A 50,495-nucleotide genomic window follows, 5' to 3' on the forward strand; every position below is an offset into this window, starting at 1 on the left:
TCGCGGCAATCTCTTGAAGGTGATCTGGCATGACGGCCAGGGCGCCTGCCTGTTCACAAAACGCCTGGAGCGGGGTCGCTTCATCTGGCCGAGCCCGGCCAGGTGAACCTGGTCCACGCATCGTTTAACACGCCCGGAATAGGCTTGCTCCGTCCATGGCTGATCCAGGATTTCGATCTCCTGCACGTTTTCGACTCGCAGTTCGGATTTCTTGCGCTGCCGAGCGCCATCCACTGCCAACGCGAATGCTCGCTCCTCCGCGACGGCGTGGCCCAGGATGTAGGGGCAGACGGTCTGCTGCGTTCCGCCGTAGCTCAGTCGAACCGGTCTGAGTATGGGTTTGGCGAGTTCGTGTTGCGGTCGCGTTTCGCCGCTGCCGCGAACCAGACGGTGCTGTCGACGAACGTGCTCACGTCTCATTCCTCGATCGGATAGTCCGCGATCCTACCCTTTGGGGCGTTTTGCTCAAGCCATTTCTCGGCCGCCTGCTTGGAGGCGAGCAGCCTGGCCCAGGCGGGGTCTCCGATCGCCCTCGAGCCCTCGTCGGCAACATGGATCCAGACGGTCTGTTGCCGCGGACCGCCTTCGATTTCGTACTCCCAGGCAACCCTTCGGGATCGTGCTGCTTGAACCATCTGTCGGCGGCATCGGCGGACGTGAAAACTTTCATCCACTCGGCATCGCCGACGTGCCGTCGCTCTCCATTGTCGTAGTCGTTGAGATAGATCCAGGCGGTCCGTCCCGTCCTTCGCAACTCGGCCCAATGCCAAACCGCAGCGTTGACTCTTTGGCGGTCGGTGCGGTCCTCCTCCGGCAGGAGCATCACGGTCGCGTGCACGTCGGACGAAAGCCCGGTGCGGTCGCCCGGCGGCTTGTGGATCCATTCGGTCCACCGGTCGAATGCGTCGGCCATGATCGTCTAGCTCCTCTTCACGCGGAAGGGGCTCTCGATGGTGAACGCGTCCGGACGGATGCCGCGTTCGAAGCGTTTCCAGGTCACGGGTGCAGCGATCGGAAATCCTTCTCGCGCGCGCGGCGAATAGGTGCCGATCGCGGTGGTGCCGCGGCCGTTGCGCAGATAGTCGAGGAAGATGCGGCCGTTTCGCGCCGCCTGCGCAGACAGGATATAGCGGCCGCGATCGCGGGCGGCGAACTCCGAAACGAGCCCGCGAGCGATGCGATGGGCCTGGTCGTGCAGCATCGGCTGGTCGAGCGGCGCCATCAGATGGACACCCTTGCCGCCGGTCAGCTTCGGCCAGGCGTCGAAGCCTTCCCGTTTCATCAGGATGCGCAGCTCGAGCGCGGTCTCGGCCACGGCCTCCCATTCGACGCCATCTCCTGGGTCGAGGTCGACGACAATGCGATCGGCGTGCTCGACATCCTCGACGGTCGAATTCCACGGATGCAGCTCGACGGCGCCGATCTGGACCAGGCCGAGGAAGCCATCCAGGCTATCGACCCACAGCCGCGTGCCTTCGCCGCCTTCGCGCTTTTTGATGCGCAGCTGGTGCACGGCTGGCGGGATGTCCTTCGGCAGCGGCCCCTTGTGATAGAAAGTGGCGCCGTGGACGTGCCGCACCAGCTTGAGAGGCCGATGTCCCAGATGCGGTAGCGCCTTCCTCCAGACCCGCGCCCAGTGGTTTGCGAGCTCCTCTTTCGACGGCACCACCGCGTCGGGAAGCAGCTGCAGGATGTTTTCCTGAGGGACCCCCAGCTTCGGCCGGTGCGGCCGAGGACGGCACCAGCCGGGGTGCCTTCACCTTGCGGACCGTAAGGTCGTCGCGAAGTCCCTTGAACACGGCTTCGCGGAGCAGGCCGTCATCGGTCAGTGCCCCGTATTGCACCTCGACGTCGACGGTCGGTTCAACCCAGGTCGCCTTGGGCTTTTTCACGGGCACGTCGAGCGGGGATGTTCGCCGGATCAGCGGATCGAGCCGCTCGCGCAATTCACGCGCGGTCGTCTCGGTGTAGCCGGTGCGGACCTTACCGGCGTAGACCAGCCTGCCGTTCTCACGCCGGCCGACATAGAACGGGGCGATCTTGCGGGGATGTGCCCCGAGCTTCTCGACGAACGCGACAATGGGAAAGGTCTCGCTCTTCTTGCACTTGAGCTTGATCCAGCTCTCCTGTCGCCCAGAGCGGTAGGCCTCGCCAAGTCGTTTGGCGACGAGGCCTTCCAGTCCTAACTTGCAGCCCTTGTCGAAGATCTCCTTGCCGTCCGCAGCGAGAGCCTCGACATAGATGAAGGTCTCCGGCGCGTTCTTCAGCAGGCGCTGCAGCAAACGCTTGCGATCCTCATACGCGGCGCCGCGCAGGTCGTAGCCATCGAGGTACAGGAGATCGAACGCATGATAGCGCACACGCTCGCTGCGCCTGGGGCCGAGCTCGCGCCTCAGCTGCTGAAAGTCCGGCACGCCGCCGGTGCCGTACACCACGGCCTCGCCATCGATGATCGCGCTGTCGGCCTTGATCTGGTCGGCGCTTGCGGCGATGGACGAGAACTGTTCGGTCCAATCGTAGCCCGCGCGGGAATAGACTATGGCGTCGCTTTGGTGCAGGTGCAGCTGCGCGCGGTAGCCGTCCGCCTTGATCTCGTACACCCAATCCGCGCCCCGCGGCGGACTCTCGCGCAAGGTGGGGTCACAGGGTCGATGTAACCTGGAATTGCAGTTTTGCGGGCGCCGGCGACGCGCAATAGTCTAAAATGGGGCTGACGCAACGCCACGGCACACATGCGGATTCAACGCGAAATGCTGAATGGTTCCCCAGCGGGCGCGGGAACGGGCTGCTCCTCACCTGGATTGAACGAGGCGCCGGGCTCGCACCGCGTTTCGCAAAGCACTTCAAGTTGTCAGCGGACCGCCCAACCTACACTTTCCACCTAGCTAGTTAGCCTCTTCAGGCCCCTTTTGGCGGGGCGGCTGTCGGCCGGGTGGCCGTCTGCGCGGAAGCGAAGCTCTTCCGCGGCACGCTATCCGCGGCACCGCAAATTGAACGTTGTCGTTCCGGTGGCGTTAACGGCGTCTCCGGAGCGGAGAGTGCCTTAACCTGCTGTGAAGGTCAGGGGTGGATGCTGGTCGCTTTATGACGGCAGAGCGATGGCCAACGACATTATTACGCACCGGGACGCGCTGCGCCACACGATGGGCCGCTCCGCCGTGAGCGTCGGCCTGACCGTGGTCTTGACGGTGTCCCTGTGCCTCGTGCAGTTCGGACCCGATCCGGATGCGTTGGTGCGCGTCGGCTTCGTGACCAAATCGTCCATCCTAATCAGCATGATGGTTTCGGGGCTGCTCACGGCGGCCCTGAGCTACCGATCCGCGCTGACGATGCGGGAGCTGGCGCTGACGCGCGCCGAACTGCAGCGAATCTCCGGCACCGACCAGCTGACCGGACTGCTCAACCGACGGGGCTTCGACCAGGCCGCCGAATCCGCCTTGAGCAAGGCGCGCGATGCGAACCTGTCAACCACCGTGCTGATGTGCGACATCGACCGCTTCAAGGCGATCAACGACCAGTTCGGGCATGACTTCGGAGACAAGGTGCTCATCGCGGTCGCGCAGGTGTTGTGCTCCTTCGCCGAGCGAATGCAGATGCTGGTGGCAAGGCATGGCGGCGAGGAATTTGCCCTTGTGATGACCGGGGTATCCAAGGAGTGCGCTGCCCAATACGCCGAAGATCTGCGGCAGGCCTGCGCCGCCGAAGCAGTCGTCGGCGAAGGTGCCTCGACCAACGTGACGATCAGCATCGGACTCGCCCAATCTCATGGTGAAATGGATCTGGGCAAGGTCATGCGCATGGCCGATCAGGCGCTCTATGCGGCCAAACACCGAGGTCGCAATCGCGTGGTCCGGGCGGACGTCCTGGCGGACTCGATCGCGGCGTAGCCCGAGGGGCGTGCCGGACCGAAGGCGGCCTGGTTCAGCAGCATCAGCCGTTGAATTCGTTGACGTCCCCGTGCGGCCGTGTGGCGGGAGCGCGCGTCATCGACCTGCCGTCGACAGGCGGCGGTCGGTGCGCATCAGGAAGCCTCCCTGATGGCGCGCTCGAACTTGATCGAGAGATCCGTCGTTGCCTGTTCGAGGGCAACATGCTCTGCGTCGCTGTAGAGCAATCCGAGCTTGAACGCCTCACGTTTTGTCCAGGCGAGCGCGTGAGAGAACGTCTTGGCGTCGGCCAAGGTGAGCGGGATCGAGAATGAGATCTTTTTGTCGCCGGGCCGCGGTCTTGCGTAAGCCATCACGCGGTCTCCTCGACTCGATCGATGCCGCTCCACTCGCGGCGTGCGTAGAACGTCCAATCGAGCTTGCCATCGAAGAAGGCCTGCCGGTCGAACGGCGCGGTCGGCCACTCCGCCGGCGCCGCCTCCACGGCCTCGATCACGGCCGCCGACGGCATGGCGGCGCAGGCCGCAGCGGCGCCGGCGAGGAGCTGGCGCGGGTGAGTTGGTGCCGCATCACAAATTCCTTTCCAAGGTGCGTAAGCGGCGCGTACGGCCGTCTCGGCGGACGACTGGCCGGCTCCCCGGGCTGCCTACAACGTCCTGTCGTGTCGGCTGAGCGAGCATCGGCGATGCGCCTCGCATCAGAGCGCGCTCAGGTCGTCCGGGACTTCGCCGAACTTGCGAATGACGATGGCGTCGCCGAAATCGCCCGTCGCAGGATCCCCACTGCGGCTGAACGCGACCGAGCCTAGGATGCCGGGTTTGCGAGAGAGCGCCTCGGCGCGCATCACGGCGGCATTGGCCGAGAAGCACTCCGTCGCCTCGCCGGCGGCTATGCCGTCGTCAGCGGCCACAAAGGGCAGGGCGACGTAGTAGGTCACCTCCGTCATCTCAGTCGTACCAATCCTTTCGGTCGCGCGGGACGTCGAACCGGCCGCGCGCATAACCTGCGGAAACCGAAGCCCGAAGCTCCTCGACCTGCGCCTCAAGGAAGCCGTTCGCAACGATGAGTGCCTTGACCGCTTCCCGGGCGTCACCGCCGCAGGCCGCAATCGCCTGGTCGGCGGCGGCTTTCAGGTCGTCAGGGGCGGGCGTGGGGGTCTTGGCTTCGGCGGACATGCCAGATGTTCCCTCTTTGTTCGATGCGAGTCAAGGCAGACGGCTGTTTCCGCTGGCGCTGCGGGGCCGTTAACGATGGATCACGGCGGCGGCCGGCGGACTGTCGGAACCGGCTGGGCCCGTTCGTCTTGAGTCCGAGTCCCGTACCCTGGAGCGTTGCGTTCACCATGGCCCCCCGCGCGAACTGGAAAGGCTTCCTTCGTCTGTCTCTGGTCACCTGTCCGGTGGCGCTGTACCCGGCGACCTCGGAGAGCGAGAAGATCTCGTTCAACCAGCTCAACCGGGCGACGGGTCACCGCATCAAGTACCTCAAGGTCGACGCGGACACCGGAGACGAGGTGCCGAACGAGGACATCGTGAAGGGCTACCCGCTCGAAAAGGACCGGTTCATCGAGGTGACCAAGGAGGAGCTCGAAGAGATCGCGCTGGAGTCGACGCGCACCATCGAGACCGACGAATTCGTCGACCGCAGCGATATCGACCCGCGCTAGCTGATCCGGCCCTACTACGTCCGGCCCGACGGCAAGGTCGGACACGACGCCTTCGCCGTGATCCGCGAGACCATCCGCGAGATGAACAAGGTCGCCATTGGGCGCGTGGTGCTGACCAACCGCGAGCACATCATCGCGCTCGAGCCGATGGACAAGGGCCTCGTCGGAACGCTGCTGCGCTACCCCTACGAGGTCCGCTCCGAACAGGAGTATTTCGATGAGATCCAGGACGTGAAGGTCACAAAGGACATGCTCGATCTCGCCATCGTGAACTAGAAGGCCGGCAACTTCGAGCCGGAAAAGTTTCGAGGACCATTATGAGACCGCGCTAATCGAGCTCATCAACCAGAAGCGGGCCGGAAAGCCGATCACGCCGAAAGAAAAGCCGGCAGCGACAAACTGGTCAACCTGATGGAGGCGCTTCGCCGATCAGTCGGCAAGGAGGCCGCGCCGGCAAAGGCAGACGAGCCTGCCAAGAAGCCACGCAAGGCGGCGGCCGGACAGAAAGAGATGCTGATGTCGATTGCCGGCAAGAAGCCGGCGAAGGGAACATCGGCAAAGAAGCCGTCGGCAAAGCCGCAACGGAAGTCGGCCTGAAGCCAGAGTAGGAGAACCGCATGGACATGAACGAAGCCTCGGCAATGACTGAAGCCTCCGGGCTCGTGAACGACGGTGAGGGTGCCGAGACGTCTGGAGTGCGCAAGCAGCCGCTTCGGTCGTCTTCGGAGGAGTCTACGATGCGCTGGGCAGATAATGTGCGCGAGATCACGATGAAGGCACCCTTGCAGTCGCTTTTCGTTGCGTTCCTGCTCGGTCTCTGGATCGCGCGCCGGCGATAGGAAGCTTCGAAGCTCGCGCGCTCCTCGGGATTATTGAGGTCATGAGCCGACTACGGCGTCCTGACACCAAATTGCCGCCAACTCAGCGGCCGTCTTAGGGCAGGCATTCGGGGCAAGTGTCGCCGATCCCGTCCAGGACCTCGGCTACTGCGATGGCAGCCGCATCTGGCGAAACCGTGCTGCCGAGCAATCTTGAAAGCGCGATCGCGGGCGTGAGGATCGGCACGATCTTGCATCCAACCGTGCTCTTCGCATTCCTGGATTGCACCAGCTTCCCACAACACCGACCGAGCCCAACCTTCGACCGTGCGATAAGCTTGGCGTCGCTCCCGGAACATCAACATCGCGAACTCCACTAACGCGGAAGGAATCGCCGTCCAACCCCGTCGTTCCGGCGCACAACACAGAGCTGGGGTTCGCAAATCGCAGGCTTGACCTTGTCCACCTGTTCCAGTGAGGGATGTGGACAGCTATCGTTCAAGTTCATGAGTTGCCGCGAGAGAACGAGCACTACGTTGATCTGGCGATCGAGGATCTTCGAGGCGATGATCGAGATATGTAGCGCGAACTCGTCCTCCATCTCTGCCGCGGCATCCTCGTCTCGTGCATAGACGTACAGTATATCGCTATCCACTTCGTAGAACCGGACAGCTCGGAAGAGCCGATCGAACCGATCGGCACCGACAATGAGGGCCATTCGCGCGGCTATCGCTTGGTCTTGGACTTCAGTTACAATCATCGAAGTGGGCCTAATTACCTCGGCCGTAATCGACTGTGAGGACCCGGTAGTCCCCAGCGCCGTCTGCGTGCACACGATCTCCGCTCGAGCGAGCTTGCGAGCAGTATCCTCACGCTGCTCATCTTCGGCAATACGCCTGATATTCAGAAACTGCGCTTTCGAAGTCATTTTGAGCAGAGCGCAAGCGGCGAAACTCGGAGGAGCAATCGTCTGATCCATTGCTGGAGCCCAGGCATCGAGTGTACCGCTTTAAATAGCTATCGATGTCGATCACTGCCGAGTTATAGGATGAAATCGCGCTGCTGCAGTCAGCTTTGGCGGGCATGGATGCGCAAATTGAAAGACTTGCTGCAACGATGATCGAGAGAGCCTTGGGCCGCCGCAGCTCGCGACGCTGCTCTCGGTGGATGATATTCATCTGACTAAACTCCCGGCGGGCCTTGTGCTACATCGATCACATGGCGATCAGTGCCGACAGTGATGATGATCGTGTAGCTCTTTTGAGCTCCGCCCTGATCGGTGGGGGGAGCGACATGCAATTGCCCGCCGTACCACTCGCCAGGCATGAGCGTGTTGTCTTTGATGACTGACTGCTCGAGCGCGGCCATGTTGCGCTGACCCGCCTCGATGGTTGTGGCAATCATCGCATCATTTTGAGCGGCAGCGTTGCCCTGCGCGATCGCAGCGGCGGTCGGACTGTAGAAGGTGCCGGTCCGACCGCCAGGCGTCGTGTAGCTGCCGTAGCCAGCCCGGGATGCGCCATAGGCGTTCGCGCCAGCGGCTAATCCAGTTAGGAGCGCGGCGGCGACCTGCCGATTCTTTTCCTCTTGAACCAGCATCTCGTACGTGACGATCTTCATCTCGAAGTCGGAGCCACCGGCGTGTTGGATCGCTTCAACCTGAGCAACACGGAAGTCGACGGGTTGTCTACTGAGGTTATTGATGCCGACGACGAAAACCGGGCGGCCGTTCGCCTGGAGCTGGCGAGAGGCCGGCCGGACGAGCACAAGCGAGCTCTTCTGACGAGAGACGAGGGCAGGTTGCCCGTCCCGCATTAATGCCTGCTGTTGTGGATTCGATGCTTTGAAGGAAACAGTATCGCCGGCGGTCATGCAGCCGGGCAACGTGGCGCAAACCGCCACTACCAATAGAATACGCATAACGGAAATCTCCCCAGACCCGGCGCCGATCCAAGCGCAACTAGGACGGGAGAGCAAGGAGAGTGTGCGCGCCCCAAGCCCACTGCCATCGTCCAAAGGTCGAAGGCGCGGTATCCTTTTGCCGCCGAGCAGTCCGGCTCGAGCGGGACATTGCGGCCATTGAGGCCGGGATGGAGATGCTGTCGGGGCCCCTCGCCGGTTAGCTGGCTGCGCTCCCACTGATTAGGGCGTGCTCGCCCGCGCACTGCCTGACGTCGAATGACATTTCGCTAGCTTATGCGCCCGCGCGCTACTCGACATCCAGGAACTACCGGCCGGCAAGATCAAGACCCACAAGGCCGTCAAGGAAGGCACCGGGCCCTCGCTAATCGTCGACAGAGCGGGTCACATTGCAGAGGTTGCGAGGTTAGACGGGCAGCCGAAGCCAAAGGTCGTTGCTGGACAGAGTACCGGCCGGCGTGGCTATCTCCATATCGACAACGCGAAATGAGCCGGGCTGGTCATCATACAGGTAGCGAAGGTGCCAGACCGGGCCAAGTTCTGGTGTAACGGCGAAGTCATCTAAGGCAGTCGCGACGTATCGAATGGCATCGCAATGTCGCATCGGCGCGGAGAACATCGCGTCAATCAGCGCAGCAAGGCTCATACCCTCGAGGAGCATGGTTCGCGCGACTTCGTCTCCGTAGACGAGCCGGAGGGCCGATACGAGGGCCGCGATAGCGCCAGGGTTTTTTAGAGGCACGGCAGATTCGTTTCAGGCCAAAAGCTGGACCGTTGACGCAAAGGCGCGCGGCGGCGGTTGTGTGTGTTTTCGCAAGGCGATGGACGTACGCTACAACACCTCAGCACGAACCTGAGCCACGCCACGATCCGTAATCCCCAAGCTGCGCGCGGCGGCGAGCGAGAGGTCGAGGACGCGGCCACGGACCCATGGTCCGCGGTCGGTGATACGAACCACCACCGAATTATTCGTCTCAAGATCAATGACCCGGAGTCTCGTGCCGAACGGCAGACGGCGGTGCGCCGCGGTCAGTAGATTCCGATCAAACGATGAGCCGCTGGCTGTCTTGCCTTTGGAATACGAATAGTAGGAGGCTTTTCCGGAAAAGATTCGATTGAATGATTGAGCGCCTGAACGATCTTTCAAGGGCTCTTGTCCGTTCGGAGATTGCGCTTGCGGCTCATCCTTCTTTGTCTGATCGAGCCCTTCAGGAGCGGGCTCCGCTTGAGCCTTTGGAATGATGGACCATCGGTCATTGAATGTTTGCCCGACAGCAGGGGGCGCGTGAAGGCCCGTCCAAGCGGAGACTGTTGCAATCACGATCATTCCAGAAAGCAGACGCATGATCGACCTCACTACAAATCACAAAAACAAAAGAACAATGCAAACTCATAAGGCGCGTTCCGGCACGTCCGCGATTGATATGCTGAGAGGTGATTTCATACCGATGTTTCTGGAATGTGTTGCATGGCGGAACGTAGACGCAGTGCAGCAAGCAGAGAGCCAGCTGCAACGCATCCAATTAATCGGCCAGCAGTCCTAGAGTCTCTGGCGAAGCGAGCGCCAACAGCGCGTGGCGTGCAGGCGATGCTATCAGCGGCGTGAATGCCTTCGCCTGATTGTAAAGACGAAGAGGACATCGAACGGACCGCCGCAATTTAGTGGGGCGAGGCCGCGAGCTCGCGTAAGACGATCCGTACGTTATCCGGCCTCGCTCGCAGTGGATCGCAAACGGACGTAACGACCGGCTCGTCACGTTGGTTGGTCGTCGCTGCTCGTCGGGATGTTGAAATCCCGCGCGGCAAGCTCCAGCTCGAGTTCAGTGATCCGCTCAAAGATGCGAGCAGCAATCGTCTCCGACTCTTCCGCTGTTAAGGATCGAATGCCCCGCAAGGCAAGCTCGTCTCTGAGAACCTTCGCCACAATCAATTGGATGGCCATGGATCAATAGTCCCTAGAACCATGATCCAACCGCAACCGAAGGGCGAGCGCAAGTGGTTGGGTGGTCTCCCGCGGTGCTCCGGCTAGCCGTCTCGGCACGGGACGCCGAAGCTGTCGCAGGTACTCGCGAAGGCCTCTTTTGCCTTCACGTCTTCAAAGCAAAAGCGCGTGCCGACGTCTGCACGATCGATCCACCAGTCGACCTTGCTCCCTTTTGCAATGCGAGAAGCTTCGCCGCGCAGCAGATCCAACTGTTTCCCAGCGGCGTGAACAATCAAGCAATTTTCCCTTGCCATGAATACTTTCCTCTCAAACTATGAAATAGGCCGCTCAATTGATCCCCACGAAAAATGAGAATCATGTGGCAATGTCACTTGGGACAGGTGCCGTGCCCAGGCTAGGCTTCACTCATCACGCTGGACAGCCCGCCGGTTCACGCTGACGGGCATATGTCTCATACCCTTGCCACCCGTCAGGCGACTTGGCTTAGTGGCTATTCGGGAAGTGATTGGTCTCTGTGCACCTCCTTTGAGCACGAGCTGACCAGCATCTCCAGCTTCGATCGCTCTTCGTCCAAGCGCCTTTCGACAAACTGGCGCTCGAACTCTGTCAAGCTGGTTTGCAATAGGTGGCGATAACGCTGAATATGTTGCGATGTGCACGCGCCAACTGGTCGTCGATCATCCTCGTCTTCCTGTGACGGATATTAATTAATTCCCATTTTTTGCTTCACGGGGTGAAGCGGCCCCCGAGGCAACATTCCAAGACGTCGCTGGAGCGGAATATCATCGCTACGCGACGTCGGCATCCCCCTGGCCAGGCGCTAAATCCCGCGTCCTTCTAATTCTGACGGGACTCAAATGACGAAAACAAGAAATCCCCGAAGGGACGACGCCAGCGCTCTCGGACACGGTAGTGGGCTTTTCTGTTCCGATCTGTGAACTACTTCACAACCCATCGGACATCCGCCCGTTATCGTTCGCTCATTGCTTAGACCAACTAATTGCTTCGAAAATACCCTCAGCGTTCGGGCGCGGGGGGTTTTGCTTGTCAGCTCCCAAGGAGGCGACCTTGGCTGTTGTCATTGTTAACGGGGAGGCGGACGTGGCGACAGGCATTGTGAAGTGGTTCAACGCGACCAAGGGTTTCGGCTTCATCCAGCCCGATGACGGCGGCCAGGATGTTTTCGTGCATATCGGCGCAGTGGAGCGCTCCGGCTTATCGGGGCCAACGGTTTCGGAGCCGAGCAGCTCAACTCTGTCCGACCACTGCAGTAGTAAACTATCGGGAATGTCTTCCGCAGATCCGAATAGCTTCAGAAGGCAATGTTCGCCCTCGGGTTTATGATTGTGATGAGCCTTCGCAGCATGGAAAGCGAACAACCCGCGAAAGGCATCACGGGAAACGGCAGGTTTGCCATTGCAATGTCCCCCGAAAGAATTGAGTTTCTTAATGGGGGCAAGTCTGAAGCCGTCGTGTGGGAAAAGCCAGCAAAAAATCCATTTCGCACTGCACCTCATGCAGAGAGGCCGCCCGGAAGGCCTCAGTACTATGTTCGGCGCCCGCGCTGATGCCCGCACGACTGAAACGAGATAAGCAGCGCCGCTGCGAACATCGCTCCGGAAGCGCTCCGCCCATTGCGACAAGGCTGCGAAATGCTGCGCAGCCCGGATGATCAGTATGAACTGAGGGACATCAAGATATGGCTTGCCGCAGCGCTCGGCCGCTCGAACTTCCGCGCATTTCCCCTACATCGCGAGCCAAGGTCACTGATTGGTTGTGGCCGCCAGCCGGTCGAGGTCGCGCTGGGATTCGCGCGGAGCTGATGAAGAGAACTCGAACTGAGGGATTCAAATGATCGAACCCAACAACATCCCGCACCGCCACTCAGAACCGCCGCCGAGTCACGCTGGCGGCTGGGCGCCTGTTCGTTATTACCGCACTGTCCGCATGTAAGGGCTGCGCTCTGAGACCAATCGAATGTCGGGGTCGGCGGTCAATGTCAGGGAAGCCTCGATCCGGAGCGGGTTCTCTGGAGGGCGCTCAGCCACCACAGCCCAAGCAATGGCGCCGAACGCGAAAAGAGTTGCCGCTAAAGTCCAAGGATACCGCATTATTGCGTCCTCGTTAGTCTGGTATCAAAGTCCCGATTAGGTTGAGCAGCGCTTGGTGCTCCGGACCCTTTGCGCTGTCCCGCAGGAATTTGCCGATTTCAATGTACGAGGTGCGTCCTCCTGACCGTGCATTCGGCTGGTGCTTCACGACTGGCGTGCTCGAAGCCGGTTGTCGCGCCAAAGACCAGACGTCGCCGTTGCTGCTTTCATACAGGACCCGATCGGTCATAGGGAGCTAATAGTGGCCGCACTATTCGGTTCCTGTTGCGGATCGTGCCGACTTCGACCTGTGACCTGGCAGCGCCCGAAGCCGGAGACGATCCTGCGGTAGTACCTGCGCCCGCGCCGCTAGAGGGAACGTGCCCGATGTGCTCAATTGGAACCTCCTCCACGATTGGCGTGTTCATCGACAAACACCCCACAGGAGTTTGCCGTGAACAGAATGCTTTTGTCGCTCGGGACAGCAACCTTGATGACGCTCTCAATTGCCAACGCATGTGCGAAAGATAAGCAAAGCGAAACGTTCCTCAAGAAGGCAATCGAGGGCAATTTCGCTGAAGTGAGCATGGGAGAGCTGGCGCAGCAGAACGGTCAAAGCGATGCCGTCAAGTCATATGGCAGAATGCTTTCCACAGATCACGCTGCCGCCAATCAGAAGGCTTTAGATGCTGCCCAAGGACTGGGAATGAACTCACCAAGCGGACCGAATGCGAAGCAAAGAGCCGACCATGACAAGATGTCAAAAATGTCCGGCGCAGGCTTCGATAAAATGTTCGCGACTCACATGATCGCAGACCACCAAAAGGATATCGCCGAGTACAAGAAGGCATCAAAAAGTAAGGATGCTGCCGGAGAATATGCTTCCGGCCAGATAGATACGTTGCAAAAGCATCTGGACACCGCAAAATCATTGAAAGCCGGTAATTAATCTGACGCCGGAATTGGGTCGGCAGGATCGCGACAAGACAAGACAAGACAAGACAAGACAAGACAAGACAAGACAAGACAAGACAAGACAAGACAAGCATTTGCCAGAGCGCCGGGCGCAAGATCCCGCCGGTTTAATGTTCGTCATGCGATGGATCGCTCCCGTTAGCTAAGCCGGCGGGCGGGCTTAAACTTTTTAGGAACGACCGACACCCCTCTCTGGTTCTACGGCCGGTTGATCGCTTTTAAGTACTGCGGGTTCTCGCACTTCTTCGGCCGCTTGCAGGTTTCTTTGGAACGCCCATCCGATCAATCCCGCCAGCACGAGGACATTCCTGCGAGCATCAACCAGTGGGGATATTCGATCCTGGAAAGCATCGCTGTTCCCGTTAGTGCCCAGCGCTCACCTTCGTGCCGCACCGGCTGGGTACGCAACCGTTCTTGAGTGCGATGGTTTCGGCGACTGCTTGTTGTTGGGTCGGAAAGTGCGTCGCCACCAACGAAAGGACTCCAGCGATGCAGAGGGCCGTCAAAGCGGCGCCCGCAACGCTTACCGCACCTCGCAATAGCAACTGCCCCACCGTCCCCAACATGGCATCGGCATAACCGGAAATGCTTAACGAATGCCGCGCGCGATCAACAGCGCCCAGAAACGTGCGTCGCATCGCGCGGCATCCTATCAGATTGAGGTTGCGTGAAGCGAGCGCTGTCGGATGACCGAGGTGCCCGCCTATTGCGTGCTGAGCGAGACGCCCAGTAACGACGCCTTGACCGTTGTTGCGCCTGGCGTTCGCTTCAGCGTCTTTGAAATTTTCTTAACACCGGCCTTCTGTTTCGCGAGTGACTTAAGCGTCTTCACATCGTCACGCGTCCACTCGCGGCGGACAGTCTTTTTCTTTTTGGCCAGCTCGGCGCTCCTTCATTGATAGGAGCGCGGTCTAACACACGGTGCGCGGTACGCAAATCCCTGGTGAATGGCTCTGTTTGACGAGCCTGTCCTTTTCGACAGGTGCGGCCGCCCCGAGACGTGGGCATGATCGCGGCAAAAAGGACGAGGGCCGCGGCTAATGAGACGTTACTACTTCCGGATTTTCCACAAGGGAGAGACGCATGCCGACGATGTGGGGGAGCTATTTGGCTCTGCTCAATTAGCGGTCCAATACGGCGCGCGCGTCGCTCGGGATAAACAACACGACCTTAGGGCAGTTGTGGCTGGACGTCGACAACCTGATACTCAAATGCCACGCCCTGACGATGGATGTTCGAGCCCCCTCACAGATCCAGGGGAGTCACAGCTCCCGCTCCATTGCGGGATGGCTGCGGTTCTTGCCCTTACCCCAGTGCTTTTGCTGGCCGCCACGGTACGGCCGATCGCGGTGCTTGGAGACAAGGCCTCTACGCCGATCTAATTAACTCGACTGCGCTCGACCCCGGAGCTAACCTCCCACAATCTCTGAGGCGTGGTTAGCATGCGCTATCCGATTGAGACCGCACCGAGGAATGGGAGCATCGTCGTACTTGATGCGAGCGGAACCCTTGAGGTCGCTTACTGGTCGCCTACAGGTGAATGGATCGGAGAATACGGCGAACCGAGCGAGATAACGCCCTCGCATTGGCACCCCTGCTATAGCTTCTTTCAATCCTCATCGAGGAGAGAAGCACCGCAATCTCCGACCGTCAGCGAGTTCATGGCGCTTCGTTCGGCGCACGCGCGGCAGCGGTTTGTAGTTTCCTGGATTGCCCCATTGGTCCTCACAATGGTGCTCGTCGGCATCTTTATCCAGCCGGCGCTGCTGCATCCCCAGGCGCCGGGAGAGGAACGCGCCCGCAGTGCCGCGATAGAGAGCGCATACGCGACGGTGCGACGCGGCACCGAGACAACGGGGATAGCATTGTCGCACAACAAGAGCGACGACGAGGTGGCGGAGCGCGCGCAGGCGCTGCGGGCAATGGAACAGAAATCCGCTGCCGTGGACGAGAAGCCCGCCGCAAAGCAATCGGAAGGCGTCGCGCCAGAGAACGGCCAACCAGAGGTCAAAGCGGCTGAAGCAGTTCCACCAAAGTCACGCGCCGTGAGCCAAAACGTCGGCTACGGCTGCCAGCACTACCTGACCTACGATCCCGCATCCGGAACCTACAAGGGCTATGACGGAAGGCGCCGATCCTGCCGCCCACAAGCACCTTCACAACGGGCAAATCCGGGCATCAATGAGAGTAGGAACGTTGCTATTGGCATTCGTGCTGACTTTATTCGTAATCTTCGATGAACTCAGCGTCCCAGGTGAGCAGCCGGCAGGCTGCCCAAAACCCGGAAGATCACGCTTACGAATGATGTGAGAGACCCATTCGTCCACAGTCGGCCACCGACGTTCCGTCGCCTGGAACGCCGGGACCAGTAAGCGGTGGCTGCCCTGTCACTGTTCCCGAGACCTGCGTGGCGTCTGCGATGGCGAGCCCTACTCGCTCGAGGGTTCGGGCCGATCGAGGAAAACTGGTGTGGTCGAGCTGACGCTGGATCTCATTCCGCTGTCTGCGTTCTTGGTCGTCTCGATCTGCTCGAGAAGAGTTGCTTCCGGACGTGCAAATTCTTTAGCAGCCGTCATCAAGGCCCCTTTTTATGCTACGGCCTTTGGACCGAGAGTATCCGCTGAGCCAGTGTCAGCAAGTAATTGGCAAGCCGGAGCCATGCTTCCTGGTCGGTGGGATCGATAGCCTTTTCTGCCGATGAGCGGCATTCTTCCGCCTCGGCTTGGTAGCGTTCTGCATCTTTCTCATTCACGCTGCGCGCCCCAACGCGACGAAGTTTGCCGCGATTCGCAATTGCCAGATGGACACTTTGTTCCTATGGGACCAATAGGGCCCCCCAATTTCCACCGCCGAAGCGCGCGCTCCGGTGCCGGATGGCTTCTGTTCTTGACCTTACCCAGAATTTTTGCCGCCCGCCTCGGCAGGGCCGATCGCGATGCTTTGAGACCAGAAGGGTGGGTTTTGGTCCAGGAATGTCAAAAATGCTTTATCTTTCAATGGGAGTTGACTGACACTCTTTCCGCCACGTCGTATTGATATTACTGCTTTTTTTGTATTGCGCCGAGCTGACATCCGAGCAAACCCCCGGCTCGGCTGACGCTGCAGCTTGATTCGCCTTGTTAGGGCCCGGCATCCAGGCACCTCGGTATACCGTCAAACAGGCGGTCTCCGGCTAGGGCATGTACTATTAACCGGCTGCCGTCCGATGTCCGGTTTACCGCCAAGATCGGCCGAAGAGCAGATGGCCTCTGAGGTCGCAGATGGGCCTGCGGAGCCGACGTTTATGCGTACAGACCTTAGCCGAGGCTATCCCCCGAGCTGTCGTAGTCGCGTCGCCTCCAAGTGCACCTGATCGACACATCGTTGCAACAGTCCCGGGTAGTCTTGCTCAATCCAGGGCGCATCGGCGAAGCGACGTCCTCGATCTTCGACAGCCGAAGGCAGATCCACCTGGTTTCGGACCGGACGCTTCGTGCTCGAACTTGCCTCAACGAGGAGGGCGAATGCGCGCTCCTCCCCGGCGGCGTGGCCTAGGATGTAGGGGCAGACCGTCTGGCGCTCGCCGTCATGGCTCACGTGAACGGGCCGGCGTTCAAGAAGGGCTTCTTGGAGCGCTGTGAAGACTTCGCTGTGGACTTCGCTCAGGATCTGGAAGGGGCGCTTGCGACCTCGGCGGGGTCGGTACGCTGCGAATTCCGGGTTGAACGTCGCTGCTCGGGTGATCCCCATGCGCTCCACCATCGCAAAGCTCGTCCGGTCGATGAAGGAAATGCTCTCGCTCGGCAAGCTCGCCTCTCTCCGAAGCCGCATCCAGATCGGAGCGGAGGATGGGTTCATCCGAACTCCGCCGTCGCGCAGCCGCTCCCAGAAAGTGTCCGCAACGTCGTTGCCGAATTGGGCCTTGAGGAGTTGCCACGTCTCCGCCAGCACCAGATCCGTCGTAAGGCGCTGATCGATGCTCTGAAGGATCGACTTGGCGCGCTCATTCTGAGCATCCCGCTTGGCGGCCGCAGCGAACCAGACGGAGCTGTCAACGAACGCACGCATGCGCGTCACTCCTGAACCGGGCACTGCCAAATGTCGCGCTTTGGCTCGTTACCCTCAAGCCATCTTTTCGCACGCTCTTTCGAGGCAAAGAGCTTGATCCAGTCGGGCTCACCGATGGCTCTGGACGCCGGATCGGGCAAGCAGAGCCACACCGATCCTTGAACTGGACCGCCTTCCACTTCGTATTCCCAAGCAACGCCCTTCGGGGTCGTTGTCCTGGAGCCAGGCGTCGGCAGCATCCCCAGATGCAAATACTTTGACCCACTCCGGATCCCCCATCGTGTTCGGTTCGCCGTCGTAGTGGTCGAGATAGAGCCATACGGTTCTGCCCTCGCGGCGAACTTCATCATGGCTGCGGACCGCCTCGTTCACCCTCTGCCGGTCGGATCGATCGGTTTCAGGCAGTGACATCACCGCGGCGTAAGTTCGGCAGGAATGCTGCGCCTGTCGCCGGGAGGCTTGTAGCGCCATTCCACCCATTGCTCGAATGCATCCGACATATGGCTCACCTCCTTGGTTTGGCGCGGAACGGACTGTCGATGGTGAAGGCGTCCGGCGCGATCCCTCTCTCGATGCGCTTCCAGGTCACGGGCGCTGCGATCGGAAATCCCTCTCGGGCTCGCGGGGAATAGGTGCCGATCGCGGTGGTGCCGCGGCCATTGCGCAGATAATCGAGGAAGATGCGATCGCGACGCTTTGCCTGAGCAGACAGGAGGTAGCGGTCTGGATGGCGCGCTGCGAGGGCGGAGACCAACTGATGCGCGATCCGATGCGCCTTGTCGTGCAGCACCGGCTGATCCAGTGGCGCCATCAGGTGAATACCTTTGCCGCCGGTGAGCTTGGGCCAGGTCTCGAAGCCCTCGCGCTTCATCAGCGTGCGCAGTTCGAGCGCGGTCTCCACGACCGCGTCCCAATCGACACCCTCTCCGGGATCGAGATCGATCACGATGCGGTCGGCATGTTCGAAGTCCTCGACGGTCGCATTCCACGGGTGCAGCTCGACGGCGCCGATCTCGACGAGCCCAAGGAAACCATCCAGGCTGCCGACCCACAGGCGCGTTCCCTGGCCGCCCTCGCGCTTCTGAATACGGAGCTGGTGCACGGCGGCCGGAATGTCCTTCGGCAGCGGCCCCTTGTGGTAGAACGTCGTGCCGTGCACGTGACGCACGAGCTTCAGCGGACGATGCCCGAGGTGCGGCAGCGCCTTCTTCCAGAGCCGGGTCCAATAGTCTGCGAGTTCTTCTGTCGACGGAGCAACGGCTTCGGGCAGAAGCTGCAGGATGTTCTCTCGGAGGACGCCCAGCTTCGGCCGGCCGGCGACGGACGGCACCAGCCGCGGCGCCTTGACCTTGCGCACCGCAAGATCATCGCGAAAGCCCTTGAACACAGCTTCGCGGAGCAGGCCATCATCGGTCAGCGCCGTATTGCACCTCGACGTCGATGGTCGGTTCAACCCAAGTCGCCTTGGGCTTTTTCACGAGCACCTCGAGCGGGGAAGTTCGCCGGATCAACGGATCCAGCCGCTCGCGCAATTCGCGCGCGGTCGTCTCTGTGTAGCCGGTACGCACCTTGCCGGCGTAGAGCAGCTTGCCGTTCTGGCGCCGGCCGACGTAGAGCGAGGCGACCTTGCGCGGGCGCGCCCCAAGCTTCTCCACGAAGGCGACGATCGGAAAGGTCTCGCTCTTCTTGCACTTGAGCTTGATCCAGCTCTCGTGCCGACCCGAGCGGTACGGCTCGCCCAGCCGCTTGGCGACCAAGCCTTCCAGCCCCAGCTTGCACCCCTTGTCGAAGATCACGTTGCCGTCGGCCGCAAGCGCCTCGATATAGATGAAGGTTTTTGGCGCGTCCTTCACAAGCCGCTGCAGCAGGCGCTTGCGATCCTCATACGCGACGGCACGCAGGTCATAGCCGTCGAGGTACAGGAGATCGAACGCGTGGTAGCGCACACGCTCGCTGCGCTTGGGGCCGAGCTCCCGCCTGAGCTGCTGGAAGTCCGGCAGGCCGCCACTGCCGTACACCACGGCCTCACCGTCAATGATCGCACTGTTTGCCTTGAGTAGGTCGGCGCTCGCGGCGATCGAGGAGAATTGTTCGGTCCAGTCCAGGCCCGTGCGTGAATAGACCTTGGCATCCCCATCTCGCAGGTGCAGCTGCGCGCGGTAGCCGTCGGCCTTCATCTCGTAGACCCAGTCTTCGCCGCGCGGCGGCTTCTCGCGCAACGTGGGATCACACGGCTCGATATAAACAGGAATAGCAGCTTTGACGGCGCCGTGGACACGCGATACTCCCGAACGAGACTGACGCAACGCCACAGCACACATGGCGATTCAACGCGGTCGCGCTGATTCGTTCCGTTCCGCGGAGTCCGCGTCCGCGTAGCGCGAAATCCAGTTCAGGTGTCGGAGGTGCCAGCCCGCGGAGCTCGGCCGGATCCGCCGTCCAGCCTCCCAGCTGCGCGTTTGCCCGACACGACGCAGCGTAGAAGCCAGGAGGGTCTGTGACGGCCTCGCCGGCATGTGGCAGGCCGAGGAAGGCTAAACCGGACGAAACCGGGCGGTCGCGCTATCTCTGCACCAGATCTCTCCCACGGGAGCGCCTGGCCTTCGGCGGAGTTCATGATCGACGTCGCAAACTCGTGACCGAATGCCGGCAAGCCGAACTCGCGCCCCGGGCGGGTGCGCTCATGAGCTACGGAATGAGTTCGTCCGGCTCTGGACGCGGAGCCGCCGTGGTGGCGCGCCGCAGCGGCGGCCCACGAACATCGCCGCGTTCCCGAGGTGGTGGGCGCGCGGACAGGTCCCGGCCGATCTCGGCTCGCAGCTCCACGAGGTCGGTGAAGACGTCCGCCTGCCGCCGGAGCTCGTCCGCGACCATTGGCGGCTGGGTCGCCATGGCCGCGACCACGGTCACCCGCACGCCTCGGCGCTGCACCGCCTCCACCAGAGAACGGAAATCGCCATCGCCCGAAAACAGAACCATTTCGTCGACGTCGCCGGCCAGCTCCATGGCATGCACGGCTAGTTCGACGTCCATATTGCCTTTGACCTTGCGCCGTCCGAACGAGTCAACGAATTCCTTCGTCGGTTTGGTCACGACGGTGTAGCCGTTGTAGTCAAGCCAATCGAGCAACGGCCGGATCGAGCAGAATTCCTGATCCTCGATCACGGCCGAGTAGTAGAAGGCGCGGAGCAGGATACCTCGGCGCTGGAATTCCTTCAGAAGGCGCTTGTAGTCGATGTCGAAGCCGAGGCTTCGGGACGTCGCGTGAAGATTGGCGCCGTCGATGAACAGAGCAATCTTGTTGGGCGAAGATGGCATGTTGGCAGCCCGCATGATCCCCGCGGAAGCACCGCTCCCGCATGCGAATGATTTGTCAAAGATGGAGTTTGGGTACGGGGCGGCCTTGGCCCGCCGCTCACTCGCGTTCTGCGTTGCGGCAAGAACGTGAGCTCCGACGGAGATAGGCTATATCCAAGAATTCGAGCTTTCAAACCCTTTTTCATGAACACTTGAAACCTGGAGCGCGCTGCGAAGACAATGAGTAAGTGGGACGCCGGGAATGCCTTACGAATTGCCGTTATTTGAAATCCACCTCAAGCCGCGCCGCCGGGCATGCAGATGGTGTCTCTGCACGACCGAGGGGCACCCTATCATGCATGGCTCGGAAGCGAGCCGCGCGGCGGCTAGGTACCAAGCCAATCGGGCGCTGTTTCTGATGCTACTGGCCTCAGCCAGTCGTTCGGCAGGCCACGGAGATCCATTGGGGAGCCGCTCGCGCCGTAGCGCTTCATCAACCGGATGAGGTGACGTCAGGCGGGCTTCACTGCGCTCACAGCGGCGCCTATCCTCCGGTATTCACTTGGCCCAACGCGGACGGCGCTAGCCCGTCCCGCCTAGCGCCCGACCGCGCAGCACCGGATCCCAGCTGCGCCTCGGTGCACTTCGTCAACAGCAGGACGGACTCCTCGGCAACCAGAGCGTGCTCATCCGTGCTAAGCTTCGACGGAACTTGGCGCAATCATGGCTATCGCTCGCCCATAGGTCTGCGGGACCGGACCGTCGGGCAGCGGACGCACGTGCGCGCCCTCATCCAACAAAGCGCGATGGCGAATGATCAGGTCCGCCGTACAGCGCGGGGCTGCAGGTGCGGCTCAGCCTGGACGACGTCTCTTTTGAAGACAACTGTGGCAGACGTGGTCGCCTGAGTGACGTCGACGCAATCTGCGGTGCAGCAAAAGGTTGCGCACCGCAGGCCGTCGCCGCGGTTGGATTTATTGGCTCGGCGGCGCGCATTCGACTGCACGGGCACGTGAGACTATGGTACGATAGGCTAACTGCTCAAATGGTGCGTTCGAAAAGGTAGGGAGGACGACATGCGGGTTACTGCGTCGAAGGTCCTTGGCTCGCTCGCCGCAGGACTTTTTTTTATGTCCGCCGCCATGGCCGCGGAGCCGCCTAAGGAGATGAAGCTCTATGTCTTCAGCTCCGGGGCGCTCAATCTCGACAAGTCTATCATCCAGAACGGCAGTAGCGGCAAGGTCCAGATTCCCGTCGGATTTTTCCTAATTCGGCATCCCAAGGGCGACGTGCTGTTCGACTGCGGCAACAATGATAGGATCATCAAGGATCCCGACTATTGGGGGCCCTTTGTGAAAGCGCTCGATCCAGGCCGTGATCCGGACATTGCGATCGACGCGCAGCTCGCCAAGATCAACCTCAAGCCATCTGACATCAAATATGTCGTGCTCGGCCATTTCCACGTCGATCATGCCGGCAACATCGGCAAGTTCCTGGACTCGACCTTCGTATTCCAGCGCGACGAGATTCGGAACGCGTTCTGGCCGGCGCCGGGCTACGCCACTTTCTTCATCTCCGACGATTTTGCCATGCTGCGCAACAGCATCGGCGGCGGCATGCCGTCAAAATACAAGAGCATCGAGCTCGACGGCGATCTCGACCTGTTCGGCGACAACAGCGTTTTCATCCACCGGTCCGTGTCGCACACGCCGGGAAGCCAGATCCTGGTCGTGCGTCTGCCGAAGACCGGCACCGTCGTGCTAACCAGCGACGTAGTCTATCTCCAGGAGAATCTGGACAAGAACATCCTGCCCAGCATCGGCAGCGTCTATGATCCAGTCGGCATGCTCGATGCCTACGCCTGGGTAAAGCGGGTTCGCGACACCGAAGGCGCCGACATCATCTACGCCCACGACCCCGATACCTTCAAGGCGCACAAGCACTCGCCCGAATTTTACGAGTGATTTGGCCTGCGACGTCTGGTCGTCTCACGCGGATCGTCATCCCGGGCCCGGTGCCCGGGATCCTGCTCGGTGCTCCCTTCGTTGTCCTTCAAGGGGGCGCCCCGCCAGATGGGTGTTTGAGTCTCGATGCCTCCAGTCGTTTTGGCGCAGCACGTGACGAAATGGTACGGGCCGCGGCGCGCCGTCACCGAGGTCTCCTTTGCGATCGAGCCAGGCGAGATCGTCGGCCTGCTCGGGCCGAACGGCTCCGGCAAGAGCACGATCTTCCGCATGCTCACAGGCTATCTGGTGCCGACCTCGGGACGGATCGAGGTCGCCGGTCATGACGTTGTCGCGGATTCCCTGGGCGTGCGCCGCGCCATCGGCTACGTGCCGGAAGACGCGCCGCTCTATGACCATATGCGGGTCCGCGAATTTCTGCATTTCATGGCCGGCATCAAGGGTCTGCGCGGGACCGAGGCAAAGGCCGCAGTCGAAGAGGCGGCCGCGCGGCTCGATCTCGGGCGCGTCATGACACTGTCGGCCGGAAAACTGTCGCGCGGCTTCCGCCAGCGCGTCTCGATCGCGCAGGCGCTGCTGGCCGATCCGAAAGTGCTCGTATTGGACGAACCAACCAGCGGACTTGATCCACGCCAGGTGATCGCGGTGCGCGATCTGATCCAGTCGCTGGCGGGGCGCCACACCGTGCTATTGGCCTCGCACATCCTGCCCGAGATCGAGAAGGTCGCCTCCCGCGTGATGATCCTGCTCGATGGCAGGCTTCTGACATCCGACGCGCTGAAGGACATCGTGCAGGATCTCAGCTTCCGGCTGTCGACGGACGCTCCCGCCGATGCCGTGCGCAGCGCGACGAGAGACATCGCAGGCCTGCGCGAGGTCGTCGTCGACCCCGATTGCGGCCCAGGGCACATCCTGATCAGGGCGGAGCTGGGCACGTCTCTGGCGGCCGATCTGGTGTCCGCGCTGGTTGCTGCTCGAATCCCGGTTCGCGAATTGACCGGGCTACGGCCCGACCTGGAGCGGGTGTTCCTGAATCTCACCCGCCGGCCGAGGGAGGCCGCATGAGAAGCTTCGCAGTCCTGCTCCGAAAGGAAGAGACGGCGCTGTTCTCCTCGCCGATCGCCTATGTGCTGATGACGGTTTTCCTGCTGATCATGGGCTACAGTTTTACGCTCACGCTGTTTCTCAGCCATCAGCCCAGCATGGTGCATGTCTTCTTTCAGATGTTCGTGCTGTTCATGCTGACCGCGCCGCTGATCACGATGCGGCTGTTCGCCGAGGAGCGGAAGCTCAAGACGCTGGAAGTGCTGCTGACTTCGCCGGTGTCCGAGGTCGCGATCGTGCTGGCGAAATTCGCCGCCGCGATGAGCCTGATCCTGGTCATGCTGCTGTTGTCCGGCGCCTATGCGGCCGCGCTTGCATGGTTCGGCGATCCGGATTTTGGACCGATCTACAGCGGCTATCTCGGCCTCTTGCTGTTCGGCGCGGCCCTGGTCGGCACGGGCCTGTTGGCCTCTGCGCTCACCGCCAATCAGGTGATCGCCGCGCTGGTCTCGCTCAGCATCTTCCTGCTGCTCTGGATCGTCGACAATTTCGGGTGGCTGTTGCCGAGCCCGGCGGACACGCTGGTGGTGAACCTGTCGCTGTCGGTCCATTTCCGTCCCTTTGCCGTCGGTTCGATCTATCTGTCCGACGTGGGCTTCTTCCTTAGCGTCACGCTGCTCACCCTGCTGCTGACGGTCCGCGCGCTGGCGCGGCGCTAGGGGCGCGCACCAGATGCTCCGGTCCGCCAGATCCGATCTTGCCCTTCTCGTGCTGGTCGCCGGCGCCGTCGCCGCCGGCCTGCTCGGCTTTGCCGGTTTTGGCGAGACGGTGTCGAACAGCCTGCTGTTCGTCGCGTGCTTCCTGGTGCTGCTTGCATTGTTCGCGCTCGCGACCCGGCTTCCGCTGCGGGGCAGTGGATCGCGCTGGTCGGCCTGGGTGACAAACACGTCGATCGTGCTCGGCGCCGCCGCGATCGTAATCGGCGCCAATGTCGCGCTCTATCGCCATGACGTGCATTTCGACGTCAGCCGGGAAGGGCGCAACACGCCACCGCAACAGCTCGCCGATGTGATCGCGCAGCTGCGCACCCCCCTCGCGCTGACCTACTTCTACAATGCGGGCGATCCCAATGCGGTCAACGTCAAGGAGCTGGTCCAGACCGCCGCACGCAACCATCCGCTGCTCGCGTTCCGCGCTATCGATCTGGACAAGGAGCCCGGGCTCGCCCGCGACCTCGACGTCCGCGCCTACAACACCGCGGTGCTGCAGGCCGATGACCGCAAGGTTCTGGTCGAGAACGTCACCGATCCCGCGCGCCTTGGCTATGCGGCGCTCCGCGTGCTGCGCGAGCGCGTCGAGACCGCCTGTTTCGTCACCGGCCATGGCGAGCCCTTCCGGCCGCTGCCCTCGCACTTCCACTTCAGCCATGTCGAGACCTTGAAGGGCCATGAGACGCCGGGCGCCGGCGACGTGCTGGAAGCCGCTCCCGAACAGCTCGACCGGCTCCAGCTCGCGCTGGACCAGATCGGCTTCGAGATGCGCGAGATCGTGACCGCGACGGCGTCGAGCATTCCGTCGGCCTGTTCGGTCGTCGCCGTCGTCGGCCCGCGCACCGCCTTTGCGGGCGACGAGGTCGCGCTGCTCGGCAGCTACCTGAGCGGCGGTGGCCGGATGCTGCTCCTGATCGATCCAATGTCTCAGGTCGAGGGCGAATTCGAGCGGCAATTGCTGAAGCCGGTCGGATTGTCGAGCGAGGCTGCGATCGTCATTGATCCGCTCAATCATTTCCGCACCGATGCCGACAAGGTCGCGGTGCCCTATTATCCGGCGCATCCGATCACCAAGCGCCTCGCGCTGACCGTGTTCCCGCAGGCAAGGCCGATCGCGGTCACGGCGCCGCCGTCCGGTGTGAGCCTGATCGTGCTGGCGGCGAGCAGCCAGGACAGTTATCTCCGCTCACCGAAAGCCGCCATGGCCAGCGCCGATGTGCAGGCGCCGGGCACTGCACGCCGCGCGCAGCCGCTCGCGGTTGCGCTGGAAGGAGGCTGGCCGGGCGGCGCATCACCTGACAAGCGCTTCCGCCTGGTGATGGCCGGCACCAGCAAGGTCGCCAACAACGAATATTTCCCCTACGTCTCCAACGGCGAGCTGTCGCTGGCGATGCTGCGCTGGCTCGCCGAGGACGATGCCACGCCGAGCGTTGCGCCGCAGACGTTCAAGCTGCCGGAGATCGTGTTGACCAGCAGCCAGATGCGCGACACCTTCATCGTCCTGGAGGTGCTGTTGCCGCTGAGCGCGGCACTGTTCGGTGTGGCGATGTGGTGGAGGCGGCGGTGACGGAGCAGGCCGCGGCGCGCGCGAAAGCCCGATGGCCGGTGCCGCTGCTGGCCGGTGTCCTGGTGGGGCTCCTCTGCCTCCTCATCGTCAGCGGGCAATGGCCGGAGCTGCGCAGCAAAGTTGCGTTTGCGCCGAAGGGACTCGTGACGACAGCGCCGGCCGACGTGCGGCGGGTGGAGATCCGGTCCGGCAGCTATGGTATCGCCCTGCTACGCAGGGCCCGCGTCTGGACGATCGAAGGACTCGACGGCGCGATGACGGCCGAGCTCGGATCGCATATCGAGACCGCGCTGCGACTCGTCAGCGTCAGCGAGGCCGCGCGCGAGATTCCGGCGAGCGACCTTACGGCGGGGAGCTACGCCGCGTTCGGCCTAGACCCGGCCGTTACCGTCGGTGTGATCGAGGCAAATGACGGTTCGGTGACCTCGGTGAATTTCGGCGCGCTCAATCCGGCGAGCACCTCGCATTATGTCAGGCTCGGCGGCCGCGCTGCGGTCTACCTTATGCCGCGGCATGTCGGCGAGGAATGGCGCGTCGTATCGGACATGGCGCGCCGGTTGCGCGGTCAGGCCGAGACCGGCGTCACCAGCCGCGGCAAGACCCTGTTGCTGCCGGTGTCGGTGGCGCAGGTCTGGGCGCTCGAGATCGTCTTTGCGGGCAAGCTGACACGCTTCGAACGCGACTCGTATGGAAACTGGTTTCGGCATCTCGGTCAGCATAATCATGAGGCCGGCAATGTCGTTCATGTCGCCGATCCCGAGCAGGCGCGCATCATTGACGCGGCCCTGCGCGCGTTCGATGCCACCGCGATCGAGACGCGGGTAGGGCCGGCCAAAGGCGCGCAACTCGCTCGCTACGGGCTGGACCTGCCGAGCTTGATCGTGCTGGTCTTCTCTCGCGACAGCTCTACGCCGCTCGCCAAGCTCGAACTCGGAGCATTGTCCGATAGTCTCGACCGCTACGCACGGCTTGCGCCGGATGGCGCGGTGGTCACCGTGGCCGAATTCGAGATGCGCCGGCTAACCGAGCTGCTGCGCGCGGTCGGAGCGGCATCATGAGGCGCCCGCTCCTCCTGATCCTGGCTGCGATGTTGGTCTGCTTTGGCGCGGCGACCTCCGCGCACCAGGTCAATCTATCGACGGCACGGCTGGCCTTGACCACCGATCGCGCCGTGACCGTCGAAATTGCGCTCAAGGGCAGCGACCTCGATCGCCTTGCGGGCACGAAGGTCTATGATGCGAAGGAGGACACGGTCGATTCCGCTGCGGTCGCCGCCGCGACGCCGTCGATCCTCGCCTATGTGAATGCCCACCTTGCCGTCACAGCAACCGGAGGTGCTACGTGTCCGGCCGGAGACGCTGCGATTGTTGCGGACGGCGACGGCGTTCTTTTCCGCAATACTTATTCCTGCGCTGATGTCGCCGGCGATGTCATCTACCGCTCCACGGTGCTGACCGAGCAGGATCCGACCGCGCGACAGGTAGTGCTGGTCGCGCAGGACGGTCGCGAGGCGCAGGCGCTGCTCGACGCCGCCAATACCACCATCACGCTCTCGGCGGCGGCACCGTCACTGGCGTCCACGATGCGCCGCTATCTCCTCACCGGTGTTGAGCACATCTTCCTCGGCTACGATCACATCGCCTTCCTTGTTGCGGTCGTACTCTGGGCACGCCGGCTCGTTCCCGTCATCAAAATCGTCACCGCGTTCACCGTCGCGCACTCAATCACGCTGTCGCTTTCCGCGCTCGATGTAGTCGCCGTCCCGAGCCGCATCGTGGAGCCGGCGATCGCGGCCTCGATCGTCTTCGTTGCCGTGGAAAACTTCTTCTCGCGCGATATCGATCGGCGCTGGCGGGTGACCTTCGTGTTCGGCCTCATCCACGGCTTCGGCTTTGCCGGCGCGCTTCGGGAGATCGGCCTGCCACCCAACGCGGTCGTGCCGGCGCTCGCGGCTTTCAACATCGGCGTGGAAATCGGGCAGGTGGCCGTTGTCGCGATCGTACTGCCGGTGCTCCGGCTGTTCGATCGAGTCACGACGGTCGATCGAGCCAAGCCCGTCCGGGCCGGAAGGCTGGTCTATGCGATATCATCGGCTATCAGCCTACTAGGCGGCTATTGGCTCCTCATACGCGTGTTCGAAGCGTGATGCGGTGATCGGACTGGCTGTGTCGGCTCGCAGACAGACCCCTTCATATTTGACGCTGCGCCACAGCCGTTCGGCGAACACATTGTCCCGCCAAGCCCTTTGCCGTTCATGCTGATGGCGATATAGCGGCTAGTGAGCATGCCGGTGAAGGCACGAGCCGGTGAATTGCAAGCCCGCAATTGCAGCCGAGACGGATCTCAAGCAGGAGATCGAGAGGATCGGCGCCGCCTATGCGGACAGTTTCAACAAGCAGGATGCCGCCGGGATAGCCGCCCTCGTTGCGAGCGGTCTTCAAGTTAATCCGGCTGGCTCCAGGACCGACATCGCGTCGCTCTATGAAGGCACGTTCGAGGCCGGGTTCAACCACGAAGAGACAATCGTTGATGAGGTTTGGTGTCAATCGACATTGGAATGGGACAGGCGTCATGATGTTGGCTGGTGGGGCGGATTCACGTTGTCGGGCCAGGATGTTGAGGACGACATCCGCGGAATGGACGCCATCATCGAGCGCTTCGGCACAGGCGGCTTTCACCGCAGGCAGGCCGTCCTTCAGCACCGCGTTGAGGATATCGACCATCTACCGATTGCCATCGTCGGTGCTTGCGAGCCTGCGCCGGATCCGCTCGATGGCGGCCGGCAGCACCCAGTCCTTAAAGGGAGCTCCATTGCGCAAGGCGCCGGGTTTGCGCGCCAGCACCGGCACGTAGTGCTAGGGATCGTAGACGGTCTCGCCGCGTCCGAAGGATCGTGGATGCTCCGCAATGATGCGCCCATCCTGATGGATCACGATGCGGTCGGCATAGGCCTGAACCTCGACCGGGCGCCCGATAGCGCTGGCTGCGACCGAGTATTTGTTGTTGTCGAAGCGCACCAGACAGGTCTTCGAGACCGACGCCTGCACGGCATGGAAGCCGTCGAACCGTCCGGCATAAGGACGAGCTTGAGGCGTTCGGCTTCGAACGCCTCCCAGATCGTCTGATCGGCTAACTCTGCATGGCGATGCGCCTTGGCGCAGGCGATGCACTTGTCCAGCAGCCAGGCGTTTAACTCGTCCAGGTTTTGAACTGCAGCTTCGGTGTGAAGAAGCGTTCCCGGACCAGCCCAACCTGGTTCTCGACCTGGCCCTTCTCCCAGCCCGAGGCCGGCATGCAGGCAACCGGGTCGGCCAGGCAGTGGCTGCACATCTGCAGGAAGCGGCGATTGTAGCGATGCCGCGCCGACAGGTGCCCTTAGACAGGGCGAACGCCCGGTCCTGGGCGTCGAACGCCATCTCCTGTGTCTCCCGCGGATAGGCCCGCACGAACAGCATCCTGCTGTGGCAGAGCCGGACATGGGCGGCCTTCACCATCACCGTGGTGCCGCTCAGCAGGACCACTTCGTGGCTCCAGTCAAACTGGTAGGCTTCTCCGGGCGCACTGTTCGACCGTTAGTGCGTTGCTTGAGATCCTTTTGAATAGAGAAGCCGCGGTGGCTTCGTCGAACGCACCAGCCGCACGGTTCCGTCAAGCACTTACGCATTCCCGGAAGACAATTGGAAGCGGAGGATGGTCAGCTAGGACACACGTGACCTTTACATTGTCATCTTGCATCACCATTCCAGCCGACACGATCTCATGCGGAACAAGCAATCCTCTGGGATCGCGTCCGCGTTCGTCGCGAATTCTGATGTTGATATCAAAGGCATTCAATTCCAAGAAGTTTTTGTCATGTCCGCGAGCGGGGGTGGCCCGTATGAAGCTACTCGACCGCGCACGCCCATGTACCAAGAAAAATAGAACAGGTTGCCATGGTCTAAATTGTTATCCGAATGATGGTGTGTGATGAAGATACTTCTCAATGTGCTGAGTCTGAGACCTGGTTGCACAACTCTGTCGGGCGACGCCATTGCCGCGAGCAAGGACCTAGAGCGCTCCTCCGACTATGACAGCGTTTGACGGTGCGTCACAGAGTCCCAACGAACAACCCCGGAAGGAAATCATGACGTGGAGCTTTGGGAAGCTGATCGGCTCGTTGCTGTTTTTCAAGGTGCAACGTCGAACGGAGATCGGTGCGACCGCTCTGTCCGGAATAGACGGTCTCGCCGCCGAGTTAGTTTACGGCTCTTGCTCTGCTGCCCGGCTTGCCACGCCGTCTTCTGCCGATTGTTCTCTCTTCTACATGTCGGAGCTTACTTCGAAGCTTCTCCACTTCTCTAAGCTCCGCCACAAGCGCTTGGTGTCGTTCATTCAGCACAGCACAAATATAAATCGCTGTCGAACCTCAGTCCCGATTGCCAGGTCATCCTGGCGGCGGCGACGATCGAGTCGACGCGGCTGGCAATCGAGTCGTTCCCGGTGACGCGCGGCGCCCATAATTGTCGGTCGCCCCGGTAGTGACCACCACAATTCTCGACCCATAGTGCATGATCTCCGTCACTTCGCTATCCGCCCCAGTCGGACGAACTCTGCATGCGAGATCAACTCGAGCAGTACCGGTTCACCTGAGCAGAACAGGTATTCGATCTCTTATCTTGGCAACATAGGCGCCGCGCTGAAAACTCTCCAGCGGCTCTGAGATTTTTGGTTGTTACCCCAAAAAGATTCTTGCGACCATATCGGCCCTTCTCGGACATGCCCCGATGGATTGAGAACGGATAGCCTGATGCTCCAGCGCGCCTTCTAGGCGAACATCTTCTCCGCTGCTCCGACAGGGGCCGTCGGAGCGGTTATTGCAACGTTTCAGATCGCGCCCTGGCAGGCTTATCGGCGGGCCTTCTTGTGGATCCGGAGCCGGGGATGGACTTCGCTCGGACGGTCTAGGGGGGGTGGCCTGCGCGAGGGCACGACAACCAAAACAAAGAGAGCGTTGATCAGCAGCCACAACCCGAAGATGAGAAGGACAGTACGCACAAGGCAACGACCCTAGCAGTTTAATTAAAGTGTGTCGCTCACAGCCTAGACCGACGCAAAAACCAAGTCTGTCCGCTTTCGGACATTCATGCTGCCTGAGACCTGCTAAATCGGAACCCAAGGTTCATTTTTCAGCCAACCGCGCCGGTGCGGCGATGTCGTGTTGCGGATGTCGGTGACAGGCGGGCCATCTGTGCGCGGCGGCCATGGCATCCCCGCGGGTTGTCTGCCGATCGGTCTCGCAGGATCAAGCCCCAAAATGAGACCTTGAGCTCGCCCGCCCCGGGTAGGCGCTGTGATTGATGATCGCGCGCCGCAGACCTGACCGTTCGGCAGCAGGATTTGCGTGTTGTCGAGCGCGACGAGTTCGGCCATGAACAGCGAGAGGGCTCTCACCTTGCCTGCCTTGCCGGCGTCCTCCACGTCGTAGCCGATGTGAAAGGGACGGAACAGCAGGAGCATCACGCCGGCAACGAGGTTCGATAGCGTGCCCTGCAGCGCCAGGCCGACCCCGAGGACGTGGCACCAAGGACGGCGACGAGGCTCGCCGTCTGGATTCCGAAAAGCTGCAGCACGGCGATCCCGAGCACGACGAGCACGGCGTAGCGCGCGAAGCTCGCCGCGAAACACGGTGACGAGCGCGTCGATGCGATGCGTGACGGTCAGTAGCCGGCTCACGAACCGCTGCGCCAGGGCCGACCGGTACCAAGCGACGACCAGCAGGACGGCCGTATAATCGCCCGGCCTACACGCGCAACGGCTATAACTGGGTCAGCAGGTTCTCGAAGATCGCGGACGCCTTCAAGATCAAGGGACAGGCGATTGTTCGCCGCCGCCAGCAAGTTGAACCACGAGGGGATTGTCTCAAAGCGTGTGGATGCGCCCTATCGTTCGGAGCGGGTGGACTCCCATCATGCATACGCCCCCCTGCGGCCATTGACGGTTTTTACGCCGACCGGACGCACCCTTCGAAGGTGAGCAGGCGGGTCCGCTCACGCTTGCTGCGGCCCGCTTTCGTCTCGTCTTTGGATCGCTCCGGAACCCCACGAATCCTTGCAGCATTTCACCACCATCAGTTCGCAAGAGGAGGAGCCGATGACGGCAGCGAAGAAGAAGATCGCGCGTTGACGTAAACAGGACCGGGCCCGCGTAGCCAAGGGACAGGACTACGAAGTCCGGTATGAAGCCAAGAAGACCGGCCGCTCGGCATCGGCCGTGAAGAAGGTCGGCAACAGCCGCAAGCGCGTCGAGAAGCGCCTCGGTCGCTAGGGAAGACCGTCCACGCCGCCAGCTGGATACGGCTGGAGAATCGGGTGAAGGCAGTCAGGGTCTGCAGGCGCGGCTCGAAATCGCGCAGGTAGATCTCTTTCTTGAGAAAGGCGATCTCGTCGTTGGGTGCGGTCTCGCAGATGTCGATGTACCAGGACTTGGGCCGGCCGTTGCTGCCGTCGCTGCAGCGGTGCCCGCGCCGCTTGAGGGAATCCTTGAGATCGAACGGCGTCGGCTCAGCCCAGAGCCTCACAGTTTTCTTTGGAGCGCAAGCGCCAGCGCTCCCGAGCGTCGTCCAGGAGCACCCAACACGCGATAATTTGGTCCCCGTGAGGCACGAGCCGCAGTCGCGGATGCGCGATGCTCCCCCGAGCGGGTCGGCTGGAAAACAGGCTCAAGGATGATTTCGCGCGGCAGCCTTTCGGTCGACGTTCATCGTCACCCGAACCCCATCGCCCGGCGCAGTTTCGACGTTGAAGTCCGTTTTCGCGTTTTCTTTTAGAGTCTGAACGATAAGCGCGCCGATCTTTCCCGGAACCGGCCACACGAGGCCTTCCGGCAGGCCTGCGCCGTCGTCGGCGATGACGACGCGATAGCGGTCCTCGCTGCGACGCAGGCATTCGACCGTGATCACGCCGCGGTCGCGGCCACCGAAGGCATATTTGAAGGAATTGGTCAGAAGCTCGTTTACGACAAGTCCCACAGACAACGCCGTGTTGACGGAGACCGGCGCGTAATCGGTTTTTTGATCGAGCCGAATTCCTTCGAGGGCGCAGGTATTCATGACGGCGGCGGCGATCTGGCTCAAGTAGTGGCCGAGATCGACTTCGTCTCCCGCGACATCGCTGGAAAGCGCCTGGTAAAGGAGGTGCAAGGACTCGATGCGGCCGGCAAGCGTCTGCAGGTTGACCTTTTCGCCCCGCCTTTCGTTGCGCGCTTTGAGCCGTATGAGGGCTACGATCAGTTGCAGATTGTTCTTCACTCGATGCTGCAGCTCACGCAGCAGGATGTCCTTGTCGCGAATCCGGCGCGCATACTCTTCGCGCTCCGCACGTGCCCGATCGGTTATGTCGATCAGGGCGGCTATGCGATAATTTTCGCTCCCGTCTTCGTTTTGAATGAGACCGGAGAAGGCCTCGACAACAAGCGGTTTTGGATCGTCCGCACGGAAGGTGCCGAGAAACTCCTCTCCGCCTTGGAGCATTGCCACGTCAAGCGTGAGCTTCGATTCGTTTTCGTCCTTGAACCCGGCGAGGATCGACCAACTCTTGCCTGCGCAATCCGTGTCCCGGTCCAAGAGGGTTTCGAATGCCTTGTTCGCGTAGCAGATGCGCTGATCGCCGCGAAAGAACTTCGAGACGACTATGGCAATCGGGATGTAATCGAGGAACTGCTTGAATTCTTCCGTCTCGACGGCCTTGGAGAGTTCTGCCGAGTCGAACAAATCATTGATCTGCTGGGCGGTCTCGCACAGCTCCGGATCAGGTTGTTCCGATGACATTGTTGGCCCTTTTCTCAACCTCGTTGCGCTGCTTGGGCGTCTTCCTCCCACGGCCGGCATTTAACCCGCGGCGTAGCGGAGGCGCTTTTGCGGCGGATGCTAGGGCCCCCGCGCCCCATCTGCAATCGGGAGCGGAATGCCGCCGGATCGATTGATCGGCATGTCCGAACGAGTGATCTACGAAAGCAGTAATGGTGACGTCTGGCTCTTGGCGAGCGACCCGCCGTCGCGATGCCGACAGTGAAGCACCGGCCGAACGTCAGCTCTGGCGGCCGGGCATCCTATACGGACATCGGTAAATTCCTGCGGAACGGGACAATGGCCCCGAACACCAGGCACTTCTGTAGCTCATAAGCACCCTACTCGACGGCTGACCCGGCGTCCTCGTCGTCGGGGCGTGCTCGACGATCAGGTCATCAATAACTGCAAAGGCCGCGAAGATTGCGCTGTCAGGCCTCGCCGGGCGTCGTGAAGATCGACGGCGGCGTGGTGCGCGGCACCGGGAGCGGGCGTTCGGTTGCTCCGGGCCGCAAGGGCTCGCCCTTCGCGTCGTACCGCTTGGCGAGGTCCAGCAGCCGACGCCGAGTGAACGGATCCGCCTTCTCGGCAAGCGCCCGGACTCGGTGCGCGAGACCCCGATAGAACTCCTGCTCCATGACGCACTCCCACGACATCAGGACCCAGAGTTGAGTACGTCCGCACGCGACGAGTCAAGATGCGGTGCCGCCCGAAAAATTCTCAGCATTCGCTTGAGTTCGCACTGGCCACGGAATTAGAGTTGCGGTTGCAGGGGGAGATCCAATGCCAGTGCTTTTTTCGATTAGGAAGGCGTGTCCGGCCTGCGGCAAGCCGATGGTCGCCGTCCCCGACAAGGCCGACGACCGGCGGTTGCGTTACGTTTGTACCGCTTGCGACGGCGACCCGCTGTGCGACCTATCGGCCCGGAAGTGGGCAGACGGTCCGCTGCGGCCCCCGACGACGTAATGATCGGATAGCGCGGGATGAGGGCGGCTAGGCCCTCTCTCCGGGGCTGGCCTGTGCATTTCGAATTTCCGGAAGCTTCCGCCTGGTGAGGAACGACACCTGCGCCGTCTCGTTGGTGCTTCAGGCCTCGCGAAAATGCCTGGCCGGCGTGGCTCCGCCCCAACCCCCAAAAGCCCCCAAGGCGGGGCTACGCTCAGGCCGCACTCCCCGACGCATGGTGCGGGGTAGCACGGGAGCCAGTCACGATGCTCAGCCTTCCATCTGCGTCAAAATGAGGTCGTGGTGCGACAAGTGCCGTGCTTGGGCGGAGCGGAACGTCTCGAGCATCGAAGGGCGGCCGTGTCGTGACCCCGTCTGTCCATGTCGCACATCTGCTGTTCTTGGTCGCAGATACGACGCTCGCACTCGGCGACGTGCCGTTCCGCCTCGCTGCTGCCGCGTCGCGCGATCCATGACGCTGCCTCGAGCCTTCAAGCAATCGTCGCCTGAAAGGACCCAGCGTGCAGCGGCGTGCATGCTCTTAGCCAACCACTACGGGCGCTCTGGGTTCGGGCAGCGCAAGCGGGACCTAGCGTTCGGCCGATCTGCGACCTGCCTCCCGCAACACCCCTCGGCCGGCGGCCCCGAGCTCGCCCAAAGTCCGATGGCCGCTCTCGGCTGGTCGAGCGGCGGCACCAGATGGATGCCCTTGCCGCCGGTCAGCTTCGGCCAGGTCTCGAAGCCTTCCCCTTTCATGAGGGTGCGCAGCTCGAGCGCGGTCTCGGCCACCGTGTGCCATTCGACGCCCTCTCCGGGATCGAGGTCGACGACAATGCGGTCGGCGTGCTCGACATCCTCGACGGTCGAGTTCCAGGGATGCAGTTCGACGGCGCCGATCTGGAGCAGGCCGAGCAAGCCATCCAGGCTATCCACCCACAGCCGCGTGCCTTCGCTGCCTTCGCGCTTTTTGATGCGCAGCTGGTGCACGGCTGGCGGGATGTCCTTCGGCAGCGGCCCCTTGTGATAGAAAGTGGTGCCGTGGACGTGCCGCACCAGCTTGAGAGGCCGATGTCCCAGATGCGGTAGTGCCTTGGTCCAGACCCGCGCCCAGTAGTTTGCGAGCTCCTCTTTCGATGGCACCACCGCATCGGGAAACAGCTGCAGGATGTTTTCCTTAGGGACCTCCAGCTTGGGCCGTCCAGCCGAGGACGGCACCAGGCGGGGCGCCTTCACGTTGCGGACCGCCAGATCATCACGAAACCCCCTGAACACGGCCTCGCGCAGCAGGCCGCGTCCGTATGTCAAGCGCCCGCCAGCCGCTTGCCGGACGACTTTTTTTGTCGCCCTTTTTTCTACTGCTCTGGCTCTTTGGCGAGCCGGCCGCGCAGCAGCGCGAGCACGGCCGCCTCCGCAGGCTTGAGACTTTCCACGTCGCTCCGAAGCTCGCTCTCCGCTTGTGACTTGATCTGAAGGATCAGGTTTCCATCCAAGTAGGAGTTCAGCACCTCGGGATGGATGTAGCACTTCCGACAAATCGTGGGCGTGTTGCCGAGCCGCGCGGAGACTTTCTCGATGGCGCTGCGAAGATTGCGCTTGGCCTGAGCCGCGCTGTCGAAGCTCTCGAGCTCGGCGAGCGCCATGGCCGCCAGAACCGTGCCCGCCCAGGTCCGGAAATCCTTTGCGGTGATGTCCTTTCCGGTAATTTCCTTGAGGTACTCATTCACGTCCATCGATGTGACATCCTGGCAAGTGCCCTGTTCATCGACGTACTGAAGCAGCTCTTGCCCGGGGAGCTCCTGACAAGCTCGAATGATCTTGGCGATGCGCCGATCCCGCACGCGCAGCGACCATTGTTTGCCGCTTTTGGCGGTGAAGCGGAAACGCACTTCGTTCCGCTCGACCTTGACGTGTCGTCTTCAATGTAGTCAGGCCATAGCTGTTGTTCTGCCTAGCGTAGTCGTCATTCCCGACGCGGATCAACGTGGTCTCCAGGAGATGCACGACGGTTGCCAGAACTTTTTCCCGAGCCAGGCCGCGCAGCCCCATGTGCTCGCGCACTATTTCCCGAATGGATGGCAGCGCCTCAGCAAAAGCGGTCACATGCTCGTACTTCGTGCTTTCCCGCACCTCGCGGAAGCGCGTGTGATAGCGATATTGCTTGCGGCCCTTTGCGTCGCGGCCCGTTGCTTGGATATGGCCGTCCGCAAACGGGCAAATCCACACGTCGGTCCAGGCGGGCGGGATCGCAAGTGCCCTGATCCGCGCCAGCGCGTCAGGCTCGATGAGCCTCGAGCCGTCGGGCTGTGTGTAGCTGAATCCCGTCCCCGCCCTCTTGCGGCGAATACCGGCCCGTTCGTCCGAAACATATCTCAGGCCGGCAGATTCGGCGGCATCCCTCGGGTCGACAATCGCTTGGCCGTTATCCGGTGACTCGACCAGCAACACATTGCCTCCTCTCCTGGCCCTTAAATGAACCTTTCTGATTATAGGGGGTTCCTCCAAAGCCTCGGTCCTAAGAGAGGCGCGAAAGATGGCGCGCGGGTCGGTGAGCGCTAACCGGTATGTGTCTAGGCTAAGTGGTTGTCCGGTGACGTGCGCCTCGCTTCGCCGCGGCCGGCTTCCTGGCGCCGCGCTCGGGCTTTGCCGGGCGTCCGGCGTCGATGCTGCGCCGGAGCGCATCCATAAGGTTGACGATGTTCTCGCGCGACGGTTTGATGGGAGGCGGCTGCGCGGGGCCTCGCCTGTTTCTTGCGCAGGATCCGCTGGAGCGCGCTGCGGTAGTGATCCTCCAGCAGAGCGGGATCGAAATCGGTCGATTTCGTCCGGATGATGTGCTGTGCGCGCTTCATCATCTCGGAAGGCAGCTTCACCTCCGGAATCTCGCTGAAATATTCGGACGCGTTCCAGAGTTCGTGTGCAAAGCGCAGTGCTATACCGCGAAGCCCACCACCCGTTGGCTCGACCAAAAACACCCGCTCGCACGAGGACAGCACCACGCGGGCAAGGCCGACAACGGCTTCCCGACTCATCGCATCGCGGATCACCGCGAACGCTTCCTGTCCGATCTCCTCGCGGCACGATGTAGTACGGCTTCTCGAAATATCCCGCATCGACCTGCCCGGCGGGAACGAAGTGCCCAATTTCGCTTGTGCGCGTGTTCTGCGGCCGCGGAATAGGGGCCGCTTCCTCGAGCTCCCCGGCTTCATCATCATAGTTGCCAGCGCGCCCTTCACGGGTATCGTTCTGAACGCCGGCGGGCGCGATTGGCGGGCTTTCACGGCGGGGCGCAGCAAGCTCCACTGCCCCGGCCTCGGCGGGGCGCTCGCTCCGCGCGCGCTCGAGGTCCCGGTCCTCCGACTGCAGGAACTCGTTCTCGCCGACGTCATAGCCGCGCGCCATCTCGGTGGCGTCCACGGCTTCGCCGGTGATGGAATCGACGAGCTTATGTTTGAGGCGATGACCCGTTCGCCGGTTGACCTGACGGAAGGAGACGCGCTCGGCCGCCGAGATCGCGGGATAGAGTGCGATCGGACAGGAGACGAAGGACAGCTTCAGATAGCCGTTCCAGTACGGCCGGGACGCAGGCACCCGGAGACTCCGATACAACAGGATACAAGAGCCAAAGCCTGAGAGGTGAAGGCCAAGGACTCAACGGAGGGAAGCGACAGGAGTTTCAGAGCATTTTGCGCTGGTTGCAGAACTTACTTAACTGGGCGTTGCGCATCTGACCCTGTTCGCAATTATTTATCCTGCCGAGGGTGCTGGCGGCGCCCGCGCAGCCCGCTGGCTCCGAACGGGCGCCAGTGCTCAGCGTTCGACGACGACCACCACTTGCACCTGACAACCTTGCGCCATGGGCGCCCTGGTCATGCTTCCCTTCATCTGCGCCGTCATCAGTTTGATCAGGCGCGTTCCCAGCCCGCTTTTCGCCTCGGCCGGGCATCCGATGCCGTTGTCCCGCACCGTGATCACGACCTTCTCGTTTCTCGACCGCACGTCGACTTCCACGGTGCCGGACCGTCCCTCCGGAAACGCGTACTTGAACGCGTTCGTCACCAGCTCGTTGACGATCAGGCCGACCGATGCCGCCTGTGAGCTCTTCACGGCGATCTCCTCGCATGACACCCTTATCGCAATCGGGCGCAGGCCGCGGTGAAAGTCAGAGAGGCTCCCGCACAATGCCTCCAGATAGGACGCGAGATCGACTGTGCTGTTGACGGCCGTGTCGCGCAGCCTGTCATGGACCTTCGCGACCACCTCGATCCGAGTCAGGGCGGACGTGATCGCCGCCTGCACGGCGGGATCGGAGTCCGAGCGCGCCTGCAGCCGCAGGATCGAGATGATCGTCGCGAGGTCGTTCCTGGTCCGGTGTGCAAGCTCCATCATCAGAACGTCCGCGTACGCCTTCGCCTCCGAGTGCTTCTCCAGCGTCGTGCGCAAAGCTTCCGTTACCGCGGCAATGCATAGTCCGCTCGCCAGGAAAATCAGGAGCGGCAGGATCGCGGCACCAGGGGACGGCGGTATGAAGTATCGCGCGGCCAGTGCCGCACTCGCGCCGGTGGCAAGAAACCCCGAGCCGCGATCGAAGATGACTGATGCGAGGAAAATGGCCGGAATGAACGGTATCAGAGGATATAGCCTCAACTGGTCGTCCAGCAGAAGGTTCGCCACGAAGGCCAGGCCAACCAACCCCAGGCTCAAAAGGTACCGCACCCACACCGGGTGTCTCGGTGTGACGGACATGAAGCGAAGCAGGAGTCGGTCCATGGAAAGCAACGATTCGTTTTGGCGGCATGTTCCTGTCGCTTGCCGGCGGCACGCCAGCTAAGAGCGGCCCGCGGAGAGGCTGGATCGGAACAATGCGTGCGCGCCGGCCGCGAGGTGGAGGGCCTTTGCGCCGTTGCTGTACCATTGGCAGGAACCTCTTGTGCGCGGTCAAGAACTAAGCTGGACGTCGGCGGGGAATCCAGAAATGTCGGTGCTACATCCGATCCGAAAGCCTTGCCCGGTCTGCGGGAGGCCGATGAGGCTCGTCCGCGACGAGACGGCCGCCCCCGTTGCATCGGCGATCCGCTGCACGACGACGCGGTCCGAAGGTGGGCCGCCAGCCCGCTGAAACCGCCGGCAAGACCTAGCCGACCGCATCGACCGTGTTCTGGTCGGAGAAAACGTCCATCCGGGCGGTCTGGAGACGGAAAGCCAAGACGGGGCGGCCGTGGAAGCCGAGAGCCTCTGCCGGTCGCCTTCGCGCTTGCAACGTAGTTCGCCTTGCCGCTTTTTCCCATTGACAGAAGGATGTGAACGAGCATTGCGCGTGCCTCGATGCGCGACGAGGAGAGGGGCGATGAAATCCACAGTGCTGGGGCTCGTTCTTGGGCTCGCTGCCTCGACGTCCATGGTCTCGGCGGAGCCCGTGAGATGGGCGACCTACTCCATCCCCCAGACCCGCACCTCGGTCGATTTTCCCGCCTCGATCTTTACCGAAGAAGCGGGCCGTCCGAATGGTTACGGACAGCGATTTCGAACCGCTGACGGCCGAGCCGACCTCACGATACAGGCCGCACCTAACGTCTCGAACGACTCGCCCGCTGCTTTTCTCGCGAAAAAGCATCCGCCCGCGCGCATTCAGTACAAGCGGGTGACGCCCCGGTTTTTCGCTGTGTCGAGCTACAAGGGCGACAAAGTCTGGTACGATCGCTGCAACTTCTCGGGCGGATTGGTTCACTGCATCCTGATCAACTACCCGGCGAGGGAAGAGCATGACTGGGACGACGTCGTAACGCGCATCAGTCTTTCGCTGAACGTTAGGTAGGTCAGGTTGCGTGGAGGCCGTCGATCGACCTCGACCCGTTTGGTGCCACCTCGCGGCACGCGCGGCGGGTTTCAGGAACGAAGCTCAATGGTAAAAGTTGCTCCGAGCAGCTCGAGGTGCCGATGAGATTTGCAGTCGCGCGTGCCGCACTTCCGCACCGGCCCATCGAGGTCTCGGCCGGGACATTCCTCGTCGTGATCTGCGCCGCGCTCGTCATCTTGTGCGTCACGTCGCGCAGCGCGGCCGCCGACTGAGGTGGAGTGAGGCTGCCCCGATGCGGATCGCCCAAGTCGCGCCGTTGGCAGAAAGCGTTCCACCGAAGTTCTATGGCTGTACCGAGAGAGTTGTTGCCTGACTCGTCGACGAGCTGGTCGAACTCGGACACGACGTCAGCGGCGATTCGAGCACGAGCGGAAAAGGCCATCCTGTGTGGACGCGCGCATTGCGGCTCGCCGCCAGATACGGACCGGAGCATCGCCGACGCGGTGCGGCTAGAAGCGATCGCGCGACGGGCCGCGGAGTTCAACGTGGTCCACGCTCATATCGACTGGCTGCACCTGCCGATGCTGACGCGCATTCCGTTCCTCACCACGCGATGCATGACCGGCTGGACTTGCCCGGCCCCCGAGGCGGTTCGGGAATTCACGGGTGCATGCTCGTCCCGATCTCGGACAACCAGCGCGGGCCACTGAAGACGGCCAACTGGTGTGACACCGTGCGTCACGGGCTGCCGGCGAGCCTCTTTCGGCCATCGTACGAACAGGAACCTATCTGGCGTTCCTCGGACGCCTGACGGGCCGACAGGGACCGGAGGAGGCGATCCGGATCGCCCGCGCGGCGGGCATGCCGCTGCGCATCTCAGCGAAGGTGGGCCGGGCACGCGACGTGGTGTAGCCGGCGTAGAAATCCGTGGCGTAGATGACCGGCGGTTCCGGATCGTGTTCGCGGCAGCGCTCCGCGACTCCGTCGATCCTTCCGGGCAGCCTGATATCGGTGAAAATTCGACGACGTGGCTCTTGCAGGCCAGGGCTTCCTCGCCGGTGCTCGCGTGGATCACGTCCCTGGCGCTGTGGCTTGAGGCCAGTCCGGAGAGGGAATTCGCGGCTGGGCGGGATTCGAAGCCTCGAAGCCTCGCAGTCTCTGCGTATCCACTTTCCGCGAACATAATGTTCCAGGCGGCGATTTGCGTTGGGAGCCCTTTCCTGACGAATGGTGGCTTCGCCATAGAACCCGCAGTTCATGTTGGATCTGCCGCCGGCAGTAATGCCGTTCCGGAGCGCGCCAAGTGGCGCACGCGCGACATGCGTGGCACTTAAATGTGCCAGTTGACGCCCGCGGCAGCCCGGGCCGCAAGCTGCCAGTCATGCACAACGTCGGACGAGCCGATCCTGCCGTACGGCTTCCGAAGTGGAGCACCCTCCGAAAGATTTCGGCGGACTAGGAACGCGCGAATGAGCTATTGGTTGAATTCGCATTTAGAAGGAGGAAATTACATGGCCTACGAAGAGCGCGAGACAAGAAATCTGATTGGCAGCGACAAGGTCGAAGGTACTGCGGTCTATGCTGCCGACAATCAGCGCATCGGTTCAATTGAACGGGTGATGATCGATAAAATCAGCGGCAGGACCGCCTATGCCGTCCTGGGATTTGGCGGCTTTCTCGGCATCGGAGACGATCACTATCCGCTTCCGTGGCAGTCACTGAAGTACGACACGAATCTCGGCGGCTACGTCACAGGCGCTACCGAGGACCAACTGCGGGGCGCGCCAAAGTACAGCAGCGAGAGCAGTTGGAACTGGTCGGATCCTGCGATGGCCCGCTCGGTCGATGACTACTATGGCGGCATCCCAGCTCCATGAACTGGATGCCAGAAGCGGCATGAGCAAGGCCAAAAGACAGTAGAGAAGCAACGGCCGAGCTGCCGCGAAATCAGCCTGGAGCGGTTTCGCTGCGGTCTAGCTAGGGCGCTTAGCCGAGAGGCCGTGCTTGTCTGAAATGGAAACAGTTGGGCGCGAACCTCCGGGCCACACTGCGCACCTCGCTCTCGGATGTCTCCAAGGCGATCTTCTGGGCGAGCATGACATCTCCGACCGGCAGAGCGCCAATCGGCATGAAACACAACCCCACCTGTAGGCGACCTCTCTCGTCGATCTCGCACACGTTAACTGAGGCCCCGGCGTGGATCCTGTATCGAATTCCGCTGTCGCTCCCGACCACCTCGAAGTAGCCTTTCCTGGCGAACTGCTCACGCTGCGCCGGCGACAGCCATTGCCGCAAGACCCGCAGCGACCGGCCCTCCGGCGTGCGCTCGGCGCCGTGCCGGATGAAGAGCGCTCTCGCCGCTTTCATTCGGGAGCGGCCGCCCCGTGGGGGTCGAAAGCCGAACATGATCGTCGTGGCTACCCGCCGACCAATCTGGGGAAGAAGACGGTTTCCCTCGCAGTCGGGTCAAACGATCGGATTTGCGAGACCTGACCTGAACCCGTCCGGACCGCCGCAGTGAACCCGGCATCGGTGAGTTCGTAGAACCGCTGCTCCGCTCTGGCCAGTTCTTGTGTGTCGTCAGCATTGAAATGGTGTCGGCTGTCGCCGCTTCGGTCCATCACGATCTGGATTGCCATGATCGTCCTCCTCGGATTGCTGGTGACCAAGGACCTCAATTGAGTATCCGGCCGAACTCGCAGACTTTCAAGAGTTCGTTGCAGCGGCAAGGGGAGAGCCGACGCATCACGCGATCCAGAACGATCTGCATCAATTATCGGCCGAGAGAAGAGCGCGACTGGACGATGTCGCCCGATGGCGCGAACCGATGCGCCTACAAGCGTCACTAGAGGGAAACGCGGGCTCGTTGCCGAGACTAAGCCACGGCGTGGGGATTCGGTTGGGCTGTCCAACGGGGGATTCGAGCGAGAGATAAATTTTTTCAATAGCTTAGAGGGCAGCGTGTGCGCGACGTGTATCAAGAAAATCTTGCGACAAGAGCCGGCTCTCAGAAGATCGCGACCAACCTCGTCAATCCGAGCAAAAGGAACAAGACAAGGATCAGTCCTTCGTGCAAGCAAACAGTCAGACTGTCGGACAGGGGCGCGGCGAGCGCGACCAGACGCGACAGTCCGAGCAAAAGGCGCCGCAGGGCCAGAAGGACCAGAGCACGACAACCGGCGCCAACACCAGGCCAGGCAATGCCCCTGCCGGTCAGACCACGACGCAGCAGAACCAGGGCGCGTCGACCGGCACCCAGGCTACCGCGCCGGCGCAAAACCAGAGTGCGACTAGCCAGAGCATATCGGGCCGCGGATCGCTGAATGCGCAACAGCAGACAACGTTACAGCAGTCGGCGCTCAGCTCGCGCAACGTGGCGCGGGTTAACGCCAGCTCGATCAACTTCCAGATCAATACGGGCGTGGTGGTGCCGAGAAACATCAATGTGGTGTCCGTCTCGGCCTTCCCGGCGCTGATCGGCCTTTTCCCGGACTTCCGCGACGACAGCTTCTTCGTTGTCAACGACGAGTTCGTGGTCCTTGATCGCAGTCGTCAGATTGTGGATGTTGTTCCGGCAAGGCCGCGGACGCAGTTCAGCCGCGCCGGCAGCATGGGCAGTGGCGGTGGCAGCGTCGCAGCGCTCAATCTGAGCCCCCGACGAGATCCGTGTTGTGCAGCAGGTGCTGATCGAGCGCGGATTACTGACTGGTGAAGCGGACGGCGTGCTCGGCACGCGAACGCGCGAGGCGTTGATCACCTTCCAGCGGCAGCAAGGCATCCAGGCCAGCGGCTCGATCGATACCCGCACGGTCTCGACGCTTGGCGGGTCCAACAAGATCAGTGCCACCCAGGCCAGATCACGACTGGTCAAGGACAGGCGAACCAGCAGCCGGCGCAACAGGGCACGACCGGACAGAACACTGGTCAGGCCAACGCTCCGGCGCACAGAACAGCCGACAACTGGCCAAGTGCAGCAGAACCAGCCGGCAACGACCGGACAGGGCGGAACGCAACAGCCTTCCGGTCAAACGACCGGACAATCGGCGCCTCCGGCCCAAGGCAACAATCCACCGGCCGCAACCAGAATATGCCGTCCGGGCAGCCCAACCAGAGCAATCCTGCGGCATCGAGCCAGCCGGCCGACAATTCTCAAGGCAAGAAGTATTGAGGAACGTGATGCTGAGCCCCGCTTCGGCGGGGCTCATTTTGCGCCGCGGTACAGCGGAGCTTTGCAAATCCCGGCCGGTCAATCGCGTCAGTACGATCGACCGCGGCCGCAGCCGAAGCTGTCCGTGGCGAAAAGGCCATTCGAGTGACAGCTCGCGTTCGACTGCCACAACTTCCTGAAGAACTCACGGGCTTCGGGATTGCCTATCTCAAGTTGCTTCCCGACTGAGGCTCATGAAGGCTTCGTATGCCAGTTGGCGGCCGCCAGCGCCAGGCCGGAAACGCTGCTTGCGACTCTCTGCTCTGCTCAGAAGAACCCGGAACCGGGCGTGCCCCCTCCATGTACGCATCCTTCAACACCTGCTACCGGCCTCGAAAGCGAGCAAAGGCATCATTCTCCTTCCGCAAATGCCAAGGCTGCACCACGACAGTTCATTCGGGCCTCGCCGGCACATGGGCTCGAACGCGGAGGCCTCTATTCAAAAGGAACGATTGCGCTTTGCCCTTCGTTTGTACGCCGGAGGACAAACGCCATGAACGTGTTGGATGAGGATACCAAGTCGCTTTGGATGGAGACTTTCATCCCGGCGGCTTCGCGCTTTTCGGGTCAGGAACGTGCCGATATTGGCGTGGTCGGCGCGGGCATCGCCGGTCTGTCGGTGGCGTACGAACTTGCCGCGCGCGGGCGCTCGTTGATCGTGCTCGACCGCGGTCGCATCGGCAGCGGAATGACGGCGCGCACCACTGCGCATTTGACGACAGCCCTGGACGACGACTACAAGGAGTTGATCAGAATTCGGGGTGAGGATTGCGCCCGGCTGTATTACCAGAGCGTCGCCGCTGCGATCGACCGCGCGCAGGCGATCCAATCCGCCGAGGGAATTGACTGCGATTTCCGCCGCGTCGATGGCTATTGGGTGTTGGCGCCGGAGACGCTGCCATCGCATCTGGACGAAGAATTCGAAAGCTGCAGGAAGCTGGGAATCCCCGTCGAGCTTTGCAGCGATCCGACTCCCATCCATCACGGCGGTCTTGCGCGCTCGCTTCGTTTCCCCCGGCAGGCGCGCTTTCATCCGACCAAATACCTTGCCGGATTGGCGAAAGCGCTGCATCGGCGCGGCGCCAGGCTCTACGGTGACACCTGCGTCGAGACGATCGAGCACGGTCGCGGAGAAATCGTACTCAAGACGTCAGGCGGTGAGGTGCGGGTCACGGACGTCGTCGTCGCGACGAACTCGCCCGTCAATCTACGCGTGGCGATCCATGCCAAGCAGGCGCCCTATCGCACCTATGTGATTGCGGCCAAGGTCCCGGCCGGCTCGCTGCCGGATGCGCTGTATTGGGACACGCTCGATCCTTATCACTATGTCCGCCTGCAGCCACATTCGGCGGACGAGGACATCGTGATCGTCGGCGGTGAGGACCACAAGTCCGGCGAGGCCGACGATGGTCAGGCGCGCTTTGCTGCGCTCGATCGGTGGACTCGGGCGCGGTTGCCGATGATCGGCGAGATCACCCATCGCTGGTCCGGCCAAGTGCTCGAACCCATGGACTTCACTGGCTTCGTCGGACGCAGCCCGGACGAAGATCATGTTTACCTCGTCAGCGGCGATTCCGGACAAGGCATGACCAATGGGCTGGTGGCAGGCCAGCTAATTGCGGATCTGATTGCGATCGGCGGCAATAGCTGGGAGGCCGTCTATTTGCCCGATCGCAAGATCTCCAAGAACATCACCACCCTCATCAGCGAGAACATCACCCCGCTGAAGAGCTTTGCGGAATACCTCGGCGCCGATGCAGTTGCCTCGGTGGAGCGGCTTCGCTTGGGCGAGGGCCGGCTCGTTCGCAGCGGATTGAAGAAGGTTGCCGCCTGCCGTGACCGCGATGGCGAATTGCATCTGTTGTCGGCAAGCTGCACCCATCTTGGTTGCGTCGTGCATTGGAACTCGCTGGAGCAGTGCTGGGATTGCTCCTGCCACGGGTCTCAATTCGCGCCGGACGGCACTGCGCTCAATGGTCCCGCCGTATCCCCGCTCACGCCGGTGGAAATTCCGCCGAGTGTCCAAGCCGCGGAATAGCGACAGGTGACAGCCGCGGGAGAAGAGGCCTGCCAGATCGTTTGCTTCGGCGGCTTCCCGTTCACAGGGCATGACATCGGCTCGCGTCCGACAGATCCTCGAGGGAGTTCGATGTGATCTACCCGCAATGGGTAGCAAGGTTCGTTTCAAGCATTCGTTTACGTTGGGCGAGGATCATACAGCGGAAGGTTGATTGTCGATGACAAGCGGCGGAGCACGATCTGAGGTCTTTATGGTGCGATCGCTCGAGCCAAAAAATCGCTGGAGCTTCAGCAAGTCGCCTCAGAAGCCCAAGCTTTCCGGTCCCGTCCGGCCGACCAGAGCGGATGTTGTGGCCGCACGCTTCATCGCCCGCAACACTGCGCCGGCTCCGGAGATGGTAGCCCGCGCCCTAACTTGGGGCGCCGACGAGAAGGTCCTTCTGGTCCTGGCGGCGGCTTGTTGGCTTGCGTCGCGCGGGCGGGGAAATCCGCTGCGGCGCGCCGGCAACCATGCTCTGCTGGTCACGGTCGCGGCATCGCTGCCGCCCCATGGTTTGAAGCGTCTGTTCGGCCAGACCCGCCCGGACCGCAGAACTGTGGTCGGGCACCTCCATGGCGTCGCATTTTCAGGGAAACGTGAAGATGCCTTTCCCTCCGGCCACGCGCTGCACATGGGAGCCTTGGCATCGGGGGCCGGCGCGTTGCCAGCCGGCCCGCGCCGAGCGATCCGCGCGCTCGCAGTTGGGCTCTCGTTGACGCGCGTAGTTGTTCTGGCGCACCGGGCGAGCGATGTCGTCGCGGGGTTTTGCACTGGGGGCGGTTCTCGAAAGCAGCCTCCGAGTTTGGACCGGCTATCCCGGCGATACTCCAATGGAGAACGATCATGCCAATCCTTGAGCACCCGAAGGGATATGCGGAGCGTGCGACTGGTCTGCGGCGCCCCGGCAGGCGCAAGGCCATGGACCTCGCGCAGGTGCGAAAGCCCAACACTCTCCGCTTCAAGGATGATGGTCTCGTCCCCAATCATCCGCGATGGCCCCTGGTCCTCTATCGCGGCGCAATCAATCTCGATGAGCGACACGACGCGGCCGCAGTTGTCGAGGACCTGTTTGAGGCAAACGGCTGGGGCGACACTTGGCGCGACAGTATCTACGACTACGTCCACTACCATTCCCGGATCCATGAGGTGCTCGGCATTGCACGCGGAAAGGGGCGCGTTCGGTTCGGCGGTAAGAAGGGGAGGACCTTCACGTTGAAAGCCGGTGAGATCGCGGTTCTGCCGGCCGGTACGGGGCACCAGTGTCTTGGGGGCAGACGATGACTTCCTCGTCGTCGGCGCCTATCCGCCAGTGGGCACCTACGACGAATGCACGACGGTGGAGGACCGTCCACGCGCTCTCAAGAGCATTCCGAAGACGCCGCCGCCGCGCAAAGATGCAGTCTACGGCGCCGGCGGGCCGCTCTTAAAACTCTGGAAAAAAGCGAAATGACCGAGTACGTCATCCGGTTCCTCGTCTGCGGCGCCGTGGTATCGGCCTTCGTGATGCTGGGAGATCTTCTGCGCCCCAAGAGCTTCGGCGGACTTTTCGCAGCCGCACCTTCGGTTGCGCTCCCCACGCTCGGAATCGCGGTGTACCAGCACGGGCCCACCATGCGATCCTGCAAACTCATGCGATGATTGCGGGAGCGATCGCGCTCGTCGTCTACAGCTTCGTCACTTGTCAAATCCTCGCTCGCGCGGGGCTCCAGGCGGTGCCCGCCACTTTGCTATCCGTCGTCTGGCGGATCGTCGCCTTCCGCGCGCTGACCCCCGCCGGGGGCCGACATGACGCCGTTCCCCTTTTCGCCGTCATCTCTCAAAGAAGGCCGCTGGTATGAATACGTGATCCGCTTCGCGCTCGGCGGCACCGCGACCGTCTTCACCGGTCTCGTTAACAGCCGCTATCGAGACCTCACTGGCGGCCTTTACCATGCCCTTCCGGCGATCTTCTTCTCCAGCGCCACGTTGATTGAGAAGCACGAAATCCGCCGCAAGCGGGAGGCGGGCCTTGCCGGCGAGCGCCGCGGGCAAATGGCGGCCGCGGTCGATTCCGCCTGCGCCGCACTCGGCGCGCTTGGCATGTTGGCCTTTGCGGTCGTTTTTCGTTGATGGCGGAAAGCAGCATCGCGGCCGTCTTCATGAGCGCGTCGGCTCGCCTGGTTGATCATCTCCGTGGGGGCCTGGTACGTCCGGCGCAAGATGCGGCCACTGCAGAGAGGGCGGACCGAACAAAAAGGCAGCGGCTCCGCGATTCCGCGAAGCCGCTGAGGGTGATCGTACGACGCGTATCAGGCCGCGGTCGAAGCCTTTGCATTGACGCCCTTGCGCAGCGCCACGGTGTTGAGCTTGGTGTTAGCCGCCTTTTCCTCGTTCAAGTTGGTCGTGAGGAAACGCACGGTCGTCGTGGCCGAGCTGCTCGGCCCAGGCGATCAGTGTGCCATAGCGACAGATCTCATAGTGCTCTACGGCCTGAGCGGCAGCGACGATGGCGGCATCGAGTACAGCCTTGTCCTCAACTTCGCTGGCGATCTCGTCGGCCTCCTTGATGATGCCGTCGATCGCCGGACACTCTGTCCCGCTGGGCTGCTCGCCGAGCTTTTCGAGCACCTTCTGAAGCCCCTCCACCTGCTTGTTGGTCTCTTCGAGATGACGTTTCAGCCCGGCGGCAAGGTCGCGGTTGGTCGCCTTTTCGATCATGTCGGGCAGCGATTTGATGATCTGCTGCTCAGCGTAATAGATATCGTGAAGATCATGAATCAACAGGTCTTCGATTGATTTTATGTCCTTGGTGAAGATTCCCATTTCGACGTCTCCTTTGGCAATGATGGCAATAGAACGCCGCCGGCCGGCTGCCGTTCCTGTCCACAATCAGCGCTCGGAGATTGAGATGAAACACCATGCAATCCTGCCAGTGAGGATTTATGGGCGATATGCCGCACGACAACCGGGAGACTGTTCTGCGGTGGGCACGACAGTGACCGCGATGAGCTTCGCGCGCCTGCTTCTCCGACCGTCCCCGGACCTTGTATCCGGCAGCCGGTCTAACGAAACGGACCACGGGTAGCGAGATCGAACTCGACGGTTATGGCTATCGTTGGTTCCGGATCGACCCTGGCTGATGCCAAGGACGGCGGAATAAACTTTTCGTGGCGGCAAACGAAGACGCCGAATCTGCATGAGCGCCTGCCAGGAGGCGGGCACAAGTCATCTGACCGGTGTCGATCAAGGCAAGCAAAAAAGCACCTGAGCGGGGCACACATATCGCCTTAGGAGGACGATTGGGCGCGATCCTTCGCTCGTCAAAAAGACTTCCCATCCTAGTCGGGCTATCTATCATTTCATTCGGCAACGGGCCACCTTGTCAATACAATCAGCACACGTTGGCTAGACCGACTTTGCGCAGACGGGACTCCACTCACTCAGAACCCCGCACAGCCCCGTGTGCAGCCTTGGCTGCTGGGGCCTGCGGTGTTTTACGACTAACTAGCCACTGAAATACTTTGTGGGTGGTCTCCCGAGCGCACTGAACGAGAGAGCGTGGGCGAGCTTTCGATCGGTTTACGGAGGAATTGCGAGGTTCTAGACGATCGTTTCCTTGATTCGAATCATATTCAGGCGGCCTCGGCAAGTTTGTAGGACCAGGTATGGATGACCGGATGGCGGTTGACGTCGTCGATG

The 50,495-nt window shown here is 61.9% G+C and carries 43 protein-coding genes and 13 pseudogenes; 28 read left to right on the forward strand and 28 right to left on the reverse strand.

All coding sequences use genetic code 11. The features are described 5' to 3' along the window. Positions 1–13: 13 nt before the first annotated feature. Together tnpB and IVA80_RS26625 are read left to right on the forward strand one after the other, a co-directional pair. Positions 14–106 carry an IS66 family insertion sequence element accessory protein TnpB gene (gene tnpB / locus IVA80_RS26620; RefSeq protein ID WP_346348022.1) on the forward strand — a complete coding sequence of 31 codons (93 nt, stop codon included), beginning with the start codon at positions 14–16 and terminating at the stop codon, positions 104–106. Continuing rightward, a complete protein-coding gene (locus IVA80_RS26625; RefSeq protein WP_247437336.1) occupies positions 103–435 on the forward strand; it encodes a hypothetical protein in 333 nt (110 codons plus the stop codon). The genes tnpB and IVA80_RS26625 overlap by 4 nt, the downstream gene beginning before the upstream one ends. A 484-nt stretch (positions 436–919) precedes the next feature. Here IVA80_RS26625 and ligD (IVA80_RS26630) read toward each other — a convergent pair. Next, positions 920–2,734, reverse strand: a pseudogene (ligD, locus tag IVA80_RS26630) (DNA ligase D). A gap of 364 nt (positions 2,735–3,098) precedes the next feature. Between ligD (IVA80_RS26630) and IVA80_RS26635 the strand changes: the two are divergent. Next, positions 3,099–3,887 (forward strand): GGDEF domain-containing protein, encoded by a 789-nt coding sequence (locus tag IVA80_RS26635; RefSeq protein ID WP_247437285.1) that lies wholly within the window; start codon positions 3,099–3,101, stop codon positions 3,885–3,887. Positions 3,888–4,021: 134 nt separating this feature from the next. Here the strand turns inward: IVA80_RS26635 and IVA80_RS26640 are convergent, their stop codons facing one another. From IVA80_RS26640 to IVA80_RS26655, 4 genes are all read right to left on the reverse strand, one after another. Beyond that, entirely contained in the window at positions 4,022–4,240 is a 219-nt protein-coding gene (locus tag IVA80_RS26640) for a hypothetical protein (RefSeq protein ID WP_247437286.1), read from the reverse strand. Continuing rightward, positions 4,240–4,398 carry a hypothetical protein gene (locus IVA80_RS26645; RefSeq protein WP_247437288.1) on the reverse strand — a complete coding sequence of 53 codons (159 nt, stop codon included), beginning with the start codon at positions 4,396–4,398 and terminating at the stop codon, positions 4,240–4,242. The genes IVA80_RS26640 and IVA80_RS26645 overlap by 1 nt, the downstream gene beginning before the upstream one ends. Before the next feature lie 186 nt (positions 4,399–4,584). Beyond that, entirely contained in the window at positions 4,585–4,833 is a 249-nt protein-coding gene (locus IVA80_RS26650) for a hypothetical protein (protein WP_247437289.1), read from the reverse strand. A gap of 1 nt (position 4,834) precedes the next feature. Next, positions 4,835–5,062, reverse strand: coding sequence for a hypothetical protein (locus IVA80_RS26655; RefSeq protein ID WP_247437290.1), 228 nt, complete (start codon positions 5,060–5,062; stop codon positions 4,835–4,837). Positions 5,063–5,229: 167 nt separating this feature from the next. On the opposite strand from IVA80_RS26655, the pseudogene IVA80_RS26660 reads away from it, so the two are divergent. Together IVA80_RS26660 and IVA80_RS26665 are read left to right on the forward strand one after the other, a co-directional pair. Beyond that, a pseudogene (locus IVA80_RS26660) lies at positions 5,230–6,150 on the forward strand (Ku protein). A gap of 20 nt (positions 6,151–6,170) precedes the next feature. Further along, positions 6,171–6,392: a hypothetical protein gene (locus tag IVA80_RS26665; protein ID WP_247437291.1), complete on the forward strand. Its 222-nt coding sequence runs from the start codon at positions 6,171–6,173 to the stop codon at positions 6,390–6,392. A gap of 94 nt (positions 6,393–6,486) precedes the next feature. Here the strand turns inward: IVA80_RS26665 and IVA80_RS26670 are convergent. From IVA80_RS26670 to IVA80_RS26690, 5 genes and pseudogenes are all read right to left on the reverse strand, one after another. Next, positions 6,487–6,736, reverse strand: a pseudogene (locus IVA80_RS26670) (hypothetical protein). Positions 6,737–6,747: 11 nt separating this feature from the next. Further along, a complete protein-coding gene (locus IVA80_RS26675; protein ID WP_247437292.1) occupies positions 6,748–7,350 on the reverse strand; it encodes a hypothetical protein in 603 nt (200 codons plus the stop codon). A 203-nt stretch (positions 7,351–7,553) separates the two neighbouring features. Then, positions 7,554–8,291 (reverse strand): hypothetical protein, encoded by a 738-nt coding sequence (locus IVA80_RS26680; RefSeq protein WP_247437293.1) that lies wholly within the window; start codon positions 8,289–8,291, stop codon positions 7,554–7,556. A 406-nt stretch (positions 8,292–8,697) separates the two neighbouring features. Continuing rightward, positions 8,698–8,952, reverse strand: a complete 255-nt coding sequence (locus tag IVA80_RS26685; RefSeq protein WP_247437294.1) for a hypothetical protein — start codon at positions 8,950–8,952, stop codon at positions 8,698–8,700. Positions 8,953–9,123: 171 nt separating this feature from the next. Continuing rightward, on the reverse strand, positions 9,124–9,636 hold the full coding sequence (locus IVA80_RS26690; protein WP_247437295.1) for a septal ring lytic transglycosylase RlpA family protein: 513 nt from the start codon (positions 9,634–9,636) through the stop codon (positions 9,124–9,126). On the opposite strand from IVA80_RS26690, the gene IVA80_RS26695 reads away from it, so the two are divergent. Beyond that, positions 9,635–9,835 carry a hypothetical protein gene (locus tag IVA80_RS26695; protein ID WP_247437297.1) on the forward strand — a complete coding sequence of 67 codons (201 nt, stop codon included), beginning with the start codon at positions 9,635–9,637 and terminating at the stop codon, positions 9,833–9,835. The two genes, IVA80_RS26690 and IVA80_RS26695, sit on opposite strands and share 2 nt — an antisense overlap. A gap of 209 nt (positions 9,836–10,044) precedes the next feature. Here IVA80_RS26695 and IVA80_RS26700 read toward each other — a convergent pair whose 3' ends face one another. Next, positions 10,045–10,233, reverse strand: a complete 189-nt coding sequence (locus IVA80_RS26700; RefSeq protein ID WP_247437299.1) for a hypothetical protein — start codon at positions 10,231–10,233, stop codon at positions 10,045–10,047. An 83-nt stretch (positions 10,234–10,316) separates the two neighbouring features. Further along, positions 10,317–10,529, reverse strand: coding sequence for a hypothetical protein (locus IVA80_RS26705; RefSeq protein ID WP_247437300.1), 213 nt, complete (start codon positions 10,527–10,529; stop codon positions 10,317–10,319). Positions 10,530–11,337: 808 nt separating this feature from the next. Here IVA80_RS26705 and IVA80_RS38495 point away from each other — a divergent pair. The 3 genes from IVA80_RS38495 to IVA80_RS26720 all read left to right on the forward strand — a co-directional run bounded on the left by IVA80_RS38495 (position 11,338) and on the right by IVA80_RS26720 (position 15,541). After that, positions 11,338–11,580 carry a cold-shock protein gene (locus IVA80_RS38495; protein WP_346348023.1) on the forward strand — a complete coding sequence of 81 codons (243 nt, stop codon included), beginning with the start codon at positions 11,338–11,340 and terminating at the stop codon, positions 11,578–11,580. Positions 11,581–12,789: 1,209 nt separating this feature from the next. Further along, positions 12,790–13,275, forward strand: a complete 486-nt coding sequence (locus IVA80_RS26715) for a DUF4142 domain-containing protein (RefSeq protein ID WP_247437329.1) — start codon at positions 12,790–12,792, stop codon at positions 13,273–13,275. Positions 13,276–14,743: 1,468 nt separating this feature from the next. Further along, positions 14,744–15,541 (forward strand): BA14K family protein, encoded by a 798-nt coding sequence (locus IVA80_RS26720; protein WP_247437301.1) that lies wholly within the window; start codon positions 14,744–14,746, stop codon positions 15,539–15,541. 1,066 nt (positions 15,542–16,607) lie between these two features. On the opposite strand, the gene IVA80_RS26725 is transcribed toward IVA80_RS26720, so the two are convergent. The 3 genes and pseudogenes from IVA80_RS26725 to IVA80_RS26735 form a co-directional block, all read right to left on the reverse strand. Next, positions 16,608–17,348, reverse strand: coding sequence for a PIN domain-containing protein (locus IVA80_RS26725; protein ID WP_247437302.1), 741 nt, complete (start codon positions 17,346–17,348; stop codon positions 16,608–16,610). Between the two features lie 505 nt (positions 17,349–17,853). Then, a pseudogene (gene ligD / locus IVA80_RS26730) lies at positions 17,854–19,669 on the reverse strand (DNA ligase D). Positions 19,670–20,036: 367 nt separating this feature from the next. Next, positions 20,037–20,666: an NYN domain-containing protein gene (locus IVA80_RS26735; RefSeq protein WP_247437331.1), complete on the reverse strand. Its 630-nt coding sequence runs from the start codon at positions 20,664–20,666 to the stop codon at positions 20,037–20,039. A gap of 1,109 nt (positions 20,667–21,775) precedes the next feature. Between IVA80_RS26735 and IVA80_RS26740 the strand changes: the two genes are divergently transcribed. The 6 genes from IVA80_RS26740 (at position 21,776) to IVA80_RS26765 (ending at position 28,136) form a co-directional block, all read left to right on the forward strand. Continuing rightward, a complete protein-coding gene (locus tag IVA80_RS26740) occupies positions 21,776–22,609 on the forward strand; it encodes an N-acyl homoserine lactonase family protein (RefSeq protein ID WP_247437303.1) in 834 nt (277 codons plus the stop codon). A gap of 126 nt (positions 22,610–22,735) precedes the next feature. Further along, positions 22,736–23,674, forward strand: a complete 939-nt coding sequence (locus IVA80_RS26745) for an ABC transporter ATP-binding protein (protein ID WP_247437304.1) — start codon at positions 22,736–22,738, stop codon at positions 23,672–23,674. After that, positions 23,671–24,372 (forward strand): ABC transporter permease, encoded by a 702-nt coding sequence (locus tag IVA80_RS26750; protein WP_247437305.1) that lies wholly within the window; start codon positions 23,671–23,673, stop codon positions 24,370–24,372. Before IVA80_RS26745 ends, IVA80_RS26750 begins: the two co-directional genes overlap by 4 nt. A 13-nt stretch (positions 24,373–24,385) precedes the next feature. Beyond that, entirely contained in the window at positions 24,386–25,990 is a 1,605-nt protein-coding gene (locus tag IVA80_RS26755; RefSeq protein WP_247437306.1) for a Gldg family protein, read from the forward strand. Further along, entirely contained in the window at positions 25,987–27,048 is a 1,062-nt protein-coding gene (locus IVA80_RS26760) for a DUF4340 domain-containing protein (RefSeq protein ID WP_247437307.1), read from the forward strand. Before IVA80_RS26755 ends, IVA80_RS26760 begins: the two co-directional genes overlap by 4 nt. Continuing rightward, entirely contained in the window at positions 27,045–28,136 is a 1,092-nt protein-coding gene (locus IVA80_RS26765; RefSeq protein ID WP_247437308.1) for a HupE/UreJ family protein, read from the forward strand. Before IVA80_RS26760 ends, IVA80_RS26765 begins: the two co-directional genes overlap by 4 nt. Positions 28,137–28,160: 24 nt before the next feature. Here IVA80_RS26765 and IVA80_RS26770 read toward each other — a convergent pair. From IVA80_RS26770 to IVA80_RS26780, 3 genes and pseudogenes are all read right to left on the reverse strand, one after another. After that, positions 28,161–28,285, reverse strand: a pseudogene (locus tag IVA80_RS26770) (IS3 family transposase); the annotation flags it as partial. Between the two features lie 299 nt (positions 28,286–28,584). Next, positions 28,585–29,556, reverse strand: a pseudogene (locus tag IVA80_RS26775) (IS21 family transposase); the annotation flags it as partial. Positions 29,557–31,129: 1,573 nt separating this feature from the next. Continuing rightward, on the reverse strand, positions 31,130–31,486 hold the full coding sequence (locus IVA80_RS26780) for a hypothetical protein (protein WP_247437310.1): 357 nt from the start codon (positions 31,484–31,486) through the stop codon (positions 31,130–31,132). Between the two features lie 633 nt (positions 31,487–32,119). On the opposite strand from IVA80_RS26780, the pseudogene IVA80_RS26785 reads away from it, so the two are divergent. After that, positions 32,120–32,293: pseudogene (locus IVA80_RS26785) on the forward strand (DUF3606 domain-containing protein). 25 nt (positions 32,294–32,318) lie between these two features. On the opposite strand, the pseudogene IVA80_RS26790 reads toward IVA80_RS26785, so the two are convergent. From IVA80_RS26790 to IVA80_RS26800, 3 genes and pseudogenes are all read right to left on the reverse strand, one after another. Next, a pseudogene (locus IVA80_RS26790) lies at positions 32,319–32,555 on the reverse strand (3'-5' exonuclease); the annotation flags it as partial. Between the two features lie 132 nt (positions 32,556–32,687). Further along, the gene (locus IVA80_RS26795) at positions 32,688–33,794 is read right to left on the reverse strand and encodes a histidine kinase dimerization/phosphoacceptor domain -containing protein (RefSeq protein ID WP_247437312.1); all 1,107 of its coding nucleotides are present in this window, start codon (positions 33,792–33,794) and stop codon (positions 32,688–32,690) included. Positions 33,795–34,243: 449 nt separating this feature from the next. Beyond that, complete coding sequence (locus IVA80_RS26800) at positions 34,244–34,450, reverse strand: hypothetical protein (RefSeq protein WP_247437314.1); 207 nt, start codon at positions 34,448–34,450, stop codon at positions 34,244–34,246. 145 nt (positions 34,451–34,595) lie between these two features. Between IVA80_RS26800 and IVA80_RS26805 the strand changes: the two genes are divergently transcribed. Beyond that, entirely contained in the window at positions 34,596–34,778 is a 183-nt protein-coding gene (locus IVA80_RS26805) for a zinc ribbon domain-containing protein (RefSeq protein ID WP_256467532.1), read from the forward strand. A gap of 663 nt (positions 34,779–35,441) precedes the next feature. On the opposite strand, the pseudogene IVA80_RS26810 reads toward IVA80_RS26805, so the two are convergent. The 4 genes and pseudogenes from IVA80_RS26810 to IVA80_RS26825 all read right to left on the reverse strand — a co-directional run. Next, positions 35,442–35,945, reverse strand: a pseudogene (locus IVA80_RS26810) (DNA ligase D); the annotation flags it as partial. 164 nt (positions 35,946–36,109) lie between these two features. Then, a pseudogene (locus tag IVA80_RS26815) lies at positions 36,110–37,202 on the reverse strand (DNA topoisomerase IB). Positions 37,203–37,324: 122 nt separating this feature from the next. Further along, a complete protein-coding gene (locus tag IVA80_RS26820) occupies positions 37,325–37,801 on the reverse strand; it encodes a hypothetical protein (RefSeq protein WP_247437315.1) in 477 nt (158 codons plus the stop codon). A gap of 763 nt (positions 37,802–38,564) precedes the next feature. Further along, entirely contained in the window at positions 38,565–39,524 is a 960-nt protein-coding gene (locus IVA80_RS26825) for a sensor histidine kinase (protein ID WP_247437317.1), read from the reverse strand. 577 nt (positions 39,525–40,101) lie between these two features. Here IVA80_RS26825 and IVA80_RS26830 point away from each other — a divergent pair. From IVA80_RS26830 to IVA80_RS26840, 3 genes are all read left to right on the forward strand, one after another. After that, a complete protein-coding gene (locus tag IVA80_RS26830; protein ID WP_247437319.1) occupies positions 40,102–40,569 on the forward strand; it encodes an ABC transporter permease in 468 nt (155 codons plus the stop codon). Positions 40,570–40,691: 122 nt separating this feature from the next. After that, positions 40,692–40,823: a hypothetical protein gene (locus IVA80_RS38445; RefSeq protein WP_256467533.1), complete on the forward strand. Its 132-nt coding sequence runs from the start codon at positions 40,692–40,694 to the stop codon at positions 40,821–40,823. Positions 40,824–42,062: 1,239 nt separating this feature from the next. Beyond that, entirely contained in the window at positions 42,063–42,428 is a 366-nt protein-coding gene (locus tag IVA80_RS26840; RefSeq protein WP_247437334.1) for a PRC-barrel domain-containing protein, read from the forward strand. A gap of 109 nt (positions 42,429–42,537) precedes the next feature. Here IVA80_RS26840 and IVA80_RS26845 read toward each other — a convergent pair whose 3' ends face one another. Together IVA80_RS26845 and IVA80_RS26850 are read right to left on the reverse strand one after the other, a co-directional pair. Further along, entirely contained in the window at positions 42,538–42,918 is a 381-nt protein-coding gene (locus IVA80_RS26845) for a hypothetical protein (protein WP_247437321.1), read from the reverse strand. A gap of 50 nt (positions 42,919–42,968) precedes the next feature. After that, positions 42,969–43,190 (reverse strand): hypothetical protein, encoded by a 222-nt coding sequence (locus IVA80_RS26850; protein WP_247385912.1) that lies wholly within the window; start codon positions 43,188–43,190, stop codon positions 42,969–42,971. Positions 43,191–43,621: 431 nt separating this feature from the next. On the opposite strand from IVA80_RS26850, the gene IVA80_RS26855 reads away from it, so the two are divergent. From IVA80_RS26855 to IVA80_RS38705, 8 genes and pseudogenes are all read left to right on the forward strand, one after another. Then, complete coding sequence (locus IVA80_RS26855) at positions 43,622–44,263, forward strand: DUF1236 domain-containing protein (RefSeq protein ID WP_247437323.1); 642 nt, start codon at positions 43,622–43,624, stop codon at positions 44,261–44,263. Beyond that, on the forward strand, positions 44,223–44,867 hold the full coding sequence (locus tag IVA80_RS26860; protein WP_247437325.1) for a peptidoglycan-binding domain-containing protein: 645 nt from the start codon (positions 44,223–44,225) through the stop codon (positions 44,865–44,867). Before IVA80_RS26855 ends, IVA80_RS26860 begins: the two co-directional genes overlap by 41 nt. 384 nt (positions 44,868–45,251) lie before the next feature. Then, positions 45,252–46,796 carry an FAD-dependent oxidoreductase gene (locus IVA80_RS26865; RefSeq protein WP_247437327.1) on the forward strand — a complete coding sequence of 515 codons (1,545 nt, stop codon included), beginning with the start codon at positions 45,252–45,254 and terminating at the stop codon, positions 46,794–46,796. A gap of 376 nt (positions 46,797–47,172) precedes the next feature. Then, positions 47,173–47,535 (forward strand): annotated as a pseudogene (locus IVA80_RS26870) (phosphatase PAP2 family protein); the annotation flags it as partial. Positions 47,536–47,660: 125 nt separating this feature from the next. After that, a complete protein-coding gene (locus tag IVA80_RS26875; protein WP_346348024.1) occupies positions 47,661–48,098 on the forward strand; it encodes a cupin in 438 nt (145 codons plus the stop codon). Continuing rightward, positions 48,082–48,267, forward strand: coding sequence for a hypothetical protein (locus tag IVA80_RS38700; protein WP_346348020.1), 186 nt, complete (start codon positions 48,082–48,084; stop codon positions 48,265–48,267). Before IVA80_RS26875 ends, IVA80_RS38700 begins: the two co-directional genes overlap by 17 nt. Next, a pseudogene (locus tag IVA80_RS26880) lies at positions 48,264–48,655 on the forward strand (DUF3147 family protein). Before IVA80_RS38700 ends, IVA80_RS26880 begins: the two are co-directional and overlap by 4 nt. 4 nt (positions 48,656–48,659) lie before the next feature. Next, positions 48,660–48,926 (forward strand): hypothetical protein, encoded by a 267-nt coding sequence (locus IVA80_RS38705; protein ID WP_346348021.1) that lies wholly within the window; start codon positions 48,660–48,662, stop codon positions 48,924–48,926. A gap of 179 nt (positions 48,927–49,105) precedes the next feature. On the opposite strand, the pseudogene IVA80_RS26890 reads toward IVA80_RS38705, so the two are convergent. Beyond that, positions 49,106–49,619, reverse strand: a pseudogene (locus tag IVA80_RS26890) (ferritin-like domain-containing protein). Between the last annotated feature and the right edge of the window lie 876 nt (positions 49,620–50,495).

It is taken from the genome of Bradyrhizobium sp. 139 (assembly GCF_023074175.1).
Lineage (GTDB): Bacteria > Pseudomonadota > Alphaproteobacteria > Rhizobiales > Xanthobacteraceae > Bradyrhizobium.

Bases quoted from the DNA above. Each gene is read 5' to 3' on its own strand.
- IVA80_RS26725 (WP_247437302.1), bottom strand. From the start codon at position 17,348: ATGCGTGCGTTCGTTGACAGCTCCGTCTGGTTCGCTGCGGCCGCCAAG.
- IVA80_RS26800 (WP_247437314.1), bottom strand. From the start codon at position 34,450: ATGGAGCAGGAGTTCTATCGGGGTCTCGCGCACCGAGTCCGGGCGCTT.
- IVA80_RS26635 (WP_247437285.1), top strand. From the start codon at position 3,099: ATGGCCAACGACATTATTACGCACCGGGACGCGCTGCGCCACACGATG.
- IVA80_RS26650 (WP_247437289.1), bottom strand. From the start codon at position 4,833: ATGACGGAGGTGACCTACTACGTCGCCCTGCCCTTTGTGGCCGCTGAC.
- IVA80_RS26830 (WP_247437319.1), top strand. From the start codon at position 40,102: ATGAAATCCACAGTGCTGGGGCTCGTTCTTGGGCTCGCTGCCTCGACG.
- IVA80_RS26755 (WP_247437306.1), top strand. From the start codon at position 24,386: ATGCTCCGGTCCGCCAGATCCGATCTTGCCCTTCTCGTGCTGGTCGCC.
- IVA80_RS26795 (WP_247437312.1), bottom strand. From the start codon at position 33,794: ATGTCATCGGAACAACCTGATCCGGAGCTGTGCGAGACCGCCCAGCAG.
- IVA80_RS26875 (WP_346348024.1), top strand. From the start codon at position 47,661: ATGCCAATCCTTGAGCACCCGAAGGGATATGCGGAGCGTGCGACTGGT.
- IVA80_RS26765 (WP_247437308.1), top strand. From the start codon at position 27,045: ATGAGGCGCCCGCTCCTCCTGATCCTGGCTGCGATGTTGGTCTGCTTT.
- IVA80_RS26680 (WP_247437293.1), bottom strand. From the start codon at position 8,291: ATGCGTATTCTATTGGTAGTGGCGGTTTGCGCCACGTTGCCCGGCTGC.
- IVA80_RS26640 (WP_247437286.1), bottom strand. From the start codon at position 4,240: ATGGCTTACGCAAGACCGCGGCCCGGCGACAAAAAGATCTCATTCTCG.
- IVA80_RS26685 (WP_247437294.1), bottom strand. From the start codon at position 8,952: ATGCTCCTCGAGGGTATGAGCCTTGCTGCGCTGATTGACGCGATGTTC.
- IVA80_RS26750 (WP_247437305.1), top strand. From the start codon at position 23,671: ATGAGAAGCTTCGCAGTCCTGCTCCGAAAGGAAGAGACGGCGCTGTTC.
- IVA80_RS26645 (WP_247437288.1), bottom strand. From the start codon at position 4,398: ATGCCGTCGGCGGCCGTGATCGAGGCCGTGGAGGCGGCGCCGGCGGAG.
- IVA80_RS26715 (WP_247437329.1), top strand. From the start codon at position 12,790: ATGCTTTTGTCGCTCGGGACAGCAACCTTGATGACGCTCTCAATTGCC.
- IVA80_RS26655 (WP_247437290.1), bottom strand. From the start codon at position 5,062: ATGTCCGCCGAAGCCAAGACCCCCACGCCCGCCCCTGACGACCTGAAA.
- IVA80_RS26840 (WP_247437334.1), top strand. From the start codon at position 42,063: ATGGCCTACGAAGAGCGCGAGACAAGAAATCTGATTGGCAGCGACAAG.
- IVA80_RS26690 (WP_247437295.1), bottom strand. From the start codon at position 9,636: ATGCGTCTGCTTTCTGGAATGATCGTGATTGCAACAGTCTCCGCTTGG.
- IVA80_RS26705 (WP_247437300.1), bottom strand. From the start codon at position 10,529: ATGGCAAGGGAAAATTGCTTGATTGTTCACGCCGCTGGGAAACAGTTG.
- IVA80_RS26720 (WP_247437301.1), top strand. From the start codon at position 14,744: ATGCGCTATCCGATTGAGACCGCACCGAGGAATGGGAGCATCGTCGTA.
- IVA80_RS26695 (WP_247437297.1), top strand. From the start codon at position 9,635: ATGATCGACCTCACTACAAATCACAAAAACAAAAGAACAATGCAAACT.
- IVA80_RS26850 (WP_247385912.1), bottom strand. From the start codon at position 43,190: ATGGCAATCCAGATCGTGATGGACCGAAGCGGCGACAGCCGACACCAT.
- IVA80_RS26780 (WP_247437310.1), bottom strand. From the start codon at position 31,486: ATGCTCCTGCTGTTCCGTCCCTTTCACATCGGCTACGACGTGGAGGAC.
- IVA80_RS26665 (WP_247437291.1), top strand. From the start codon at position 6,171: ATGGACATGAACGAAGCCTCGGCAATGACTGAAGCCTCCGGGCTCGTG.
- IVA80_RS26735 (WP_247437331.1), bottom strand. From the start codon at position 20,666: ATGCCATCTTCGCCCAACAAGATTGCTCTGTTCATCGACGGCGCCAAT.
- IVA80_RS26700 (WP_247437299.1), bottom strand. From the start codon at position 10,233: ATGGCCATCCAATTGATTGTGGCGAAGGTTCTCAGAGACGAGCTTGCC.
- IVA80_RS38445 (WP_256467533.1), top strand. From the start codon at position 40,692: ATGAGATTTGCAGTCGCGCGTGCCGCACTTCCGCACCGGCCCATCGAG.
- IVA80_RS26675 (WP_247437292.1), bottom strand. From the start codon at position 7,350: ATGGATCAGACGATTGCTCCTCCGAGTTTCGCCGCTTGCGCTCTGCTC.
- IVA80_RS26740 (WP_247437303.1), top strand. From the start codon at position 21,776: ATGTCCGCCGCCATGGCCGCGGAGCCGCCTAAGGAGATGAAGCTCTAT.
- IVA80_RS26865 (WP_247437327.1), top strand. From the start codon at position 45,252: ATGAACGTGTTGGATGAGGATACCAAGTCGCTTTGGATGGAGACTTTC.
- IVA80_RS26745 (WP_247437304.1), top strand. From the start codon at position 22,736: ATGCCTCCAGTCGTTTTGGCGCAGCACGTGACGAAATGGTACGGGCCG.
- IVA80_RS26845 (WP_247437321.1), bottom strand. From the start codon at position 42,918: ATGAAAGCGGCGAGAGCGCTCTTCATCCGGCACGGCGCCGAGCGCACG.
- IVA80_RS26825 (WP_247437317.1), bottom strand. From the start codon at position 39,524: ATGGACCGACTCCTGCTTCGCTTCATGTCCGTCACACCGAGACACCCG.
- IVA80_RS26805 (WP_256467532.1), top strand. From the start codon at position 34,596: ATGCCAGTGCTTTTTTCGATTAGGAAGGCGTGTCCGGCCTGCGGCAAG.